At 68.5% G+C, this 55,630-nt stretch carries 57 protein-coding genes (1 of these 57 cut by a window edge); 31 read left to right on the forward strand and 26 right to left on the reverse strand.

The window, feature by feature from the left end:
* Positions 1-173: 173 nt before the first annotated feature.
* A complete protein-coding gene (locus ACFWUU_RS36105) occupies positions 174-1,559 on the reverse strand; it encodes a M28 family peptidase (protein WP_380182580.1) in 1,386 nt (461 codons plus the stop codon).
* 86 nt (positions 1,560-1,645) lie between these two features.
* Positions 1,646-2,668 carry a fatty acid desaturase family protein gene (locus tag ACFWUU_RS36110; RefSeq protein WP_380182582.1) on the reverse strand — a complete coding sequence of 341 codons (1,023 nt, stop codon included), beginning with the start codon at positions 2,666-2,668 and terminating at the stop codon, positions 1,646-1,648.
* A 131-nt stretch (positions 2,669-2,799) separates the two neighbouring features.
* On the opposite strand from ACFWUU_RS36110, the gene ACFWUU_RS36115 reads away from it, so the two are divergent.
* Positions 2,800-4,098, forward strand: coding sequence for a sensor histidine kinase (locus ACFWUU_RS36115; RefSeq protein WP_380182584.1), 1,299 nt, complete (start codon positions 2,800-2,802; stop codon positions 4,096-4,098).
* Positions 4,050-4,697 carry a response regulator transcription factor gene (locus ACFWUU_RS36120; RefSeq protein WP_137259446.1) on the forward strand — a complete coding sequence of 216 codons (648 nt, stop codon included), beginning with the start codon at positions 4,050-4,052 and terminating at the stop codon, positions 4,695-4,697. Before ACFWUU_RS36115 ends, ACFWUU_RS36120 begins: the two co-directional genes overlap by 49 nt.
* Here ACFWUU_RS36120 and ACFWUU_RS36125 read toward each other — a convergent pair.
* From ACFWUU_RS36125 to ACFWUU_RS36140, 4 genes are read right to left on the reverse strand one after another with little or no spacing between them, the layout of a single operon-like run.
* The gene (locus ACFWUU_RS36125) at positions 4,675-5,418 is read right to left on the reverse strand and encodes an amino acid ABC transporter ATP-binding protein (RefSeq protein ID WP_380182586.1); all 744 of its coding nucleotides are present in this window, start codon (positions 5,416-5,418) and stop codon (positions 4,675-4,677) included. The genes ACFWUU_RS36120 and ACFWUU_RS36125 overlap by 23 nt on opposite strands.
* A complete protein-coding gene (locus ACFWUU_RS36130; RefSeq protein ID WP_380182588.1) occupies positions 5,415-6,266 on the reverse strand; it encodes an amino acid ABC transporter permease in 852 nt (283 codons plus the stop codon). Before ACFWUU_RS36130 ends, ACFWUU_RS36125 begins: the two co-directional genes overlap by 4 nt.
* Positions 6,263-7,123 (reverse strand): ABC transporter substrate-binding protein, encoded by an 861-nt coding sequence (locus ACFWUU_RS36135; RefSeq protein WP_380182590.1) that lies wholly within the window; start codon positions 7,121-7,123, stop codon positions 6,263-6,265. Before ACFWUU_RS36135 ends, ACFWUU_RS36130 begins: the two co-directional genes overlap by 4 nt.
* 10 nt (positions 7,124-7,133) lie before the next feature.
* Positions 7,134-7,931, reverse strand: a complete 798-nt coding sequence (locus tag ACFWUU_RS36140; RefSeq protein WP_380182592.1) for a helix-turn-helix domain-containing protein — start codon at positions 7,929-7,931, stop codon at positions 7,134-7,136.
* 49 nt (positions 7,932-7,980) lie between these two features.
* On the opposite strand from ACFWUU_RS36140, the gene ACFWUU_RS36145 reads away from it, so the two are divergent.
* A complete protein-coding gene (locus tag ACFWUU_RS36145; RefSeq protein WP_380182594.1) occupies positions 7,981-8,763 on the forward strand; it encodes a phytanoyl-CoA dioxygenase family protein in 783 nt (260 codons plus the stop codon).
* A gap of 4 nt (positions 8,764-8,767) precedes the next feature.
* On the opposite strand, the gene ACFWUU_RS36150 is transcribed toward ACFWUU_RS36145, so the two are convergent.
* The 5 genes from ACFWUU_RS36150 to ACFWUU_RS36170 all read right to left on the reverse strand — a co-directional run bounded on the left by ACFWUU_RS36150 (position 8,768) and on the right by ACFWUU_RS36170 (position 13,371).
* On the reverse strand, positions 8,768-9,073 hold the full coding sequence (locus ACFWUU_RS36150; protein ID WP_380182596.1) for a hypothetical protein: 306 nt from the start codon (positions 9,071-9,073) through the stop codon (positions 8,768-8,770).
* A gap of 42 nt (positions 9,074-9,115) precedes the next feature.
* Entirely contained in the window at positions 9,116-10,183 is a 1,068-nt protein-coding gene (locus ACFWUU_RS36155) for a zeta toxin family protein (RefSeq protein ID WP_380182598.1), read from the reverse strand.
* A 20-nt stretch (positions 10,184-10,203) separates the two neighbouring features.
* On the reverse strand, positions 10,204-11,982 hold the full coding sequence (locus ACFWUU_RS36160; RefSeq protein WP_380182600.1) for a 3-hydroxyacyl-CoA dehydrogenase family protein: 1,779 nt from the start codon (positions 11,980-11,982) through the stop codon (positions 10,204-10,206).
* Between the two features lie 64 nt (positions 11,983-12,046).
* Positions 12,047-12,529 (reverse strand): NUDIX domain-containing protein, encoded by a 483-nt coding sequence (locus tag ACFWUU_RS36165; protein WP_380182602.1) that lies wholly within the window; start codon positions 12,527-12,529, stop codon positions 12,047-12,049.
* The gene (locus ACFWUU_RS36170) at positions 12,499-13,371 is read right to left on the reverse strand and encodes a class I SAM-dependent methyltransferase (RefSeq protein WP_380182902.1); all 873 of its coding nucleotides are present in this window, start codon (positions 13,369-13,371) and stop codon (positions 12,499-12,501) included. The genes ACFWUU_RS36165 and ACFWUU_RS36170 overlap by 31 nt, the downstream gene beginning before the upstream one ends.
* Positions 13,372-13,428: 57 nt before the next feature.
* Here ACFWUU_RS36170 and nucS point away from each other — a divergent pair, with 57 nt between their 5' ends.
* From nucS to glmS, 3 genes are all read left to right on the forward strand, one after another.
* Positions 13,429-14,088 (forward strand): endonuclease NucS, encoded by a 660-nt coding sequence (gene nucS, locus ACFWUU_RS36175; protein ID WP_130448766.1) that lies wholly within the window; start codon positions 13,429-13,431, stop codon positions 14,086-14,088.
* Positions 14,089-14,169: 81 nt separating this feature from the next.
* Positions 14,170-14,451, forward strand: a complete 282-nt coding sequence (locus tag ACFWUU_RS36180) for a hypothetical protein (RefSeq protein WP_137259644.1) — start codon at positions 14,170-14,172, stop codon at positions 14,449-14,451.
* A gap of 35 nt (positions 14,452-14,486) precedes the next feature.
* Positions 14,487-16,307, forward strand: a complete 1,821-nt coding sequence (gene glmS / locus ACFWUU_RS36185; protein ID WP_380182605.1) for a glutamine--fructose-6-phosphate transaminase (isomerizing) — start codon at positions 14,487-14,489, stop codon at positions 16,305-16,307.
* 69 nt (positions 16,308-16,376) lie between these two features.
* Here the strand turns inward: glmS and glsA are convergent, their stop codons facing one another.
* Positions 16,377-17,810 carry a glutaminase A gene (gene glsA / locus ACFWUU_RS36190; RefSeq protein WP_380182608.1) on the reverse strand — a complete coding sequence of 478 codons (1,434 nt, stop codon included), beginning with the start codon at positions 17,808-17,810 and terminating at the stop codon, positions 16,377-16,379.
* A 157-nt stretch (positions 17,811-17,967) separates the two neighbouring features.
* Between glsA and ACFWUU_RS36195 the strand changes: the two genes are divergently transcribed.
* From ACFWUU_RS36195 to mmuM, 9 genes are all read left to right on the forward strand, one after another.
* Positions 17,968-19,083 carry a mandelate racemase/muconate lactonizing enzyme family protein gene (locus tag ACFWUU_RS36195; protein WP_380182610.1) on the forward strand — a complete coding sequence of 372 codons (1,116 nt, stop codon included), beginning with the start codon at positions 17,968-17,970 and terminating at the stop codon, positions 19,081-19,083.
* On the forward strand, positions 19,080-19,757 hold the full coding sequence (locus ACFWUU_RS36200) for a FadR/GntR family transcriptional regulator (protein ID WP_380182612.1): 678 nt from the start codon (positions 19,080-19,082) through the stop codon (positions 19,755-19,757). Before ACFWUU_RS36195 ends, ACFWUU_RS36200 begins: the two co-directional genes overlap by 4 nt.
* A gap of 115 nt (positions 19,758-19,872) precedes the next feature.
* Positions 19,873-20,751 carry a LysR substrate-binding domain-containing protein gene (locus ACFWUU_RS36205; RefSeq protein ID WP_380182614.1) on the forward strand — a complete coding sequence of 293 codons (879 nt, stop codon included), beginning with the start codon at positions 19,873-19,875 and terminating at the stop codon, positions 20,749-20,751.
* Positions 20,752-20,803: 52 nt separating this feature from the next.
* Complete coding sequence (gene kdgD / locus ACFWUU_RS36210; protein ID WP_380182616.1) at positions 20,804-21,727, forward strand: 5-dehydro-4-deoxyglucarate dehydratase; 924 nt, start codon at positions 20,804-20,806, stop codon at positions 21,725-21,727.
* The gene (locus ACFWUU_RS36215; RefSeq protein WP_380182618.1) at positions 21,724-23,043 is read left to right on the forward strand and encodes an enolase C-terminal domain-like protein; all 1,320 of its coding nucleotides are present in this window, start codon (positions 21,724-21,726) and stop codon (positions 23,041-23,043) included. Before kdgD ends, ACFWUU_RS36215 begins: the two co-directional genes overlap by 4 nt.
* On the forward strand, positions 23,044-23,868 hold the full coding sequence (locus ACFWUU_RS36220; protein WP_380182620.1) for a M55 family metallopeptidase: 825 nt from the start codon (positions 23,044-23,046) through the stop codon (positions 23,866-23,868).
* A gap of 70 nt (positions 23,869-23,938) precedes the next feature.
* Entirely contained in the window at positions 23,939-25,039 is a 1,101-nt protein-coding gene (locus tag ACFWUU_RS36225; protein WP_380182622.1) for an esterase-like activity of phytase family protein, read from the forward strand.
* A 40-nt stretch (positions 25,040-25,079) separates the two neighbouring features.
* Positions 25,080-26,006, forward strand: a complete 927-nt coding sequence (locus tag ACFWUU_RS36230) for an FAD-dependent oxidoreductase (protein ID WP_380182624.1) — start codon at positions 25,080-25,082, stop codon at positions 26,004-26,006.
* Positions 25,990-26,874: a homocysteine S-methyltransferase gene (gene mmuM, locus ACFWUU_RS36235; RefSeq protein WP_380182626.1), complete on the forward strand. Its 885-nt coding sequence runs from the start codon at positions 25,990-25,992 to the stop codon at positions 26,872-26,874. Before ACFWUU_RS36230 ends, mmuM begins: the two co-directional genes overlap by 17 nt.
* On the opposite strand, the gene ACFWUU_RS36240 is transcribed toward mmuM, so the two are convergent.
* From ACFWUU_RS36240 to ACFWUU_RS36260, 5 genes are read right to left on the reverse strand one after another with little or no spacing between them, the layout of a single operon-like run.
* Entirely contained in the window at positions 26,842-28,215 is a 1,374-nt protein-coding gene (locus ACFWUU_RS36240) for a PLP-dependent aminotransferase family protein (protein WP_380182628.1), read from the reverse strand. The genes mmuM and ACFWUU_RS36240 overlap by 33 nt on opposite strands.
* 21 nt (positions 28,216-28,236) lie before the next feature.
* Entirely contained in the window at positions 28,237-29,097 is an 861-nt protein-coding gene (locus ACFWUU_RS36245) for an SDR family oxidoreductase (RefSeq protein ID WP_380182630.1), read from the reverse strand.
* Complete coding sequence (locus tag ACFWUU_RS36250) at positions 29,094-29,897, reverse strand: ABC transporter permease subunit (RefSeq protein ID WP_137259466.1); 804 nt, start codon at positions 29,895-29,897, stop codon at positions 29,094-29,096. Before ACFWUU_RS36250 ends, ACFWUU_RS36245 begins: the two co-directional genes overlap by 4 nt.
* Positions 29,894-30,793, reverse strand: a complete 900-nt coding sequence (locus ACFWUU_RS36255; protein ID WP_137259467.1) for an ABC transporter ATP-binding protein — start codon at positions 30,791-30,793, stop codon at positions 29,894-29,896. The genes ACFWUU_RS36250 and ACFWUU_RS36255 overlap by 4 nt, the downstream gene beginning before the upstream one ends.
* The gene (locus ACFWUU_RS36260) at positions 30,790-31,788 is read right to left on the reverse strand and encodes an NAD(P)-dependent alcohol dehydrogenase (protein ID WP_380182632.1); all 999 of its coding nucleotides are present in this window, start codon (positions 31,786-31,788) and stop codon (positions 30,790-30,792) included. Before ACFWUU_RS36260 ends, ACFWUU_RS36255 begins: the two co-directional genes overlap by 4 nt.
* Before the next feature lie 108 nt (positions 31,789-31,896).
* Between ACFWUU_RS36260 and ACFWUU_RS36265 the strand changes: the two genes are divergently transcribed.
* The 4 genes from ACFWUU_RS36265 (at position 31,897) to ACFWUU_RS36280 (ending at position 34,100) form a co-directional block, all read left to right on the forward strand.
* Positions 31,897-32,568: a TetR/AcrR family transcriptional regulator gene (locus ACFWUU_RS36265; RefSeq protein WP_202878053.1), complete on the forward strand. Its 672-nt coding sequence runs from the start codon at positions 31,897-31,899 to the stop codon at positions 32,566-32,568.
* 99 nt (positions 32,569-32,667) lie between these two features.
* Positions 32,668-32,829, forward strand: a complete 162-nt coding sequence (locus ACFWUU_RS36270; RefSeq protein ID WP_380182634.1) for a hypothetical protein — start codon at positions 32,668-32,670, stop codon at positions 32,827-32,829.
* Positions 32,830-32,920: 91 nt separating this feature from the next.
* Entirely contained in the window at positions 32,921-33,382 is a 462-nt protein-coding gene (locus ACFWUU_RS36275; protein ID WP_380182636.1) for a carboxymuconolactone decarboxylase family protein, read from the forward strand.
* Between the two features lie 10 nt (positions 33,383-33,392).
* Positions 33,393-34,100, forward strand: a complete 708-nt coding sequence (locus tag ACFWUU_RS36280; RefSeq protein ID WP_380182637.1) for an isocitrate lyase/phosphoenolpyruvate mutase family protein — start codon at positions 33,393-33,395, stop codon at positions 34,098-34,100.
* Here ACFWUU_RS36280 and ACFWUU_RS36285 read toward each other — a convergent pair.
* Entirely contained in the window at positions 34,097-35,083 is a 987-nt protein-coding gene (locus ACFWUU_RS36285) for a sigma-70 family RNA polymerase sigma factor (RefSeq protein WP_380182639.1), read from the reverse strand. The two genes, ACFWUU_RS36280 and ACFWUU_RS36285, sit on opposite strands and share 4 nt — an antisense overlap.
* A 138-nt stretch (positions 35,084-35,221) precedes the next feature.
* Between ACFWUU_RS36285 and ACFWUU_RS36290 the strand changes: the two genes are divergently transcribed.
* Positions 35,222-35,932, forward strand: coding sequence for an SDR family NAD(P)-dependent oxidoreductase (locus ACFWUU_RS36290; protein ID WP_380182641.1), 711 nt, complete (start codon positions 35,222-35,224; stop codon positions 35,930-35,932).
* Here ACFWUU_RS36290 and ACFWUU_RS36295 read toward each other — a convergent pair.
* Positions 35,905-37,776, reverse strand: a complete 1,872-nt coding sequence (locus tag ACFWUU_RS36295; RefSeq protein ID WP_380182643.1) for a hypothetical protein — start codon at positions 37,774-37,776, stop codon at positions 35,905-35,907. The genes ACFWUU_RS36290 and ACFWUU_RS36295 overlap by 28 nt on opposite strands.
* 85 nt (positions 37,777-37,861) lie before the next feature.
* Between ACFWUU_RS36295 and ACFWUU_RS36300 the strand changes: the two genes are divergently transcribed.
* The 5 genes from ACFWUU_RS36300 (at position 37,862) to ACFWUU_RS36320 (ending at position 41,902) form a co-directional block, all read left to right on the forward strand.
* On the forward strand, positions 37,862-38,350 hold the full coding sequence (locus ACFWUU_RS36300) for a pyridoxamine 5'-phosphate oxidase family protein (RefSeq protein WP_380182645.1): 489 nt from the start codon (positions 37,862-37,864) through the stop codon (positions 38,348-38,350).
* Positions 38,351-38,425: 75 nt separating this feature from the next.
* A complete protein-coding gene (locus ACFWUU_RS36305; protein WP_380182647.1) occupies positions 38,426-39,064 on the forward strand; it encodes a GntR family transcriptional regulator in 639 nt (212 codons plus the stop codon).
* A gap of 53 nt (positions 39,065-39,117) precedes the next feature.
* Positions 39,118-40,308, forward strand: a complete 1,191-nt coding sequence (locus ACFWUU_RS36310) for an amidohydrolase (RefSeq protein WP_380182649.1) — start codon at positions 39,118-39,120, stop codon at positions 40,306-40,308.
* The gene (locus ACFWUU_RS36315) at positions 40,305-41,555 is read left to right on the forward strand and encodes an MFS transporter (RefSeq protein ID WP_380182651.1); all 1,251 of its coding nucleotides are present in this window, start codon (positions 40,305-40,307) and stop codon (positions 41,553-41,555) included. Before ACFWUU_RS36310 ends, ACFWUU_RS36315 begins: the two co-directional genes overlap by 4 nt.
* Entirely contained in the window at positions 41,552-41,902 is a 351-nt protein-coding gene (locus ACFWUU_RS36320) for a DUF488 domain-containing protein (RefSeq protein WP_380182653.1), read from the forward strand. Before ACFWUU_RS36315 ends, ACFWUU_RS36320 begins: the two co-directional genes overlap by 4 nt.
* Here the strand turns inward: ACFWUU_RS36320 and ACFWUU_RS36325 are convergent.
* The 5 genes from ACFWUU_RS36325 to ACFWUU_RS36345 all read right to left on the reverse strand — a co-directional run bounded on the left by ACFWUU_RS36325 (position 41,899) and on the right by ACFWUU_RS36345 (position 46,926).
* Complete coding sequence (locus tag ACFWUU_RS36325; RefSeq protein ID WP_380182655.1) at positions 41,899-42,702, reverse strand: family 1 encapsulin nanocompartment shell protein; 804 nt, start codon at positions 42,700-42,702, stop codon at positions 41,899-41,901. The two genes, ACFWUU_RS36320 and ACFWUU_RS36325, sit on opposite strands and share 4 nt — an antisense overlap.
* Positions 42,699-43,712, reverse strand: coding sequence for a Dyp-type peroxidase (locus ACFWUU_RS36330; protein ID WP_380182657.1), 1,014 nt, complete (start codon positions 43,710-43,712; stop codon positions 42,699-42,701). Before ACFWUU_RS36330 ends, ACFWUU_RS36325 begins: the two co-directional genes overlap by 4 nt.
* Positions 43,700-44,518 (reverse strand): aldo/keto reductase, encoded by an 819-nt coding sequence (locus ACFWUU_RS36335; RefSeq protein WP_380182659.1) that lies wholly within the window; start codon positions 44,516-44,518, stop codon positions 43,700-43,702. The genes ACFWUU_RS36330 and ACFWUU_RS36335 overlap by 13 nt, the downstream gene beginning before the upstream one ends.
* Before the next feature lie 23 nt (positions 44,519-44,541).
* Complete coding sequence (locus tag ACFWUU_RS36340) at positions 44,542-46,518, reverse strand: protein meaA (protein WP_380182661.1); 1,977 nt, start codon at positions 46,516-46,518, stop codon at positions 44,542-44,544.
* Positions 46,519-46,593: 75 nt separating this feature from the next.
* Positions 46,594-46,926 carry an STAS domain-containing protein gene (locus tag ACFWUU_RS36345; RefSeq protein WP_137259480.1) on the reverse strand — a complete coding sequence of 111 codons (333 nt, stop codon included), beginning with the start codon at positions 46,924-46,926 and terminating at the stop codon, positions 46,594-46,596.
* A 125-nt stretch (positions 46,927-47,051) separates the two neighbouring features.
* On the opposite strand from ACFWUU_RS36345, the gene ACFWUU_RS36350 reads away from it, so the two are divergent.
* The 4 genes from ACFWUU_RS36350 to sppA all read left to right on the forward strand — a co-directional run bounded on the left by ACFWUU_RS36350 (position 47,052) and on the right by sppA (position 50,910).
* Positions 47,052-47,384, forward strand: coding sequence for a hypothetical protein (locus ACFWUU_RS36350; RefSeq protein WP_380182663.1), 333 nt, complete (start codon positions 47,052-47,054; stop codon positions 47,382-47,384).
* Positions 47,385-47,494: 110 nt separating this feature from the next.
* The gene (locus ACFWUU_RS36355) at positions 47,495-48,115 is read left to right on the forward strand and encodes an RNA polymerase sigma factor (protein ID WP_380182665.1); all 621 of its coding nucleotides are present in this window, start codon (positions 47,495-47,497) and stop codon (positions 48,113-48,115) included.
* Complete coding sequence (locus ACFWUU_RS36360) at positions 48,112-49,227, forward strand: CU044_5270 family protein (RefSeq protein ID WP_137259483.1); 1,116 nt, start codon at positions 48,112-48,114, stop codon at positions 49,225-49,227. The genes ACFWUU_RS36355 and ACFWUU_RS36360 overlap by 4 nt, the downstream gene beginning before the upstream one ends.
* Positions 49,228-49,257: 30 nt before the next feature.
* A complete protein-coding gene (sppA, locus tag ACFWUU_RS36365) occupies positions 49,258-50,910 on the forward strand; it encodes a signal peptide peptidase SppA (protein ID WP_380182667.1) in 1,653 nt (550 codons plus the stop codon).
* Here the strand turns inward: sppA and ACFWUU_RS36370 are convergent.
* Complete coding sequence (locus ACFWUU_RS36370) at positions 50,907-51,488, reverse strand: cob(I)yrinic acid a,c-diamide adenosyltransferase (RefSeq protein ID WP_137259485.1); 582 nt, start codon at positions 51,486-51,488, stop codon at positions 50,907-50,909. The genes sppA and ACFWUU_RS36370 overlap by 4 nt on opposite strands.
* A gap of 49 nt (positions 51,489-51,537) precedes the next feature.
* Here ACFWUU_RS36370 and murA point away from each other — a divergent pair, with 49 nt between their 5' ends.
* Both murA and fabV read left to right on the forward strand, forming a co-directional pair.
* Positions 51,538-52,824, forward strand: a complete 1,287-nt coding sequence (murA, locus tag ACFWUU_RS36375) for a UDP-N-acetylglucosamine 1-carboxyvinyltransferase (RefSeq protein WP_380182669.1) — start codon at positions 51,538-51,540, stop codon at positions 52,822-52,824.
* An 18-nt stretch (positions 52,825-52,842) separates the two neighbouring features.
* Complete coding sequence (gene fabV, locus ACFWUU_RS36380; protein ID WP_380182671.1) at positions 52,843-54,012, forward strand: enoyl-[acyl-carrier-protein] reductase FabV; 1,170 nt, start codon at positions 52,843-52,845, stop codon at positions 54,010-54,012.
* Here fabV and ACFWUU_RS36385 read toward each other — a convergent pair.
* Positions 53,999-55,630, reverse strand: the 3' portion of a protein-coding gene (locus tag ACFWUU_RS36385) for a DEAD/DEAH box helicase (protein WP_380182673.1). The gene runs 870 nt beyond the window's last position; 1,632 of the gene's 2,502 nt are visible here — the last part of the coding sequence; its start codon lies off the right edge, out of view; its stop codon occupies positions 53,999-54,001. The two genes, fabV and ACFWUU_RS36385, sit on opposite strands and share 14 nt — an antisense overlap.

Below are 55,630 nucleotides of genomic sequence, written 5' to 3' on the forward strand. Positions count from 1 at the left end.
TACTGGGCGCCCCCCCCCCCGGCCACCCGCCTTAGGTCCCAAACCCCGGCGCCTTTGGCAACCGGCCTGGGGTAACCACCGCCACGCGGCCGTTCACTGCCCGGCCGCTGCCACTTGGAAGGCCTTCTGCGCGACATAGCCCCTCAAGGCTAGTCGTATGACCTAGCTCACCCTTACGACGAGGCCCGCGCCACCGCGTACGCCGCGCACCCGATCAGCTCCATCGAGACCTGCAGCCGCTCGAGACTCACGTTCTTCGCGATCGTGTCCTCCGGCGAGTGGTACGGCGGTTCGAGGTACGACGGCGCGAGCTCGCCCCGCCAGGAGAAGTTGGCCGCCGCGATCCCGACCTCCTGGAACGACTGGTGGTCGGACGCGCCACGCTCGACTGGTCCGACCAGCTGCGCGTCGTACCCGAGCCGCTGACCGGCTGCCCGCACCGCATCGGTCGCGGTGTTCGCGAGCCCGGTGAACGACAGCAGCCAGTACGTGACGGCCGGATCCCAACTCGTCGCGACCATGTCGTTCTGGAAGACGGCCCTATACCGGTCTCGCTGATCTTGGGCGAGCTGCGCGACGTGGTACCGCGAGCCGATCAGCCCCTGCTCCTCCGAGCCCCACAAGGCGAATCGCAAAGTGGCATCGGTAGGGATCCGCGCGAAAACCCGCGCCAGCTCGATCGTGAGCACAGTGCCCGACCCGTCGTCGTTCGCGCCGGGCGCACCGATCACCGAGTCGTAATGACCGCTCACCATCACGATCGGCCCGCCGGACTTCCCGCGCCGCTCGCCGATCACGTTGTTCGATATCAGGCCACGGTGTGCAGCCGTACTGATCCGCAAAGGCAAGGCAGTGACGACCGCAAGCGCCTCGCGGATCAACCGCTTCTGCACCTGAGCGAGACCGATGACGGGGATCGGTGCACTGGTCAGACCACTCGGCGAGAACGCCGACGCCCGGCGCGGATACACCTGATCGGCGGGGAGCAGAATCACCCCCACCGCACCTCGCGCGGCCGCATCCGCGACAAACGCGGGCCGAGCCGCCGCGGTGTCATCGGCGATCACGATCGAGCCCGCGACATCAGCCGGCCAGACCGGCGCAGTAGCAGGGCCGACGTCGCGCACCGGCCCCTCGACAGTGACGTCCAGCTTGCCGCCCGGAGCAGCCCCGGCCTGCCAGCACAGGTCGTCCGGCAACATGCCGCGGACATCGGTGATCTGGGCAAGGAACTTGTCCGCGACCGGGAACGGCTCGAGCTTGGTGCGGTAGCCGAACTTGTCGAGCTGTCCCGCGATGTAGTCGGCCGCGCGCTTCTCGCTCGCAGTACCGCCGATGCGTGGACCGATGCGCCCCGACAACACCTGTAGGTGTTGCAGTGCACGCTCGGAGGACAGGCCCGACACGATCTGCCGGTCGTACTTGTCCAGCTTCGGCCGGGTCACCGCCCCCGGCCGAAGATCGTCAGCACCCCACGCGGGCGCAACAGGTACGGCGGTGGCGGCGGCAACGCCGGCGATCAGCAATCCACGGCGACTCAGACCGGATCTGTCGGTCATGAAGGTCTCCTCACAAGGTGGGCGGCCCCGAGAAGCCAGACCGTAACCCACCTGCGACTGAGTCGCCTAGAGGTTCCTAGCGATTGCTAAGCATTGGTACGAAGTTCCTCGCCGACCTCGTGCATATGGCGCAACCCCATTCGGTACGAATCGATCAAACCCGTTGAAATATAGGGCATTCCGATGCGTTCGCAGTACGCCCGCACGATCGGCTGGGCGAACCGGAGGTTGGCCCGCGGCATGCTCGGGAAGAGGTGGTGCTCGATCTGGTAGTTGAGTCCGCCCATCATCCAGTCGGTGACCAGGCTGCCGTTGACGTTGCGGGAGGTCAGCACCTGCTTCTCCAGGTGACCCCAGTTGCTGTCGTCGTCGGGCATCTCCATGCCCTTGTGGTTCGGCGCGAACACGCTGCCGAGGTGCAGCCCGAACACCATGTGGTGCACCAGCGCGAACACCAGTGCCTGCGCCGGCGACATGATCAGGAACAGCGCGGTCAGGTACAGCACCACGTGCGCGGCCATCAGCCCCAGCTCGAGCCGATGCGTACGGCGACGCGCCAGCAGGAAGCGGATGCTCGACACCTTGAGGTTGAAGCCCTCCAGCGTGAGCAGCGGGAAGAAGACGCGAGCCTGGTTGCGGGTCAGCCAACCCTCCAGCCCCTTGCGGCCCTCGGCCTGCTGGAGAGTCCAGACGAACACGCCCTCGCCGACGTCCGGGTCCTTGTCGGTGTGGTTCGGGTTGGCGTGGTGGCGGTTGTGCTTGTCGTTCCACCACGCGTAGCTCATCCCGAGTACGACGTTGCCGTGCAGCATCCCGATCCAGTCGTGCAGCTTGCGCGAGCTCGCGATCTGCTGGTGACCGGCGTCGTGCCCGAAGAACGCCGCCCGGGTGGTCAGGATCCCCAGTGGGAGCGCGAGCAGCACCACCCACCACGAGGCGCCGACCGCGGCGATCGCCGCCCAGGTCAGTGCCATCAGGGCCACGTTGATCCCGATCGCCATCGCGTACGCCGCCGTACGGCGCTCCAGCAGTCCGGCGGCCTTGATCTCCCGCAGCAGTGGCGAGAAATCGCTGCCCTTGGTCCCAGGTGGGGTCACTGTCGCTGTCATGCATCCAGCCTCATCCTCGGCACCGCGGAAAACATGAGCGCTACTACCCAGATGCCGGGGGGTGGCAGGCCTCCGGCCAGAGGGGAGTTAACTCCACCGCGCCTGAGCACACGCTGAGTCATGATGGAGGCATGAGCACCGTCGTGACCACCGAAGCACCGCCGACGCGGTATCCCAAGCTCGCCCAGCCGTGGATCGCGCTGTTCCTGGCGATCCTGGCCGAGCTGGGGATCGCCCTGTTCGTGCTCAGCGTGGTTTCCGTCCCGCTGATCGCGGTCTGGGTCGGGATCCCGTTGCTGCTGGTGGTCGTACCGGCCGCCCGGTGGTTCGCGAACTGCCACCGCACGATCCTGGCCGGCTTCCTCGGCGAGCGGATCCCGCGGCCGTACAAGAAGCCGCCGATGCCCGGCATGCTGATGCGGCTGCGGACCATCCTGACCGACCCGCAGACCTGGCGGGACATCATCTGGCTGCTCGTGAACGCCGTACTCGGCTTCACCCTGTGCCTGCTGAGCGCCGTGCTGTTCCTGGCCACGCTGTTCTACCTGGTCTACCCGCTGCTCGTCGGCGTGACGCCGGAGGGTGTGTTCACCGAGCCGTTCGGCGGGCTGCTGACCGTGAACTTCTGGACCAGCTTCCTGCTGATGCCGGTCGCGCTGATCGCGTTCCTGATCTGGCAGGCGGCCGGTGAGCGGCTGCTGAAGGCGAACGCGTTCCTGGCCCGCTCGCTGCTCGGCCCGACCGAGAGCGCGAAGCTGGCGATGCGGGTCCGCGAGCTGGCCGAGTCCCGCGCCGAGACCGTCGACACCCAGGCGGCCGAGCTGCGCCGGATCGAGCGTGACCTGCACGACGGCGCCCAGGCCCGCCTGGCCGCGCTGAGCATGAACCTCGGAATGGCCGAGGAGATGGTCGCCCGCGACCCGGCCCAGGCCGCCGCCCTGCTCACCGAGGCCCGCCAGTCGGCGAGTACGGCGCTGTCCGAGCTGCGTGACCTGGTCCGCGGGATCCACCCGCCGGTGCTGGCCGACCGCGGTCTCGACGGCGCGGTCAGGGCGCTGGCGATGTCCTGCCCGTTCAAGGTCGACGTGACGTACGACGTACCCGGTCGCCCGCCCGCGCCGGTCGAGTCCGCGGCGTACTTCGCGGTCGCCGAATGCCTCGCGAACGCGGTCAAGTACTCCGCCGCGACCACCGCGTGGATCCAGATCACCCATGAGGACGAGAAGCTGCACATGATCGTCGGCGACGACGGCATCGGCGGTGCCGTGGTCAGGCCCGGAGGGGGTCTGTACGGTATCGAGCGGCGGCTGGCCGCCTTCGACGGTACGTTGACCGTGGTGAGCCCGAGCGCCGGGCCGACCACCGTGATCATGGAGCTGCCTTGCGAGTCCTCATCGCTGAAGACCACGCCCTCCTCCGGGACGGCCTGATCCGCCTGCTGGAGGCGCACGACTTCGAGGTCGTGGAGGCGGTCGACAACGGACCCCGGCTGGTGCCCGCACTCGTGGAGCACCGGCCGGACGTTGCCGTGGTCGACGTCCGGCTGCCCCCGACGTTCACCGACGAGGGCCTGAAGGCGGCGATCGAGGCCCGCAGCCAGGTCCCCGGCCTGCCGATCCTGGTGCTCTCGCAGTACGTCGAGCAGCTGTACGCGCGCGAGCTCCTCACCGGCGGTGGCGGCGGCGTCGGGTACCTGCTGAAGGATCGCGTGTCGAACGTGGCCGAGTTCCTCGACGCCGTACGGCGGGTTGCGGCCGGCGGTACTGCGATGGACCCGGATGTGATCGGTCAGCTGCTCGCGCGCAACACCCGCGACGAACCGATCGGCCGGCTCACGCCACGCGAGTCCGAGGTCCTGGGCCTGATGGCCGAAGGACGCTCGAACGCCGCGATCGCGAGCGCGCTCTTCGTCACCGAGAAGGCGGTCAGCAAGCACACCAACAACATCTTCGCGAAGCTCGACCTGCCGCCGTCCGAGGACGACAACCGCCGCGTGATCGCCGTCCTTACCTACCTGTCGTCCCGCTGACCCGACTCAGGAACTCCCGGGTCCGCGCCTCGCGGGGTGCGTCCAGGACCTGGGCGGGCGGGCCGACCTCGAGCGGGCGGCCGTGGTGGAGGAAGCAGACGCGGTCGGCGACGTCGCGGGCGAAGGCCATTTCGTGCGTGCAGACCAGCATCGTCATGCCTTCGGACTTGAGCTCGCGGAGCAGGTCCAGGACCTCGCCGACAAGCTCGGGATCGAGCGCCGAGGTGACCTCGTCGAGCAGCATCAACTGGGGCGAGTTGACCATCGCGCGCGCGATCGCGGCCCGCTGCTGCTGACCGCCGGACAGCTCGTCCGGCTTCGCCGCGGCCTTGTCCGCGAGCCCGACCCGTTCCAGCATCTCGAGCGCGCGGGCCCGCGCGACCTCCCGCCGTACGCCGTGCACCCGGATCGGCGCGAGCGTGATGTTGTCGAGCACGCTCAGATGCGGGAACAGGTTGTACGCCTGGAACACGATCCCGATCCCCGACCGCACCTTGTCGGCGTCGACCCGCGGATCCGTGATGTCCACCCCGGCCAGCTCGACCACGCCGTCGTCGACAGTCTCGAGCAGGTTCACGCATCGCAACAACGTCGACTTCCCGGATCCCGAGGCGCCGATCAGTACGACGCACTCCCCCGCGTCCACATCCAGATCGAACCCGTCCAGTACGACGTTCTCGCCGTACACCTTTCGTACTCCGCGCAGCGACAGCAGGCTCACACCAGACCACCTCCCCCGCCGTACCAACCCTGTCGGCGGGCGACGTAATCGGTCAGCCGGGTCAGCGGGATCGTCAGCGCGACGAACAGCAGACCGGCCACGACGTACGGCGTGAAGTTGAAGTCCTCGGCCGTCTCGAGCTGCGCGGCACGGATCGCGTCGATGACACCGAGTACGGCGATCAGGCCGGAGTCCTTCTGCAGGCTGACGAAGTCGTTGAGCAACGGCGGCATGACCCGCCGTACGGCCTGTGGGAGTACGACGAAGCGCAGCGTCTGGCGATAGGTCAGCCCGAGCGACCGCGCCGCCGCTCGCTGGGACGGATGGACCGATTCGATGCCGGCGCGGAACACCTCGGCGACGTACGACGAGTAGGTCAGGACGAGCGCCGCGCCGCCCCAGATCACCGCCTGGTTCGGCAGCCCGCGCAACTGGAGAGCCGGTACGCCGAAGCCGAGCAGGAAGATCACCAGCAGTAGCGGGAGTCCGCGGAAGATGTCCGTGTAGGAGGCTGCGAACACCCGCAGCGGGAAGAAGATCGGGCCGCGCAGCGTGCGCATGATCGCCAGCGTCATGCCGAAGATCACGATCAGTACGGCGCAGATCAGCATCACCCGGATGTTCAACCAGAGGCCCTGGGCAACGACCGGCAGCGCTTCCCAGCCGCGGTGGAAGTCGAAGAACGTGTCCCGGACCCGCGGCCAGCCCGGCGTGGAACCGATGCCCACGGCAACCAGCGCGAGCAGCACCACCGAGCTGACCAGGGCGATCAGGGTCGATCGCCGGGCCCGCCTACGCCGGTACGCGATCCGTTCGAGCTGAAGCGCCGAGGGCTGCCAGTCGGTCACGACAGTTCTGGAGCGCCGGACTCGGTCAGGTACTGCTTCTGCAGGTTGGCCAGGGTGCCGTCCGACTTGAGTGCATCGACCGCCTGGCTGACGCAGCCGGTCAGCTTCGAGCCCTTCTCGAGCACGAATCCGAACTGCTCGGTGGTCCCGGTCGACGGCAGCTGGCCGACGATCTTGCCGTTGTCGAGCTGCGCCCCGGTCATGTAGAACGCGGTCGGCAGGTCGACCACGATGCCGTCGATCTGCTTGTTCTTCAGCGCCTGCACGGCCAGGTCGTTGGTGTCGAACACGGCCGGCGTCTGCTTCGGCTTCACCTGGTCGCGCAGTGCGGTGTAACTCGTCGTACCGACCTGGGCGCCGAGCTTCGCATCCACCAGGTCGGCGACCGACTTGGCGTTGGCGATCTTGCTCCCCGCTGTCGTGATCACGGTCTGCCGGACGTCGTAGTACCCGGACGAGAAGTCGACGGCCTTGCGCCGGTCCTCCGAGATCGACACCTGGTTCACGTCCAGGTCGAACGCCTTCGTGCCGGGCGCGAACGCGGTGTTGAACTGCACCGTCAGCCACTTCACATTGGCCTGCTCGAACCCGAGCTTCTTCGCCAGGGCATAGGTGACGGCCGACTCGTACCCCTTGCCGTTGCTCGGGTCGTTGTTGCTGAACCACGGTTCGTACGCCGGTTTGTCGGTCCCGACCGTCAACGTGCCGGCCGTCTTGACTGCCAGCTTGTCCTTCGCACAGGCATCCGCCCCGGACGGCGTCGAGGACCCCGACGACGAGTTGTCCTCCGGCGCACACGCCCCGAGCCCCACGGCAGCCAGAACCGCCACGCCCACCACCACTGCACGCGTTCTCATGGCGAGAAGCCTAAGACCTCTTCCGGTAGGCGGTGGGGCTTGATCCAGTGTGTAGACGGAAGCGTGTCGAGAAGTAGAGCGGGTCCGCGTAACCGACCTCGGCCGCGACCGACGCGACCGAGCGGCCAGTGAGTTCGAGGAGGCGGGCCGCGGCGTCGAGGCGGCGGCGTTCGACGAACTGTTGCGGGCTGACGCCGAGCTGGTCGCGGAACAGGTGGGCGAAACGGGATACCGACAGGTTCACCGCCCGTGCCAGCCGCGGGATGTCGAGGTTGGCGGTCAGGTCCTGGTCGATCAGCTCGATCGCGCGGAGCAGGCGATCGTCGATCTGGGCGGCCTTCGGGTTCTGGGTGTCGCACCACAGCAGCGCGGCCTCCAGCGAGTTCGCGCTCAGCTGCTCGGACTGCGGGAGCACGCTGCGTTGATGGCGTACGGCGTCGCGGAGGTGGTCGGCGATCCGGTCGAAGGTGGGGCCGGCCGGCTGCAGCTGAACGATGCCGGGAGCAACTTCTGGCCAGTCGAGCAGCGGGAGCCAGTCGGGCTTCGGGTTCATGTGCGCATACAGGAAATGCCAGCGATCACCGACCGTGGCGTAGTCGTGCAGCGTGCCGGGCCGGACCAGCGTGACGCTGCCCGGCACGGCGGCGACATGACCGAATCGTCCCTGGCCGTCGAGGGTCTGCACCAGCAGCCAATCCGTCGTACCGCGGCGCCGGTACGTCGCGTAGTCAGGGCCTTCCTCGAACTCACCGGTCGCCACCCGGCGCACTACCGGGATCGGCGAGTCAGCAGGATCTCGAAGGTTCACAGCTCGATAGCGTATCGCTGGCAAGCGCTCGCCGTCGCACTCTAGAGCTATGACAGTCGTGGACATCTACCAGCGGGACGGCATCGTCCAGGTTCCCCAGTTGTTCGACGCCGCTGAGGTCGAGCGGATCAAGACCGTGTTCATGGAGCAGGTCGCCGTCGATCATTCGCTCGCGATCGACGACGGCGTACCCGAGGACGACCCGCTGGCGAAGTACCCGCGGTTCGTGCATCCGCACCGGCGTACCGACGTGGAGGCCGGCCGGCTCTCAATGGAGCTGATGCTGGACAGCCGGATCCTCGATGTCGTCCAGGCGCTGATCGGTCCCGCGCTGGGCGCCCAGTCGATGTTCTACTTCAAGCCGCCGGGCGCGCGTGGACAGGCGCTGCACCAGGACAATACGTTCCTGCGCGCCGATCCGGAGACGTGTCTCGCCGCGTGGATCGCGGTCGACGACGTCGACGAGGAGAACGGCGGGCTCGCGGTCGTGCCGGGTTCGCACAAGACCGAGCTGGTCTGCCCGGAGCCGGCCGACCTCACCGAGTCGTTCACCACCGTCGAGGTCCCGATCCCGGACGGCCTCAGCAAGGTCCAGACCAAGATGAAGGCCGGCGACGTGCTGTTCTTCCACGGCAGCGTGGTGCACGGATCACGTCCGAACGGTACCGACGACCGCTTCCGGCGTTCGCTGATCTTCCACTACATCCCGGAGGACAGCGTCGAGATCGCCGCCTTCTACAACCCACTCGTCAAACTCGACCGCCGCGAAACCGTACTCCCCGAAGCCATCGGCGGCGGCCCCTGCGGCGACTACGCCCAGGCCGAGCCGTAAACCGTCAGCTCAGATCGGCGCGGAGGCGAGCCAGGAGGTCCGGATAGGTGCGCAGGACCTCCTGCCGCTCTGCGGCCGACATCGAGATCTGCCGGCGGGACTCCTCGGTGTACAACGCTTCTTCGGCCTGGAGTTCGGCTCGGCGGGTCTCGTCGGCCTCCTGGCTGACCAGAGCGCGGTAGCACGACAGCACCGCCTGGATCAGGTTCCGCACGCGCTCCCGCTCCACGCGCTCCTCGTCCGACGGCGCGACGTACCGACCACCGAGCGCCTCGGTGATGTGCTTCCTCGGCTCCTCGCCGTCCGGCATGGTCGGATCCTCCCGTGCAGTGTGCGTGCCAACGCTAGCCGGTCAGCGATCCGGCGTCCGGTCCGGCGACGGCCGGCTCATCGGCTCGCGGGTCGAGCCGGTCCGGTCCGCCTGATCCGTACGATCCGCCCTGGGTGAACCGATGGTCCGTGCCGAAGCTATCCCGGCCCCGGTCACCCGGTGCAGCTCGGCCAGCCCCTGATCGAGGCGTACCAAAGACCCGCGGGCGTCCGGCACAGGCGGCGGACGCAGCTCGTGCAGCTCCCACGCACGCTGGACCTCCTCCGCGACAGGTCGCAGGAGTTCGCCACGACGGTCCAGCAGCGGTACGGCGGACGCGACGAACCGCTCGTACTCGGCCGGCGTCGGCGGGCGGCCGAACTCGTCGAGGATCGCCTTCCTGGCCTGCCACGGGCCCGGCATCCGGCCGTCCTGGTCGCGGTGGTTCTCGTACAGGACGAAGCCGTTCCGGTCGACGATGTACAGATCGTCGGCGTACGCCGTGGATTCGAGGAAGTGAGCCGTCTCCGGGACCAGTCCGTCCGGACGACGTGCCACGGCCGGATCCACCCATCGACCGATCCCGGTGTCGTCGTACGCCCGCTGGAACCGCTCGGCCCGGCCGAGCATGCTGTTGGCCGGGTGCGTCACCGCGTAGGCGACGACGATCCGGTACTTCGCCGACCGGAAGTCGTCCACCCATCCCCGCACGAGAATGTCGCGGTGCAGCGGCGCGCTGGCGAGGATGTCGTACTGCGGATCACCGCGCCGGAGATGCTCGAGCAGCTGGAACCTCAGGTTCCGCGGCAGCTGTTCGGTCACCGCCTGATGACCCCGCAGCCCCAGCGTCCGCATGATCCGGTCGAACCGGGGATGGGCCGCGGAGTCGTCGTCGAAGTCGTAGACGGCGAGCGAGTCGGCGCCGAGCGACTGCTGGATCTGCCATTGCAGAGTGGTCTTGCCCGTGCCCGGCGTACCGCCGATCAGGATCACCGTCGGCCGGACCCCGGCCGGGCGGTCCGGCGGCACCGGCGGGGTGATCTGGGCCTTGCGGAACGCGATCAGCGCAGCGACCTCGCGCGGTGTCAGCTCGAGGTCGGTCGGCCGCATGGGCCCAGGCTACAAGCGGATCAGCTCGCGTAGTCGCGGAAGCCTCGGCCGGTCTTGCGGCCGAGGTAGCCGGCGGTGACCAGGTGTTCGAGGAGCGGGGCCGGGGCGAAGCCGGGCTCGCGGAACTCGAGGTACAGGGTGCGCTGGATCGCGAGGGCGACGTCCAGGCCGACCACGTCGAGCAGGGCGAACGGGCCCATCGGGAGGCGGCAGCCGAGCTTCATCGCGGCGTCGATGTCGTCGACACCGGCGTAGTGCGCCTCGAGCATCCGGACCGCGTCGTTCAGGTACGGGAACAGCAGCGCGTTGACGATGAAGCCGGCTCGGTCGCCGCAGCGCACCGGGTGCTTGCCCGCGGCAACGGCCACGGCAGCCACGGTGTCGGCGACCTCGGGAGCGGTGCTGACCGTGCTGACGACCTCGACCAGCTGCATCACCGGCGCCGGGTTGAAGAAGTGCAGACCGACCACGTCGGACGGCCGCTTGGTCGCCATCGCGAGGTCGATCACCGGCAGCGAGGACGTCGTGGTCGCCAGGATCGCGCCCGGCTTGCAGATCTCGTCGAACGTCTCGAACAACGCCTGCTTGACGGTCAGCTCCTCGACCACGGCCTCGATCACCAGGTCGACGGACGCGAGGTCGTCGAGCTTCGCCGTACCGGTGACCCGGCGCAGCGCGGCGTCGCGCTCCTCCGAGGAGAGCTTGCCGCGCTGGACGCCCTTCTCCAGCGAGCGTTCGAGCGCGGCGCGGACCCGGTCGACCTTCTCGGTACCGCGGGCGACGTACAGCACGTCGTACCCGGCCTTGGCCGCGACCTCGACGATGCCGACCGCCATCGTGCCGGAGCCGACCACGCCGACCTGCTTGACCGGGCGGATATCCGGCGCGCCTCCCGCGGTCGACGGGGTGTGCTCGTCGTCGACCACGACCGGCGAGTCCGGCCCTTCGTAGGTGTAGAAGCCGCGCCCGGTCTTCCGGCCGAGCAGTCCGGCGGTGACCATCTGCTTGAGGATCGGCGCCGGCGCGTGCAGCCGGTTGCGGCCCTGCTTGTACATCGTGTCGAGGATCTCGTACGCCGTGTCGAGCCCGATCAGGTCGAGCAGCGCCAGCGGACCCATCGGGTACCCGCAGCCGAGCCGCATCGCCGCGTCGACGTCCTCACGGGTGGCGTAGCGGGACTCGACCATCGAGACCGCGTGGTTCAGGTACCCGAACAGCAGCGCGTTGGCGATGAAGCCGGCCCGGTCGGCCGCGACCACCGGGACCTTGTCGAGCCGGCGAGCGAGCGCCTGTACGTCGTCGACCACGTCCGGCTCGGTGACGACGGTCTTGATCACCTCGACGAACTCCTGCACCGGCGCCGGGTTGAAGAAGTGCATGCCGACGACGCGGCGCGGACGCTGGGTGGCGACGGAGATCTCGGTGACCGACAACGACGAGGTGTTGGTCGCCAGGATCGCGTCCTCGCCGACGATCTTGTCCAGTGCGGCGAAGATCTCGCGCTTCAGCTCGAGCCGCTCGACGACGGCCTCGATCACCAGATCGCAGTCGGCCAGCGCCTCCATCGTGGTGGCGAACGTGACCCGGTCGAACAGCGCCTGCTGGTCCTCGACGGACAGCTTGCCGCGCTTCACGGCCCGGTCGGTCGAGTGCTGGATGTGGCCTCGGCCGCGCTCGGCGGCCTCCTCGTCACGCTCGACGCCGACCACCGTCAGCCCGTTCCGCGCGAACACCTCGGCGATCCCGGCGCCCATCGTGCCGAGACCCACCACACCCACAGTCGTCAATTCCCGAGCCATGCTCTGCACTATGCCAGTCCGGCCAGTGGTCCGCCCATGAGTTGCATCACCGGCGAGGCCAAGCTCACACGTTCTCGTCGTACACGACCGGCGTGTCCATCCAGCCGTCCAGCAACCACTGCGGATCCGGGGCCGCCACGAGTGCCGCCGCGATCGGCCGCGGCCGCAGATCCCGCCCGGACAGCTCGGGCAGCGGCAGCCAGACGGCTCGGTAGCTCCCGCGCTCCGACTCGGCCGGGCTCGCCAGCTCCGGGCCTTCGCCGGTGCCGAACTCGCCGCCGATGACGTCCGCGCAGAAGTAGTGCTGCGTGCTGTCGCCGAAGTGCACGACCGCGACGACGCTGCGGATCTTGACCAGCAGCCCGAGCTCTTCGTAGATCTCCCGCCGCGCAGTCTCGGCCGGGCTCTCGCCTTCTTCGACCTGGCCGCCGGGCAGAACGTAGTACGTCATCCCGTCCCGGACGCGCTCGATCGCGGCGATCCCGTCGTCGGTGAGCAGTACGACGCCGGCCCGGATCATGCGCGCGTCGCCAGCACGTGGAACCACATCCCGAGGTTGCCCTCGCCGCGTTCCAACCGCTGTACCTGCCAGCCGGTGCTCGTCAGTAGCTCACGCAGCGCATCCTCCTGCCAGTGGACGAAATGTCGCGGCAGATCCAGGTTGCGATCGGACCACTCCTCGCCTTTGCCTTCACGCGTCGAGAACGCCAGTACCGGAGCCGATCGCGCCGCTTTCTTCAGGACCTGGGCCAGGTCGGGGCGGTCGAAGTGCAGGAACACCGCGTCCGCGAACACCGCCTCGTACGGTCCGCCGAAGTCGTCGGTCAGCGCGTTCAACCGGTCGACGGCGTACCCGTCGGCGCGCATCATGTCGATGAACGCCTGCGTCGCGTCGGTTCGGCGTACGACGAAACCGCGGCGTTCCAGCTCGAGCGCATCCCGTCCGGTTCCGCTGCCGATCTCCAGCACCCGCCCACCAGGCTGGATCAACTCGGCGAGCAGATCGATCAGCGTGTTGTTGGGCTCCGTCGGGATCGAGGCGCGGAACTTCTCCGCCGCCTGCTCGTACGCCGACAACGTCACCTCGTTGTCGGTCGCGACCCGCATCCACCCGTCGCCGTTGTGCTCGACCGTCGCCGGAAGCTTGAGGCCGAGATCCACACCGAGTACGACGACCGTCTCGCCGCGATGCAGGTCCGCGATCGACTGCAGCTCCTCGTCCGGCCGCTGCGTCAACTCCGGTACGACGGTCAGCCGAACCCCGAGCCGCTCCGCCAGCCGCGACCCCGCAGCCGCCTCGAACGTCCCGGCGTACACCTGAACAACCCGCTCCCCCACCGCCGCCTCCTGCACATCACCAGGCAGCAGCAGAATCCGGGCGGGACACATGAGGTTCACGCATCCACCCTCCCACTCCGGACGGTCGGTGCACTACGGTGCTTTCTCGTGCGCTTGGTGATTGCTACGTGTTCTGTCGACTACTCGGGGCGGCTGACGGCTCATCTGCCGATGGCGCCGCGGCTGCTGATGGTGAAGGCGGACGGATCTGTGCTGATCCACGCCGACGGCGGGTCGTACAAACCGCTGAACTGGATGTCGCCGCCGTGCAAGCTGACCGAGGAGGAGGGGGTCTGGAGCGTCACCAACAAGGCTGGTGAAGAGCTCCGGATCACGCTCGAGGAGGTGCACAGCGACACGTCGTACGAGCTGGGCACCGATCCCGGCCTGATCAAGGACGGCGTCGAGGCGCACCTGCAGGAGCTGCTCGCCGAGCACGTCCAGACCTTCGGCGAGGGCTGGACGCTGGTACGCCGCGAGTACCCGACTGCGATCGGCCCGGTCGACCTGCTCTGCCGCGACGCCGACGGCAAGCACGTCGCGGTCGAGATCAAACGCCGCGGCGAGATCGACGGCGTCGAGCAGCTGACCCGGTACGTCGAACTCCTGAACCGCGACCCGCTCCTCGCCCCGGTCCGCGGCATCTTCGCCGCCCAGCTGATCAAACCCCAGGCCCAGTTCCTCGCCACCGACCGCGGCCTCGAATGCGTCACCGTCGACTACGACGCCCTCCGCGGCATGGAATCCGACGTACTCCGGCTGTTCTAGATCCTGACAAATCAGAGAATTTGCCCGATTTCGGGCAGAAGCTTTGCGCTGACCCTGGAAAGACTGCATGGTTGACGGGTGATCAGTGAGGCGGCGGCTGTGGAGCCGGTCGACGAGTTGGCCGATCAGGTCAGCCGGACGACCGGACTGTCGGCGGATGTCGCGCGGCGCGTGGTCGCCGACGTACTGGCCTATTTCACCGAGACGACCGAGGAGTACGTCCGGCGCCGGCACCGTGAGTTGCAGACCTACGGCGCCCGCAACGACGAGATCTTCGCCCGCCTCGGCAGCGAGCTCCGGCACTGGCCGGTCCGCTCGCCCGAACTCTCTGCCCGCCAGCTGCGACGGATCGTCTACGGCTGACGCGGGACCGAACCCATACGAAAGGCACCCACTACATGTGCGGAATCGTCGGGTACGTCGGCACCAAGCCGGCCGCGCCCATCCTGGTGGACGGACTGGCCCGGCTCGAGTACCGGGGCTACGACTCGGCGGGTGTCGCCGTACTGGGCTCCAGCGAGCTGAAGGTGCACAAGGACGCCGGCCGGGTCCGTGAGCTGGAGGCGTCGCTGCCCAAGCGGTTCGGCGGCAAGCTCGGCATCGGCCACACCCGGTGGGCCACGCACGGCGGCCCGAGCAAGGACAACGCGCACCCGCACGCCAGCGGCAACGAGCGGATCGCCGTCGTACACAACGGCATCTTCGACAACGCCGGCGCGCTGCGCACCCAACTCGAGGACGCCGGCGTCAAGCTGCGTTCCGAGACCGACACCGAGGTGCTCGCGCACCTGATCGAGCAGTCCGACGGAGCCACCCTCGAGGAGAAGGTGATGGCCGCGCTGCGCCGGATCGAGGGCACGTACGGTATCGCCGTCATCGACCTGGACTTCCCGGACCGGATCGTGGTGGCGCGCAACGGCAGCCCGCTGATCCTCGGCATCGGCGACGGTGAGATGCACGTCGCCTCCGACGCGGCCGCGCTGATCCGCTACACCCGCCAGGTCGTGTACCTGGACGACGGCGAGCTGGCCACCGTGCGCGCCGACGGGTACCGCACCTTCACCCAGGACGCGTCGCCGACCACCAAGACCGCGAAGACGGTCGAGTGGGAGGCCGAGGAGTTCGAGCGCGGCCTGCACGAGCACTTCATGATGAAGGAGATCCACGAGCAGCCGGACGCGGTCGGCCGGGTCATCCGCGGCCGCCTGGACGAGCGCTTCCACACCGTGCACCTCGGCGGCCTGAACATGGACGCCCGCGAGGCGCGCGAGATCAAGCGGGTGAAGATCCTCGGCTGCGGTTCGGCGTACTACGCGGGTCAGATGGGCGCGCAGTTCATCGAGGAGGTCGCGCGGATCCCCGCCGACGCCGAGCCCGCGTCGGAGTTCCGGTACCGCAACCCGGTCGTCGAGCGGGACACGCTGTACGTCGCGGTGTCGCAGTCCGGTGAAACCCTGGACACCCTGGTCGCGGTGCAGGAGCTGAAGCGCAAGGGCGGTCGCGTGATCGGCCTGGTGAACGCGGTCGGCTCGAGCATCGCCCGCGAGGTCGACGGCGGTGTGTACCTGCACGCCGGCCCTGAGGTCTCGGTCGCGTCGACGAAGGCGCTGACGAACATGGCAGTCGGGTTCGCGATGCTCGGCATCCACCTCGGCCGGATCCGGGACGTCTCCCCCGCCGACGGTCGCCGGCTGATCGACGGCCTGAAGAAGCTGCCGGAGGACATCGCCGCGATCGTCGCGCAGGAGGAGGAACTGGCGAAGATCGCCGGCCGGCTCGCGCAGCACGAGTCGCTCTTCTTCGTTGGCCGGACCCGCGGTTATCCGGTCGCCCGCGAGGGTGCGCAGAAGTTGAAGGAGATCTCGTACCGGCACGCCGAGGCGTACCAGACGTCCGAGCTGAAGCACGGTCCGCTCGCGCTGATCTCGCCGGATGTTCCGAGCGTCGCGATCGTGCCGGACGACGAACTGCTGGATCGCAACATCGGCGCGCTGCATGAGATCGGCGCGCGGTCGGGTCCGCTGTACGTCGTCACGCACCCCGGCGTCGAGGTGCCGGACGGGGTCGCGGCGAAGATCGTCGTACCGAAGAACGAGGCCGAACTCGACCCGATCCTGCTGACGATCCCGCTACAGATCATCGCGTACTACGCGGCCGTCGCCCTCGGCCACGACGTGGACAAGCCCCGCAACCTGGCCAAGTCCGTCACCGTCGAGTAGCAGCTGTACGTGTTCGGCCCCCGCCACGCTGAGCGTGGCGGGGGCCGCTGCTGTTCTGCAGAACCTGTGTCAGAGGTGCTGGGTTGATTGTGCTGCGCGGCGGGTCGACGCCGTGCCGGCTCGCTCGGTGTCGGCGCTCTGGACCTTGCTTCCGGTTCCAGGCCTGGCCAGGCCACCCAGCGCGCGGTCGGCGGCGCTTGCTGCTTCGGCTCGGCGGTCTGCTTCGTTGAAGGTGCTGGCGACGCGCGTGCGCTCGGTGTCCAGGCCGCGGTACGGGTGCAGGCCGAACTCGTTCACGAACCGCTTGCACACCTCGACGCCGCGGACCGAGTTGCCGGCCGCATCCAACCTCGGCGAGAACGTCACCACCGCCAACCGCTTCGACGGCACCACCATCATCACGTTGCCGGACACACCGCTCTTCGCCGGCAGCCCGACCTGGTCGGAGAACTTCCCGGAGTCGTTGTACATCCCGCTGTGCCCCATCACCGACAGCACCCGACCCGCGGTCTCCCGCGAGAACACCTGCTCACCGGAGTACGGCGAGACTCCCCCGTTCGCGAGCGTCGCACCCGCCGCGGCCAACCCCTGCGCATCCACCTCGAGCGAACAGATCTGGAAGTAGAAGTCGGCCGTCCGAGCCGCGCCGTCTTCACCCGGCTCGGCCTTCAACATGTCGGCCGCCTTCATCAGACTCGCCAACCCACGGTTCCCGTCACCGGTCGCCTTCTCGGCCAGGTACGTCTCCTGGTCGAATCCCGGCGGCCGCCCCATCATCGCCGTCCACGTCTCGCGCACGGTCCGGAACCGGTCGCTGGTCTGCTTGCCATGATCAACCAACGCGAGCGTCGCCATCGCGCCCGCGTTGATCATCGGGTTGTGCGGCCGCCGTCCCTCGCCGAGCGACAGCCGGTAGTCGTTGAACGTCCCGCCGCTCTGCTCCTGACCGACCCACTGATGTACTTCGGTCGGCCCCACCTGCGAGAGCGCCATCGCGTAGTTGAACGGCTTCGACGTGGACTGCACGCTGAACCCCTGCTCGGCATCACCGATCGAGAACAGCTGCCCGTCCGCCGTACAGATCGCAATCCCGAACCGCTCCGGATCCGCGTCCCGCAACGTGGGGATGTAGTCCGCGACGTTCCCGTCCCGGTTCGGCAGCAGGTCGGCGTACATCGCCTCGATGCTCCGCGCGTACTCCTGGAACTCGTCCGGCGAGACCGCAAGCTCGCCGGCCAACGCTCGATGCACGATCCCGTCGCCGTGCTGCGCGATCCCGGCGTACTGCCGGAAGTCGATCTCGACCGGCTGGATGTCGACCCGGATGCCCGACCGCCCGTCAGCGTCGCGGACATCGGCCAACGCCGCGCGGACGCGCGCATCGTCCGGCTGGATCCCCGCCTGTCCAAGCTTCGCGAGCAGCTCCCAGGCCCAGATGCGGCCGTTGTCGTCCTTGTCGATCGACGTGAACGTCCGCAGGAGCTCCGACTCCGACACATCCATCGTGACTTCCTTCCCCAGGCAGATGTGGTCACGCGACGACGCTGTCGGCGAGAGAGCAGCCTCGCCGACTCGTGTTTCCGCGCGAGTCACCTGGTGTTACGGCGGCGTCAATCCGTGCTCTTGTTGGACAAGTTGATGACTTGTACGATCACTGGCCATGGATCGCATCCGCCAGGTGAAGCTCTCGTCCGTGGTCCTTCCGCTGGATCAGCCGATCAGCGACGCGAAGGTGCTGACCGGGCGGCAGCGGCCGATGACCGAGATCGTGTTCCTGTTCGCGGAGATCGCGACCGAGCAGGAGCAGCACGGAATCGGGTTCAGCTACTCCAAGCGCGCCGGCGGTCCGGCGCAGTACGCGCATGCCAAGGAGATCGCGGCGGGGTTGATCGGCGAGGATCCGTCCGACATCGCGAAGGTGTACGACAAGCTGCTCTGGGCCGGCGCATCGGTCGGCCGATCCGGCGTCGCGACGCAGGCGATCGCGGCGATCGACATCGCACTCTGGGACCTGAAGGCGAAGCGGGCCGACCTCCCGCTGGCGAAGCTGCTCGGCGCGCATCGCGACTCGGTCCGTGCGTACAACACGTCCGGCGGCTTCCTGCACGCGCCGATCGAAGAGGTCAAGGAGCGCGCCTCGAAATCACTTGCCGACGGCATCGGCGGGATCAAGATCAAGGTCGGCCAGCCCGACACCCGGATCGACCTCGAACGGGTCCGTGCCGTCCGCGAGCACCTCGGCGACGACGTACCGCTGATGGTCGACGCGAACCAGCAGTGGGACCGCCCGACCGCGCTGCGTTTCGGCCGCGTGCTCGAGCAGTTCGACCTGGTCTGGATCGAGGAGCCGCTCGACGCGTACGACGCCATCGGTCACGCGGAGCTGGCGGCGGCGCTGGACACTCCGATCGCGACCGGCGAGATGTTGTCGAGCGTCGGCGAACACGTCCGGCTGATCGAGGCGCGGGCCGCCGACATCATCCAGCCGGACGCACCGCGGATCGGCGGCATCACGCCGTTCCTCAAGCTCGCGACGCTTGCCGACCACAACGGCCTTCAGCTGGCTCCGCACTTCGCGATGGAGATCCACCTGCACCTCGCGGCTGCTTATCCGCGCGAACCCTGGGTCGAGCACTTCGAGTGGCTGAATCCCTTGTTCAACGAGCGTCTGGAGACGATCGACGGCCGGATGCTCGTACCGGACCGGCCAGGGCTCGGCTTCACGACCAGCGAGCAGTGCGCGCGGTGGACGGTCGACAGTTGCGAGTTCCGATGAGCGGTTTGGCATACCAAATCGTTGAGGAGCTGAAGCAACGAATTCTGAGCGGGGAGATCAGGCCCGGCGAGAAGTTGCCGGGTGAGAACGGTCTGGTGGAGGAGTTCGGCGTGAGCCGGACGGTGGTGCGCGAAGCGGTCTCCAGGCTGCAGGCGGCCGGGCTGGTGGAGACGTTCCAGGGGCGCGGTTCGTTCGTGCTGGAGGTTCCGGAGCGTACGTCGGGGTTGCGCGAGGTGCGATCGCATCGGGATGTGCTGGAGCTGATGGACTTCCGGATCGGCGTGGAGAGCGAGGCGGCCGGGCTGGCGGCGGGTCGACGGACGGAATACCAACTGAAGGGGATCGAGCGGGCGCTGGACGACTACCGGCGGATCGGGGACGACCCAGCCCGGTCGGTGGAGGCGGACTTCGCGTTCCACCTGAAGGTTGCGGTTGCCTCAGGCAACCGGTTCTACTCCGACCTGATCGCTGACCTCGGCCCGATGATGATCATGCTGCCGCGCACCCGGCTCGACCCGGCGTACGAGATGTCCGACGCGACCCATCTCACCCGCGTCATCCTCGAACACGAGAACATCTACGCCGCCATCACCCGCTCCGACCCCGAAGCAGCCCGCGCAGCGACCCGCCTCCACCTCTCAAACACCCGCCACCGCCTCACCAACGGGACGTAATCACGCCGGGCAGTCCCGAGCCAGCCAGGCGGGACAGCCACCGCGGCGAGGCTTCGGTCGCGGTGTTCATGCACTCCGAGGCGGGTCGGGCGTGGAGTGATACCTTTTGGGAATCATGTTTTCGCTCGACCAGTTGGGCGCCTTTGTCGCTGTCGCCGAGGAGTTGCACTTTGGGCGGGCAGCGGAGCGGCTGAGTATGACCCAGCCGCCGCTGAGTCGGCAGGTGCAGAAGCTTGAGCGGGCCGTCGGGGTGCGGTTGCTTGAACGGGACAACCGTAAGGTCGAGCTGACCGAGGCGGGGCGGGCGTTTCTGGTTGAGGCTCGACGGCTGCTGGCGCTGGTTGAGACCGCGGGTGATCTGGCGCGTCGGGTCGACCGGGGCGCGGCCGGGACACTGCGGCTCGGCTTCACCGCGACCTCGGCGATTCGTACGCTCGGTCCGCTGCTGCGTCGGCTGTCGGAGGAGTTGCCCGACGTCGACGTGATCCTGCACGAGCGAGTCACGCCCGCGCAGCTCGACGGCCTGCTGCGCGGCGAGCTCGATCTCGGCCTCGGGCGGCCGCCGTTCGACACCGACGTACTGGACTCGCGGGTGGTATACCGCGAGCCTCTCTGTGCTGTTGTCCCCGGCAACCATCGGCTAGCGGCTTTCAGCCGGCCGTTGACCGCGGCCGACTTCGCGGGTGAACAGGTGATCAGCTACTCGCCGACCCAGGCGCGCTACTTCCACGAACTGACCGTGCGGTTCCTCGCCGAGTGTCACCCGAGGATCGAGCAGCGGGTGCAGCAGATCCTGACTGTGATCCTGCTCGTCGCAGCCGGACGCGGCGTCGCACTGGTCCCGGCGTCAGCCCGCAGCCTCGGCGTGGAGGGCGTTACGTACTGCGACCTCGAGGACGCCGGCGACCCGGTCGAGCTGCACGCGATCTGGCGGCGGGACACGACCACTCCGGTGCTGCGACGGGTGCTCACGATGCTCCCAGAGCATCGCTAGATCCAAAATCGATCTTGGACAGGTATCCACCAGCCTTCCTACGCTGACCAGCGTGACCCACTACTCCCCCACCGAGCTGGCAGCGCAGCTGAGGACCGGCTTGCTCTCGTTCCCCGTCACGCATTTCCACCCGGATCTGAGCTTCAACGAGGCCGCCTACCGCGAGCACCTGTCGTGGCTCAGCCAGTACGACGTCGCGGGCCTCTTCGCCGCGGGCGGTACCGGCGAGGGCTTCTCGCTGACCACGGCCGAGATCGACACCGTCGTACGGACAGCTGTGTCGGAGGTGAACGGACGGGTCCCGGTGATCGCACCGGCCACCGGCGGTACGGCGACCGCGATCGCGGGAGCGCAAACGGCCGAGGCTGCTGGAGCGGACGGGATCCTGCTGCTGCCGCCGTACCTGACCGAGGCGGGGCAGCGCGGTCTGATCGAGCACGTGACGGCGGTATGCCAAAGCACGAACCTCGGCGTGACCGTGTACAGCCGGGCGAACGCGATCCTCAACGACGTCTCGGTCGCCGAGCTCGTGGAGCGGAATCCGAACCTGGTCTGTCTCAAGGACGGGGTCGGCAACATCGAGATGATGACGCGGACGTACGCGCGGGTGGGTGAGCGGCTCACGTACATCGGCGGGCTGCCGACGGCCGAGACGTTCGCGCTGCCGCTGCTGCAACTCGGGTACAGCACGTACTCGTCGGCGATCTTCAACTTCGTGCCGGAGTTCGCGCTCGGCTTCTATGCGGACGTGGTCGCGCAGGACCGTACTTCGGTATACCAAAAGCTGAACGAATTCGTGCTGCCGTACCTGGACATCCGGGATCGGGTGAAGGGGTATGCCGTTTCGATCGTGAAGGCCGGCGTGAACGCGATCGGACGGTCCGCAGGGCCGGTGCGTCCGCCGTTACAGGACCTGACCGCTGACGAACTGGCGCAGCTGACCAAGTTGATCGGCTTGATCGGGAAGGTCAAATGACACCGACCGTTGCATCCGTCGAGGTCGTGCCGGTCGCCGGGTACGACAGCATGCTGCTCAATCTGAGCGGTGCGCATGGCCCGTTCTTCACCCGGAACGTCGTGATCGTGACCGACAGCTCAGGTAATACCGGGCTCGGCGAGGTGCCAGGCGGCGAGAAGATCGCCGACACCATCCGCGAGGCCGCGCCGCTTCTCGTCGGACAACAGCTCAGCCGGCATCGGAGTCTGCTCCGCGAGGTCTCCACGACGTTCGCGGAACGGGACAGCGGTGGGCGCGGGCTGCAAACCTTCGACCTCCGCACGACCGTGCACGCGGTGACAGGGCTCGAGTCCGCGTTGCTGGATCTGCTTGGCCAGCACCTTGGTATACCAGTCGCCGAACTGCTCGGGGACGGGCAACAACGCACCGCAGTCCCAGTGCTTGGTTATCTGTTCTACGTCGGGGATATAGCGCAGACAGACCTGCCCTACCGAACCGATGACGGTGGCAGCAAGTGGGAGGAACTGCGGCGGCGGCCGGCGTTGACGGCGGAGGCGGTTGTTGCTTTGGCGGAGGCTGCTCAGGAGCGGTACGGGTTTGCGGACTTCAAGCTGAAGGGCGGCGTGTTCGACTCGCAGGTGGAGATCGACGCGGTCCGCGCGCTGCATGAACGCTTCCCGTCGGCGCGCATCACGGTTGATCCGAACGGGGCCTGGTCGGTCCGCGAGGCTATCGCGGTCTGCTCGGGACTGGACGACGTACTCGCGTATGTCGAGGACCCGTGCGGCGCCGAGCCCGGGTTCTCCGGCCGGGAGACGATGGCCGAATTCAAGCGGTATACCGGACTCCGCACGGCGACCAACATGATCGCGACCGACTGGCGCGAACTCGCGCACGCGATCCGGATGGACGCCGTCGACATCCCGCTGGCCGACCCGCACTTCTGGACGATGGCTGGATCGGTGCGGGTCGCGCAGCTCTGCAACGACTTCGGGCTGACCTGGGGTTCGCACTCGAACAACCACTTCGACATCTCGCTCGCAATGTTCACGCAGGTCGGCGCGGCCGCGCCCGGCGACATCACCGCGCTCGACACGCACTGGATCTGGCAGGACGGCCAGGCCCTCACGAAGGAGCCGTTGCAGATCAGCGGCGGCGAGATCGCCGTACCCACCCGCGCCGGCCTCGGCGTCGAGCTCGACCGCGACGCGGTGGACGCAGCACACGAGCTCTACCTGGAGCACGGTCTCGGCGCCCGCAACGACGCGATCGCCATGCAGTACCTCATCAAGGACTGGACCTTCGACCCGAAACGGCCCTGTATGGTGCGCTAGATGAGGGTCTTCTTGTCAACGGACATGGAAGGTACGGCGGGCGTCGTCGACTGGAGTCAGTGTCGCGGACCCGGTCCGGAGTACGAGTACTACCGAGGTCAACTGCAGGCCGAGGTCAACGCCGCGATCGACGGCGCGGTGGCTGCCGGCGGCACCGAGTTCCTCGTCAACGACTCGCACTCGACCATGCAGAACCTGCGTCCCGGCGCGCTGCACGGTCGCGCGAGCTACCTGTCCGGCAAGCACAAGCCGCTGTACATGATGGAGGGTCTCGACGACTCCTACGACGCGGCGTTCTTCGTCTCGTACCACGGGTCGGCCGGCTCGACGGGGTCCGTACTGCACCACACGTACAACCCGCGCGCGATCGCCGAAGTACGCCTGAACGGCACGATCACCGGTGAGGCCGGGATCAACGCGCTGGTGGCGCTCGCGTACGGCGTTCCCGTCGTACTGATCTCGGGCGACCGGGTGACGATCGACGAGGCGCAGCCGTTCTGCCCGGACATCGAGTCGGTCGTCGTCAAGGACTCGGTCTCGCACAACGCCGCGCTCTCCGTACATCCGGAACGGGCCCGCGAGCTGATCCACGACGGCGCCCGGCGCGCGCTCGCGCGGCTGAGCGACATCAGGCCGCCGAGCATCACACTGCCGGCCGAGCTGACCGTCCGGTTCCACAGCCGGGCGTTCGCCGAGCTGGCGTGTGCGCTGCGGAACGTCGAACGCCGCGAGGACAAGGTCATTGCTCTGCGCAACGATGATCCGCTGGAGCTGTACCGGACCTTCATCGCGACCGTGCTGCTGAGCCGCGGTGTGAGCGAGTAACCGGGCGTTCAACTGCTGTTGCGCAGGATAGGTTTTGATCGGAGCCGTCGTCTCTCGCTAGGAGCCTGGAATGCGTTGGCAGAAGCCGTTCGCCGCAGCAGTTGTGCTGACCGCTCTCACCACGACGCTGACCGCGTCCGCGACACCTGACAACCACCACGGCAAACCTGGCAGCGGCGGGGCCTGCTCGCCGGACGCCAGCTTCCTCGGCTTCAGCGACGCGCTGGACAAGACCACGTTCGACGGCCAGCCGGTCGCCGGCCTGTCGGCACTCAACGTCACCGGCCCGCACAGCGCGCTCGCGCTGGTCGACAACGTCGGGACCACGCCGGCCCGCGTGTTCGACCTCAAGGTCAACAGCAAGCCGACCTCGGTACGCGTCGACGGGATGACGATCCTCACCCGCCCGGACGGTACTCCGTACAACGGCGGCGACTTCGACGGCGAAGGCCTGGTCGTCGAGCGGGGCGATCGCACCATCCTCGCGACCTCGGAGCGTGAGCCGTCGATCCGCCGCTTCCGGCTGTCGGACGGCAAGGAGATCGCGTCACTGCCGGTCCCGAGCCGGTTCCAGGTCGCGCCGGCCGGCGAGGCGACCAGCAACGCGACGTTCGAGTCGCTGGCGGTCAGCCGCGACGGGCTGTCGTTGTTCGCCGGCATGGAGGGCCCGCTCGCGTCGGACGGCACGGACGCGAACAACCGCACTCGCAACCGCATCATTCGGTACTTCGGTCTGCCGGGGCATCAGTACCGGCCGATCGCGCAGTACGCCTACAAGCCGGATCCGGGCCTTGCGCTGGTCGAGCTTGCGTGGGTGAGCCCGACCGAGCTGGTGTCCATGGAGCGGACGTTCACCGCGGGTGTCGGGAACACGATCCGCGTGTTCACCGTGTCGCTGCGGCGGGCGTCGGATGTGACCAAGGTGGCGTCGCTGGCCGATGCGCCGGAGAAGGTCTTCCTGCAGAAGAAGCTGCTGTTCGACCTGGTGAACTGCCCGCCGTCGGGCGCGGTCGCCAAGCAGCCGCAGCCGAACCCGCTGCTGGACAACGTCGAGGCGCTTGCTCTGGGTGGAAACCTGCCCGGCGGGCGGCGGCAGCTGTACCTGATGTCCGACGACAACAACGGCGCCACCCAGATCACCCGCTTCTACTCGCTGGCGGTCAAGCTGTAGCACGCTGGCGTGATCACGGTGCTTGGGTAACACTGTGTGAATGCGCGTGATCGTGGTCGGTGCGGGCGTGATCGGGCTGAGCTGTGCCGTCCGGCTCGCCGAGGGCGGGTACGACGTGGCCGTGTTCGCCCGGGACCTGCCGTTGGAGACGACATCGTCCGTCGCGGCCGCGATCTGGTACCCGTACCTGTCGGCGCCGGAGGATCGGGTGGCCGGCTGGTCGCGGGCGTCGTACGAGGAGTTCGCGAAGCTGGCGGAGATCGAGCCGTCGGTGCAACTGCGGCACGGGCGGGAGTTCCTGACCGAACGTACGCCGGATCCGCGGTGGGCCGACGTACTGCCTGATCTCACGCGGCTCGGGTCGCCGCCGGAGGGGTTCGTGGACGGGTGGTCGTTCACGGCGCCGGTGATCGACATGCCGGCGTACCTGCCTGCGTTGGTGAAGCGGCTCGAGCAGGCCGGCGGGACATTGACTCGGGCGGCTTTGTCCGCGTTGCCGACCGGGGCCGACCTGGTCGTGAACTGCACGGGACTCGGCGCGCGACTGACCGCGAGTGATCCGACGGTGACGCCGGTGCGTGGTCAGGTGATGACGGTCGAGCCTTGTGGGCTGACCGAGTGGTTGCTTGCGGATCGGTCGCCGACCGAGCTGACCTATGTGGTCCCGCGGGAGAAAGACGTGGTCGTCGGCGGCACGAGCCAGCCGGGCGACTGGAACCTGGCCGTCGATCCTTCGACCAGTTCGGCGATCCTCGAGCGCGCGGCGGAGCTCGTTCCCCAGCTCCGCAAGGCGAAGATCATCCGGCAGCGGGTCGGTCTGCGGCCGGCGCGGCCGACGATCCGGTGCGAGCTCGTGCGTACGCGGACGGGCGAGCCGGTGATCCACTGCTACGGGCACGGCGGGTCGGGCGTCACACTGTCGTGGGGCTGCGCGGACGAGGTCTTCGAACTTGTCCAAGGCCTCTGACGGTTTGGTCATCCTCGACGGTGGTCTCTCGAACGCTCTCGAGGACCGCGGTCACGACCTGTCCGACGCGCTGTGGTCGGCGCGGTTGTTGCGGGACGATCCGGCGGAGATCGCGGCGGTTCATCGTGCGTACTACGAAGCAGGCGCGATGGTCGCGACGACGGCGAGCTACCAGGCGAGCGTGGTCGGGTTCGAGCGGGCCGGCGTTGGGCGGGCCGAGGCGGAGCAGCTGATCGCGAGCAGCGTGCGGATCGCGCGGGAGGTGCGCGACGAGTTCCCCGGGAGACTGGTCGCCGCGTCCGTCGGCCCGTACGGCGCGATGCTGGCGGACGGCTCGGAGTACCGCGGTCGCTATGGGGTGACCTCGGCCGTCCTGCGCGACTTTCACGGGCCGCGCCTCGAACTGCTGATGAACGCCGGCCCTGACCTGATTGCCATCGAAACCATCCCCGACGCTCAGGAAGCCGAGGTGCTGGTGGAGCTGTTAGCCGAGCTGGACTACCCGGCGTGGTTCTCGTACTCGATCGACGGCTCGCGCACCCGCGCCGGCCAACCACTGCGGGACGCCTTCGCGATCGCGGCCATCGACCAGGTGGTTGCCGTAGGCATCAACTGCTGCCGGCCGGACGACGTACTGCACGCCGTGGAGACAGCTATCTCGGTCACGGGGAAGCCGGCGATCGCCTACCCGAACAGCGGCGAGTCGTGGGATGCCATCGGGCGACGGTGGACAGGCGACGGTACGAAGCTGGCCGTACTGGCGTCGGAGTGGGTGGGAGCCGGGGCCACGTACGTCGGCGGTTGCTGCCGGGTCGGTCCGGACGACATCCGGGAGCTACACGCCAAGCACCTGGCACAGGAGGTCTAGGGCTCCGGGGTAGGCGTGGTCGGGTGGGGTGCCGTAGCCGACGATGACGGCTTGGCGGGTGGCTGGAGTTGGGTTGAAGTGGTACGTGGAGAGGTTGGCCAGGCCCAGGCCTTGGCGGGCGGCTCGAGTGACGATGTCCTCGGCGTCGCCCGGTACGTCGAGGAGGACGTGCAGGCCGGCGGAGATGCCGGCTACCTGGACGTTGGGGGCGCGGACGGCCAGGAGTTCGACCAGGCGGTCGCGGCGGCGGCGGTAGTGCAGGCGGGAACGGCGTACGTGGCGGTCGTAGTGGCCGGAGGCAATGAATTCGGCGAGGATCAACTGGTCGAGCGTCGCGGTCTGGTAATCCGCTGTGCGCTTCGCGGCGACCACCGGTTCGATCAGGCGTTGCGGCAGCACCATCCACGCCAGTCGCAGGCCGGGCGCGAGACTCTTGCTCGCCGTACCCGTGTAGACGACCCGCTCCGGATCGAGCGCCTGCAGCGCCCCCACCGACTGCCGGTCGTACCGGAACTCGCCGTCGTAGTCGTCCTCGATCAGCACCGCGCCGCTCTCCCGCGCCCACTCGACAGCAGCGGTACGACGCTCCGGCGCGAGCGGCACGCCCGTCGGCATCTGGTGCGCCGGCGTCAGCAACACGCCCTGCCCGGTCAGCCGCGCCGTCTGCGCACCCAACTCGTCGACCGGCACCGCCACAGCCGACAGACCACGCGCCCGGATCACATCCCGATGCAGCCCGTACCCGAACTCCTCGACCGCGATCGTCGTCCCGCCGAGGTTCTTGATCGCCTCGCCCAGCAGACTCAAGGCCTGCACGTACCCCGAGCAGATCAGGATCCGCTCCGGATCCGCCCGCACCCCGCGAGCCCGGGCGAGATAGTCCGCAAGCTCCCGCCGCAGCTCGATCCGGCCGCGCGGATCGCCCAGCCCGAACGCCTCGTTCGGCGCCAGCGTCAACGCCTTGCGTGCCGCCGCCAACCACTCCGTCCGCGGGAACGTCGCCACATCCGGAGACCCCGGCGTCAGGTCGTACCGATACGACCGCTCCTCCGGGAGCACCACAGCCGTCATCGACGGTACGGCGGCCCGGTTGGCAACCACCGTCCCGGACCCCTGCCGCGCAGTCAGCCACCCCTCGGCCACCAGCTGCCCGTACGCATCCGCGACCGTGTTCCGCGCAATCCCGAGATCCTTCGCCAACGACCGCGACGACGGCAACCGAGTCCCGGCGGGCAACCGCCCCGTCCGGATCGACTCGTGCAAGGCATGCACCAGCTCGTTCCGCCCCCGCGCGGCGGCCAGATCCAGATGCAGATCCGCCCCCGCCTCGGAATCCTCCATGAAACCGGACTTTATCGCGCCTCAGCCCGCGACCAGTTCCTCACTGATCCCCCAGAGCCGCCCCGCGGCGACCTCGTCATAGCTACGTACCGAGGACCTGCCCGGCCGGCCGTTGGTGAAGAACCCACCCGTCACCCGGCTGAGCGCAGGTGCCGAGGACAAGTGGATCGAAGTCATCGCGCCCTTGGCCGCGGACCTCATGAACGGCCGCAGGAACGGGACCACCATCCGCTGCACGCCGCTGGGATCCTCGGCCCCGAACGACGTACTCACCACCCCCGGATGCAGCGCGTTCGCCGTGATGCGGCCGGATCGCACCCGCCTGGCCAGCTCGTAGCTGAACAGCAGGTTGGCGAGCTTGGACTGGCTGTAGGCAGCTGCACCGGAGTACAACTGCTCTCCTTGAAGATCGCCGAAGTCGATACGCCCGGCGGCCTGGGCACTCGACGACACCGTGACCACCCGCGCCGGCGCGCTCGCCTCGAGCCGGTCGAGGAGGAGGTGCGTGAGGAGGAACGGCGCGAGGTGGTTCAGCGCGAAGGTCCGCTCGAGGCCGTCGGCGGTGAGGTGCCTCGTGTCCCAATACCCGCCGACGTTGTTGACCAGTACGTCGATCCGCGGCAGCTCGGCCAGTACGGCGGCGGCCAAGCGGCGTACCTCCGACTGGGACGACAGGTCGGCCACGAACACGTCCACCTGCGCACCGGACCTCGTACGGATCTCGGCCGCGGCCGCCTCGGCGCGCGCCCGGTCGCGACCGGTGATCGCGACGCGGGCGCCGAGGATGGCCAGGCCTATGGCGGTTGCCTTGCCGATGCCACCGGTGCCGCCGGTGACCAGGACTGTTCGCCCGGTCATCCGGCCCTCTCGATTCGTTGTCACTTGACCTCTGCTCGCATGACCATTCGGAGTCCGATGAGTAGCGGGATGACGAGCCAGACGATTCCCGTGACACCGATGTTGGCCCATTGCTCGCCGGTGAGGGATTTGTCGAAGACGAACAGGCCGCTCTGAGCGAACTGGATGTCGACCCACGGCTGCAGGTTGTGGAACCAGTGCGAGCCCGCAGCCAGCAGGCTGAAGACCGTCGGCAGCAGGAAGGTGAGGACGAAGTACGCCACCACCGCCCCGATCGAGGCCCTGATCAGGACGCCCAGCATGAAGCCCACCAGCAGACTCAGCACCATGCCGAGGACGTAGTACAGGCATTGGGTGATCGTCACGTCCCAGACCAGATCGGCACCGGTCACGGCTGCACCGATCAAGTTGCCGAGGGCACCTACTGCGAAGGTCAGCGCCATCGCCGCGATCGCGATGACGACCGACGAGATCGCCTTGGCGGTGATGATCCGACCCCGGTGCGGGACGAGCGTGAACGTGGTCAGACCGGTGCGCTGGCTCCATTCACTGGTGACGGCCAGGATCGCGACCAACGGCAGGATGATCACCACCGGGAACCGGATCGCGGTCGCGAAGGTCGAGTATGTGAGCTGGGCAGGCTCGGCGAACAGGATCACCCCGGTGGCCGCGAGTACGGCGGTGATCGCGATGCTGGCGATCAGCCAGAAACCGGATCGGGTGTCGAACATCTTGCGGAGCTCGACCGCGATGATCCGGGTCAGCGGGACCGATGGGACGACGGCCCGGCGCGGCCGGACTGCTTCTACTGCGACGGCGGTCATGCCGGTGCTCCTTCGCGCTGGGTCGTGGATGTGAGCTCGAGGAACATCTCCTCCAGGCCGGCGCCCTCCGCGGCGCGCAGTTCGGTCAGCGCGATACCCGACTCGAGCGCCACCGTCCCGACCAGTGCGGCGTCCGCGTCGGTCCGCAGCGCGCCGTCGCCGGTCGCGCTCGCGGTCAGTCCCCAGTCCGTCAGAGCCTGCTCGAGGCGGGCCAGATCGACGGCGCGAACGATGGTGCCGGCGGCGTGCAGTAGTTCGGTCTTGGTGCCGTGCGAGACGATCCGGCCGTGGCCGATCATCACGATGTCGTCGGCGATGACCTCGATCTCGTGCAGCAGATGCGAGGACAACAGGACGGTCCCGCCGCGGTCGGCGTACCCGCGGAGCAGGTCCCGCATCCAACGGATACCGGCCGGGTCCAGCCCGTTCGCAGGCTCGTCGAGGATCAGTACGTCGGGGTCGCCGATCAGCGCGGTCGCGATGCCGAGCCGTTGACGCATGCCGAGCGAGTACTCCCCCACCCGGCGGGAGGCCTCGTCCGGGGTCAGGCTGACCGTGGTCAGCATCTCCTCGACCCGTGTGCGCGGCAGGCCCATCAGGCGCTGCGCCAGGGTCAGGATCTCGCGTCCGGTGCGACCGGCGTGTTGTGCGGACGCGTCGAGCAGGACTCCCACCTCGCGTCCCGGGTTCGGCAGGTCCGAGAACTTCCGTCCGGCGATCGTTGCCGTTCCGGAGGTGGCTCGGGTCAGGCCGACCATGATCCGCATCGTGGTCGATTTGCCGGCGCCGTTCGGACCGAGGAATCCGGTCACCCGGCCCGCGGCGGCGGTGAAGCTGACGTCGTCGACCGCAAGCGTGCCGCCGTACTTCTTCGAGAGTCCTTCGACGGTGATCATGCGGACATCCCGGTGATCGCGATCTTGCCGCGGGCCTTGCCGGTGGTCAGGTGGCGCATGGCGTCCCCGACCTGGTCGAGCGGGTAGGTGCGGTCGAGGCTCGGGGTGACCTTGCCGGTCTCGATCAGGGCGGTGAGTCGTTCGAGGTCGCTGCCGCGCACACTGTTGACGAAGAAGGTCAGCCGTTGGCGCACGAACAGCGACAGGGCCAGTGCCCGGAACTGCCGGTTCATCCCGCCGCTCGGGCCGCCGCCGTCCTCACCACCGGTGATGACAACCGTGCCGGTCGGCGTCAGTGCGCGTCGGAGCCTGGAGAGCGTGGGGTTGCCGGCGATATCGATGATCAGGTCGTAGCGATCGCCACTCGCGGCGAAGTCGTCGCGCGTGTAGTCGATGACGTGATCGGCGCCCAGCGCCCGGACGAGATCGAGCTTGGAGGTGCTGGCCACGCCGGTGACTTCCGCCCCGAAGGCCTTGGCCAGCTGTACGGCGAAGCTGCCGACGCCGCCTGATGCACCGATGACGAGGACATGCTGCCCGGCCTCGACCCGGCCGGTGGTCAACGCGTCCAGCGCGGTCAGCGCCGAGATCGGGACGACGGCGGCCTCCTCGAACGCGAGGTTGGCCGGCTTGTGGGCGAGCTTGTCCTCACGGGCGACGGCGTACTCCGCGAACGAGCCGGGCGCCTCGCCGTACACCTCGTCCCCGACGGCGAACTTGGTGACACCGGAGCCGACGGCCTCGACCGTGCCGGCGACGTCGCGTCCGGGGACGGGGTTGCGCGGGCCGCGGAATCCGAAGGCGAGCCGGAGCAGGTACGGCGTACCCGTCATCACGTGCCAGGTGCCGCGGTCGAGGCCGGCGGCGTGCACGCGGACGAGCACGTCGGTCGCGGCCGGTTCGGGACGGGCGATCTGCCTGACCTGCAGGACATCGGCGTCGCCGTACCTGTCCTGCACGATCGCTCTCATGGTGGTCGTGGTCGTGCTGGCCATGGTGTTTCCCCCTGGTGTCCTGGATGTCGGAGCCCCCAGCGCCGATGGCCTTTCGTACTAAGTACGGCGACCGTATCGTACTTTGTACGAAACTGCTATGGTCCAGGGGTGGAGAAGTCAGCTGGTGACACAGCACAGGGCCGCCAGCGGCTGAGCCGGGAGCGGGTGCTGGCTGCCGCCGTCGGGGTCGCCGACGCGGGCGGGATCGGGGCTCTCACGATCCGTTCGCTGGCCCAGGAGCTCGGGGCGAAACCGATGTCGGTCTACTACCACGTCGCCAACAAGGACGCGATCCTCGACGGCATCGTCGATGTGGTCTTCAGCGAGATCGACCTGCCGTCACCCGGCGGCGACTGGCGCTCCGAGCTGCGCCGGCGCGCGGCGTCGGCCCGGCAGGTACTGCGGCGGCATCGCTGGGCGATCGGGCTGATGGAGTCACGGACGACCCCAGGGCCGGCGACGCTCCGCCATCACGACGCGGTCATCGCGACTCTTCGGGCAGCGGGCTTCTCATTGGAGATGACGGCGCACGCGTACGCGCTGATCGACAGCTATACCTACGGATTCGCGCTTCAGGAAGCCGGACTCCCCTTCGAAGGCCCCGACACGGTGGCGCCGGTCGCGGACTCGATCATGGAGCAGTTCCCCGCGGGTGACTACCCGCATCTCGTCGAGATGGCCACCGGCTACTACTTCAAGACCAGCTACGACTTCGCCGACGAGTTCGACTTCGGCCTCAACCTGATCCTCGACGGTCTGAGCAGCTCACTGCACGGCTAGCGCTTTCCGGTCCATACAGGCGTACTGTGGCGGTAGCTCCGGAACGACGACATCCCACCCTGTGGTGAAGCCAAACCGGCCCTCCCGTTAGGGAACGTCATGTCCGATTCTCAGAGCACGCCCGAGACCCCTGCCCCCGTCACACCGCAGCCGTCGCCTGTCGACGAGCTGATGAAACCGCTGACGAAACGGGCACCGCGTACGCCGTTCCGCACCGCGTGGACCCAGCTGCGCAACCTCGTCCGCCGCGACAAGGCCTGACAACTTGTCGTAGCCGCGGACCGCATTGGCCCAGGGATCTGCCGTGGGAATGGACCACGTACCTGGGCCGATCCGGTCATAGCGTGAGGGTATGAGTTCAACGACGCGGCGGGTCAAGCTCGCCAACCTTGCCCCCGACTTCTACAAGGCCATGATCGAGCTGGACAAGGTGTCCGACGCCGGGCTGGACCCGAAGTTGGCGCACCTGGTCCGGATCCGGGCCTCGCAGATCAACGGCTGCTCGTACTGCACCGACATGCACTCGCTCGACCTGCTCGAGTTCGGCGCGGACCAGCAGCAGCGGATCGCGCTGCTCCCGGTGTGGCGCGAGGCGGACAAGTTCTACACCGAGCAGGAGAAGGCAGCCCTGCACCTGACCGAGGCGATCACGCTGATCAGCGTCGACCACGTCCCGGACGACGTGTACGAGGTCGCGGCCGCGGCCTTCAACGAGAAGGAACTGGCCCAGCTGATCGCGCTGATCATCACGATCAACATGTGGACCCGGGTCGGCGTGACCGGGAAGATGGAGCCCGGCCATTACAAGCCGTGAGGTGCTCACGATGACTGCCGAGCTGTTCAGAGCCATGCATCACGGTGGTACTCCCCTGGTCCTTCCGAACGCGTGGGACCCGGTGAGCGCCCGTCTGATCGCAGAGGCCGGCTTCCCCGCTGTTGCGACCAGCAGCGGGGCGGTCGCCCGCGTCCTCGGGTACGACGACGGGCAGCTGACGCCACCGTCGGCGATGTTCGCGGCGGTCGCGCAGATCGTCCGGGCGGTCGACGTACCGGTCACCGCTGACATGGAGGCCGGGTACGGCTTGCCGGCGAAGGAGTTCGCCGAGCGGTTGCTGGAGACCGGCGCGGTCGGTTGCAACCTGGAGGACTCGCTCGACGGCGGGCTGGTCGAAGTGGCACAGCAGGCCGACTACTTGGCCGAAGTACGCGCGGCCGCGGGAGCCGAGCTGGTGATCAACGCTCGGGTGGACACGTTCATCCGGCCGGTCGACGATCCGGTTGGGGAAGCGGTACGCCGGGGGCATGAGTACCGTCGCGCCGGAGTTGACTGCGTGTATCCGATCCTCGCGCCGGTTGACCAGCTCGCTCAGGTGGTCGAGGGCGTTGGCGGACCGATCAACGCGCATGCTTCACCGGGTGGACCGACGCCGGCAGAGCTCGCGGCTGTCGGCGCGACGCGGATCTCTTACGGGACGAGCGTGCACACGTATTTGATGACCAAGCTGCAGGAGTTGCTGCCGACGTTGGGCTAGCCGTCGAGGGTGCGCGGCAGACCGAAGTACGACGCGACCGTGGTGTCGAAGTGGACGATCTCGTTGATGCGGTCGCCGGTGATGCTGATCACGACCACGCCGATCAGGTGGAGGCCGCCGGTGACCGGATCACGGATGTACTCGCCCCAGGCCGGCTGACCGTTCGCGCCGACCGGGACCATCGCTGCGATCAACCGCCGGTGCGCAGCGAGCGCGGTGAAGAATCGGTGCGCGGCCTCGGTGCCGTGGTACTCGAACGGCAGCGGCGGCATCCGCACCCACGCATCGCTGGTCATCAAGGCGACCAGCGCATCGACGTCCTGCGCGGTGAACGCCTCGACGAAGCGGTCGGTCAACTCGCGCTCCTCCGCGCCGCCGACGCCCGTGGATCGATCGGCAGCGTCCATCGTCGATCGAGCACGAGCAAGTGCGCTGTTGACGGCCGCCTCGGTCAGACCGAGCAGCTCCGCGGTCTCACTGGCTCGATAGCCCAGTACGTCGCGCAGCAACAACACCGCGCGCTGATTCGGCGGGAGCAGTTGTACTGCGGTGACGAACGCGAGCGAGATCGCCTCGCGCGACTCGTACCGTGCTTCCGGTCCCGGCAGCTGATCTGGTATGCCATCCAGGAGGACATCGGGATAGGGCTGCAGCCACAGGACCTCGCCCGAACGGTAGGGCTCCGGTGCCGGGACCGGGAGTGGTGCCGTCGGCAACGGTCGGCGTGACGACGAGCGCAGTACATTCAGGCACCGATTGGTCGCGATGCGGTAGAGCCAGGTGCGGACCGACGACCGGCCCTCGAACCCGCTCAGTCCGATCCATGCCGAGAGCAACGTTTCCTGCAGCGCGTCCTCGGCGTCCTGCAACGACCCGAGCATCCGGTAGCAGTGCAGCTGCAGCTCTCGGCGATGCGGCTCGACCAGCGCCGCGAACGCCTCCCGGTCACCTTCCCGCGCACGCTGGAGCAGGTCGTCCGGCATGAGTCACCTCCGTCGTCATTCATCCTCGCACTGGTTGTGACACCGGCGCGGGCCTGAACTGATCGGTCCCCGGGCGAGCAGTTCCGGTCGTCGGTGCGGTCTGTCCTCTCTGCAAGGACAACCGAAACGGAGAACGCCATGTCCATCGAGAACCGCACCGTCCTGATCACCGGCGCCAACCGAGGCATCGGACGCGCCTTGGTCGAGGAAGCCCTGCGCCGGGGCGCCAAACGTGTGTACGCCGGAACCCGCGTCGTGCGCACGCACCCGGATGAACGGGTGACGTATCTGAGCCTGGATGTGACCGACCAGGCCCAGATCGAGGCCGCGGCGAAGGCCGTCGAGTCACTCGACGTACTGGTCAACAACGCCGGCCTGGCGGCGTACGACAACCTCTCGGACCGCGGGCAGCTGGAACAGCACCTGGCGGTCAATCTCTTCGGGCCGCATGCGATGGCCTCGGCGTTCCTGCCGCAGCTCGTCGAGTCGCGCGGCGCGATCGTCAACGTGCTGTCCGTGGCAGCGCTCGCGTCGCTGCCGATGATCCCGGCGTACTCGATCTCGAAGGCGGCCGCGTTCTCGTTGACTCAGTCGCAGCGTGCGCTGCTGGCGCCGCAAGGTGTGCGGGTGCATGCCGTCCTGACCGGGCCGACGGACACCGAGATGTCGCGAGATCTCGACGTGCCGAAGGCGTCACCGGAGTCGGTCGCGGCGGCGATCTTCGACGGGGTCGCGGCGGGCGATGAGGAGATCTTCCCGGATCCGTTGTCGGCTCTGCTGGCTCCGAGTTGGGTCGGCGGATCCGTGAAGGAGCTCGAGCGTCAGAACGCCGCGCTCCTGAGCGCATAGACGAGGGCCCAGTCCTGGTCGTTGGCGAGAGGGTCGGCGAGGTGCGCGGGCTGGCCGTTGACGCAGCTCGGGTAGACGAATGCGCACGTCGCCGATCCGTCCGCGTTGAAGCTGACCAGGTTCGCGCGGAGGATCGCGTCTTCGGCGGCGTCGAGCCAGGCGGCTTGTTCGGGCGTGACGAGTTCGCGCGGCCAGGCGGCGTACACGACTGCGCTCAGCGCTGACCAGTAGTGCGGGAAGACGTCGCCCCACAACCGCAGCCGGCCGAACCAGTAGCCGTCCCAGTGCCGGATCGGGACGTGCCGCAGCCGTACGTCGGGTTGGTCGGCGGCGAACGCGGTCAGCCAGGGCAGACGGCGGGTCAGCTCGGCGCCGTCAATCTCGTCCGGCGCGATTTGGTATGCCGAAACGAGCAGCTCGAGGAGCGGGGCAACCATCGACTGCTCGTAGTTGACCTCGTGGGGCGGCAGTTCGTCGCCGTACCCGATGAAGGTTTTGGTATGCCGGATCAGGTGCTCGTGCAGGCCGAGCTCGCTGAGGAGCGGGCCGAGGTCGAACGCGAGGAAGTGGTCGCCGCCGAGTTCGTAGTACCGGTTGAGGATGCGGGTCGCGCCGGACCGGTCACCCTGGCCGATCAGGAAGCGTGCGAACCAGGGGAAGTTGTACAGGCGTACGTCGTTCTGATGGACGCTGTCGTCCTGGATCGTGCCGGCATCGTCGAGCAGGTACTCGCGGACGAACTGCTCGTAGCCGTCGAGCGCCGCGTCCAACTCGACGCGGTCGCCCCAACCGCGGTCGCGGACCTCCTGCAGGAGAAGGGCCATCCCTACTCGCTCGCGCGCGTCCGACCAGTCGCGCCAGGCGCTCGACAGGACGGTCAGGCCGCTGTCGTTGTCGTACGGCACGAAGGCGTACCTGCGGCTGCCCGCCAGCTCGGGGCGGCGTTGGCGGTCGAGGACGAAGCGGACCCGGCGCTCGGCGATCTGCCGGAGCGGTTCGTGGAAGAGGAGCGCGATCCGGGACCGGCCGTCAGCTGATTCGACGTACTTGATGCCGGGCTCGGTCGCGGTGATCTCGCGGCCGTCGTGGAGCTGGATCGTCTCGTTGAGCTCGGCTGCCAGACGGTCGGCACCGATGAGTGGTGCGCGATCCGCGTGGAAGGCGGGCAGATCGGTATACCAATCGAGCTGCCAGGTCCACCGGTAGGAAGCACCTGGCTCGAGCGTGATCACCGGTTGGCCTCCCATCGCGTGCGGCGCGCGGGCGTGGTCGGTGACGTGGAGGTAGATGTGCCCGCGGATGTTGCTGCTCGTGCCGGGCTCGCGGGACTCGACGGAGTACGCCCAGAGCTCGCCCTCCTTCAGCTGTAGTCCTAGGCCTGGTCCGCTCCCGTCCATCGGCACCGCCCAGACCCAGGCGTCCGCGCCACCGGTCCAGACGTGCGCATGTACGGCGCCGGTGAGGCTCTCGCGGCTGGACGTGTAGACGTCGCGGTACGGCGTACTGATCGCGAGCGAGCCGATCTCGATGGACTCGGCGCTCGTGTTGCGGAGCTCGTACGTCTCGGTCCAGTGCTCGCCGAAGCGGCGGCCGACGCGCAGCTCCAGCTCGCCGAACTGGTACATCAGGTCGATGCCGCTGCTCCGCCACCGCGTGAACGCCGGGTTGTCGAAACGGTATGCCGCCCGGTCCGTGATCACGAATCCCTTGCCCCAGGCATGCAGACTGTCGTGCACGACCCCGTCGTCCAGCAGGACCCGTCGGCCGTCGGGGTGCAACACCTGCACCACCGCGCCGTCATCGCCGACCTCAACGAAACCTGGACCGAATCTGAAACTCTCCACGATTCGCCAACCTATCGATGTCGAGAACCGCTCAACGGCTCCGTCCCCTTGATGAGAACACGCTCACGACGAAAGGTTGACTCCGATGAACCAGCAGCAGATCGCCGAGATCCTCGCCAAGCCGTACGCGCAGGAACTGCTCAACGGTCCCGAGCCGGCCCGTCTCGCGTACGACGGGCTGGACGGCGACCCGCGCGTCATCCCGATCGGCTTCTGGGTCGAGGGCGAGCAGATCCTGGTCGCCACGGTGCCGAAGGCCGCCAAGGTCGCCGCGATCCGCAAGAACCCGAAGGTCGCGCTCACGATCGACACCGGCGCGTTCCCGCCCAAGGCCCTGCTGATCCGCGGCACCGCCGAGGTGGAACTGGTCCCGGGCGTCACGGAGGGCTACCTGACCGCCGGCCACAAGGTGATGACCGACGAGCAGTACCCGGACTGGGCCGCCGGCGTCCAGAGCCTGTACGACGCGATGGCCGTCATCACGATCACGCCGACCTGGGCCAAGCTGCTCGACTTCGAGACCACGATCCCGAAGGCGGTCGAGGACCTGATCAAGGAGAAGAGCGCGGGCTGATCACAGCCGGTGGCGCAGAGTGTTGCGCGCGTGCGGCATCCTTGGGTGGTGGTATACCAAATCCGGGAGAAGTCGATGAGCGACAGTCGAGAGTCCGAGACCGAGCGGGTCACGCGGCAGCTGCGGGACGAGATCCTCGACGGCGTCCGGCCACCCGGTGACCGGCTGGTCGAGCGGGACCTCGCGACCGCACTCGAGGTTAGCCGAGTGCCCGTCCGGGAGGCGCTGAAGGTGCTGGTGAGCGAAGGGCTGGTGACGCCACGGCCCCGCTCCTGGTCGGTCGTCCGCACGTTCACCGATTCCGACATCGCCGATCTGACCGAGGTCCGGACCGCCTTCGAGCCGCTGACGTTCCGGCTGGCGGCCGAGCGCCGTACCCGCGAAGGGCTCGATCGGCTGCGAAAGACTTTGGACGAACAGCTTGTAGCAGCACGAGCGAAGGACGCCGTGGTCGCCCGGCGGAAGGCAGCCGACTTCCATGAGCTCGTCACCGAGCTCGCCTCGAACGAACTGCTGATCGAGATCGAGCGGCCGCTGCGAAGCCGGATGCGCTGGCTGCTGACCCAGCACGACGACCTGATCGCGGTCGCGGGTCAGCACCTGGAGTTGTACCGGGCCATCGCGAACCGCGACGTCGACGAGGCCGAGCGGCTGGCGAGCGAACATCTGGCCCAGTCGCAGATCCTGTTCCGGTTCAGCCGCGGCATGGACTGACGGGGGCTCCGAGCCAGTCGGAGCGGTCGGCAATTTGGTATACCATTCTGTTCATGACCTCCTTTCTGCTTGCTGACGTGCGCCCGTGGGGCGGTGCCCCGGTCGACCTCGCGATCGCCGATGGTGTGATCACAGACATCACCCCGGCCGGCCGTCAGACAGCAGCAGATCAGCAGGTCGTCGACGGACGCGGTCTGCTCGCACTGCCGGGCTTCGTCAACGCGCACGCACACGTCGACAAGAGCTGGTGGGGCCAGCCGTGGGTCTCGTACGGCGGCGAGCCGACGACCCAGGGCCGGATCGCGCACGAGCGGGCCGAGCGCGACAAGTACGGAATCCCGAGCGTCGCGGGCGCGACCGCAGTACTGCGTGAGTTCTTGCGGCACGGTACGACGGCCACCCGCACGCACGTCGATGTCGACCTCGGCGTCGGGCTGCAGGGGATCGCGAACGTGCACGAGGCGGTCGACGCGCTCGGCGGCGCGGTCGAGGTGGAGATCGTCGCGTTCCCGCAGGACGGCGTACTGCGGCGTCCCGGCGTACTCGAGCTGCTGGACAAGGCCGCGGCCGAAGGCGCCACCAGCATCGGCGGACTCGACCCGGCGTCGATCGACCGCGACCCGGTCGGCCAGCTGGACGCGCTGTTCGAGATCGCGGCCCGGCGTGAGGTCGGGATCGACATCCACCTGCACGACCGCGGCGACCTCGGCGCGTTCCAGTACGAGCTGATCGTCGAGCGCACCAAGCAGGCGGGCCTCGGCGGCAGGGTCAACGTCTCGCACGGATTCGCCCTCGGCGAACTGCCCGAGCAGCGACGGGCGGAAATGGTAGACCAGCTCGGCGAGGCCGGGATCTCCTGGACGACGGTCGCGCCGATCAACTCGGCGCCGCTCCCCTGGCGCGAGATGCGTACGGCGGGCGTCGCGGTCGGCCTCGGCACCGACGGCATCCGTGACCTCTGGTCGCCGTACGGCGATGGCGATCTGCTGCAGGTCGCCCGCCAGTTCGCCCGGCTGCACGGGCTGCGCGCCGACGAGGACCTGACCTACGCGATCGAGCTCGCGACGACGTACGGCGCCCCGTTCGTCCATCGCGAGAACTACGGACTGACGCCAGGAGCGCGTGCGGACGTCGTCCTGCTCGACGCCGAGAACGTCCCGGATGTGCTCGTCCGGGCGCCGCGTCGTGAGCTGGTCATCGCGGGCGGCCAGGTCGTCGTACGCGACGGCGAACTCCAGGTGTGAGTACCAACTCTGTCGTCGAGCGGACGCTTGGCTCGCTCCGGGACAGCCGCCCGTTTCGCCTGTTCTGGTTCTCGAATCTGTTCTTCTTCGGCGGGGTGTGGACGCAGACGCTCGTGCTCGGCTGGCTCGCGTACGAGACCACGCATTCCGATTTCCTCGTCGCGGTGTTCGGTGCCGTGCGGCTGGCGCCCTTGCTGCTCGGGCCGTTCGCGGGTGCGTTCGCGGATCGGCACAACCGGGTCCGGCTGCTGATCATCGCGGCCTCGTGGGCGCTGGTCGCGGTCAGCGCGGTGGCCACGCTGGCGTCGCTCGGGCGTGCGACGTACTCGGTGCTCGTGCTCGGCGGGTTCGCGATCGGGCTGGCGCAGTCGCCGTCGCAGCCGGCCCGTGCCTCGCTCGTGCTCGACCTGGTCGGGCGTCAGAACCTCAGCAACGCCAACGCGCTCAACGCGATGGCGCTGAACATGACCCAGGTGATCGGTCCGGCGATCGGCGGCCTGATGATCACCGGCCTCGGTGCGCCGACCGCACTGTGGGTCTCGACATTTTGGTATGCCATTTCTCTGGTGACCCTGCTGCCGTTGCGCGAGTACGGCCAGGTGGTCGGCGGGCACACCGCATCGGCGGTGCGGATGGTCACGAGTGGCTTGCGCGAGATCGCCCGGAACCGGCTCGCCTCCACCGTCCTCCTGATCACCCTGGCCGCGAACACTCTGCTGTGGCCGATCGCCCAGTCGTTCATGCCGGTCTTCGCGCAGGAGTCACTCGGCCTCAACGCCGCCGGCCTCGGCTGGCTGCTGACCTGTGGCGGCGTCGGCGGTCTGGCCGGCTCGCTGGTGATCGCCTGGCTCGGCGACTTCCGCTTCAAGGGCGGCATGTTCGTCGTCGGCACGGCCGCGTGGGGGATGTTGTGGGCGCTGTTCGGCCTCTCCCACAGCGTCATCGCGTCGTTCGTCCTGATGACCGCGATCGGCGTGCTGAGCGCGGCGTTCGGCGTACTACAAACCACGCTGCTGCTGATGACCACGCCCGAGTCACTCCACGGGCGGGCGCTCGGCGTACAGGAGCTTGCCATCGGCATCATGCCGGCGGCGTCCCTGGTGCTGGGCGCTTTCGCCGAGCGCTACGGCGTCGACATCACCACGTTCGTCAGCGCGGTTCTGCTTGTCGTCATGGTCGGCGCCCTCGCGATCTGGACACCGCCGCTTCTCCGTTACGGCGGCGAAGGAACTACCGTGGACCGATGACGGTAAGGGTTCGGCGGGTGTACGACCCGGTGGAGGACGACGGCGGGCAGCGGGTCCTGGTCGACCGGCTGTGGCCGCGCGGCCTCAGCCGGTCGAAGGCGCGCATCGACGAGTGGTGCAAGGACGTTGCCCCGTCCACCGAACTGCGCGAGTGGTACGGGCACGACCCCGCGCGGTACGACGAGTTCGCGAACCGGTACCGCAGCGAGCTCGACGACCCGGTCCGCGCGGCCGCCCTCAGCGAGCTGCGTGAGCTCGCCGGGAACGGCACACTGACGTTGCTGACCGCAACGAAGGACTTCGCGATCAGCCAGGCCGCCGTGCTCGCCGAGCTCCTCGAGGACTAGCCCCGCAGTACGACGCTGGACTCCGACGTGAGAGCGAGGAACGTCAGCGACTCCTGCAGGTACAGCTCGACGGTGTCGGCGTCGTGGGACAGGTAGCCGATCGACAGGTCCTGACCGAGGTGCAGCTCGTAGTCACCACCGCGCGTCGACACCAGCAGAGCGCCCTCGAGCGCAGGCGCCCAGATGATCTCGCCGTCGCCGACGAGCCGGGCCAGGTGATCGCGGATCGGGTAACCGTGGTCGGTCGTCTCCGCGACCGCGGTGTACAGGTCGGCCGACAGCAGCAAGCTGTACGGTCCGTCGACCCCGGCCAGCCGGAGCGCCCGCAGCGCCTGGGCGACGGAGTCAGGCAGCTCGCGAGCCTCGGACGGCAACGTGAGTACGTCGTTCGAGCTGCTCGGCGCGAGACCCTCGATCCCGGCGGCGCCGGAACCGTGGAAGACCAGGTGGTCCTCGGCGTACGCGATCTGCTTCGCGGCGTCCTTGACCGGCTGCCAGTCCGAGTCCTTCGCGCCGCGCTCCACGTCGTCGACGGCCTGCCGGGTGACGGTGAACGGGACGCGCAGCTCGATGATCGGCTGGGACAGCCGCCGGCGCGCGATCACGCCGTCGCCCGGCGCCTCGACCGTCTCCAGGTGGCCGGTGCCGACCGAGGACAGCTCCGGGCCGGACGGGCCGACCAGGTCGACCACGCGGCGCCCGGCGATGTCGCGGGTGAAGGTACGGCGAGCCTCCTCCTCGATCTCGCCCCAGGCGGCGTCCGAGACCGGGGCCAGCTCGCGGTGCAGGTTGTTCGTCATGTGCGACTCCTTCTGAGGCTGCCGATTCCCAGCGATCCGTCCGCCGGGTTCGTAGTGGTCCGGGCGGACGTGGTCGCAGCGGGCGCCGGCGACGGGTCTTCGAGGAACTCCGCGGTCGGCACGAAGAACAGACTGCCGGTGACCGCGGTCGAGAAGTCAAGGATCCGGTCGTAGTTCCCGGGCGGCTCACCGACGAACATCCGGTGCAGCATCCGCTCGATCACGTCCGGCGTGGCGGCGTACCCGATGAAATAGGTGCCGAACTCGGCGGCGCCGGGTGAGCCGAAAGCCATGTTCTCGCGGACGATCTGCCGCTCGGTGCCGTCCGGGTCGACGATCGTGTTCACCGCGACGTGCGAGTTGGCCGGCTTGTCCTCGTCGGACAGCTCGAAGTCACTGAGCTTCTCCCGGCCGATCACGCGCTCCTGCTCGGCGACCGGCAGCGCCTGCCAGGCGTCGAGGTCATGCAGATACTTCTGTACGACGACGTAGCTACCGCCGGCGTACGCCGGGTCCTCGTCGCCGACGGTGATCGCGGCGACGGCCTTCGATCCGGTCGGGTTCTCGGTGCCGTCGACGAAGCCGAGCAGATCGCGCTCGTCGAAGTACTTGAAGCCCTGAACTTCGTCGAGCACCTTCACGTGGCCGGCCAGCCGCGCCATCACCTGGCGGGCGAGCTCGAAACACAGGTCGAGCCGGCGGGCGCGGATGTGGAACAGCAGGTCGCCGTGCGTCGCCGGCGCGGTGTGCTTCGCGCCGGACAACGCCCGGAACGGATGCAGGTCGCGCGGGGCCGGCGCCCGGTAGAGCCGGCTCCACGCGGACGCGCCGATGCCGACGACGCAGCTGAGCTGGTCGTCCGGCGCGCGGAACCCGACGGCACGCGTGAGCCCGGCGACGTCCTCCAGCAGGGCCCGCGCGGTGTCCTCGGATCCCGGACGTACGGCGAGCACCAGGAAGACGGCCGCCTTCGCGGGCTCACGCAGTACCTCCTGAATCAGGACCACCACTTCCCGCTGCTGGACAGGGCGTCCGCCGTCCGGTGCGTGGTGTCGAGGGCGTCGAGGTCCGCGATCGCGGCGTCGTCGAGCTCGAAGTCGAAGACGTTGAAGTTCTCGATGATCCGGTCCTGGTGGGTGGACTTGGGGATGACCGAGAGACCCTTCTGGATCGCCCAGCGGATCAGCACCTGCGCCGGGGTGTGGCCGGTGGCTTCCGCGAGGCGGGCCACGACCGGACCGTCGAGGTGGCGGCCGGTGCCGAGCGGGCTGTACGCCTGGGACACGATGTTCGCGTCGTCACCAGCGGCGACCAGGCCGGCGCGGTACTCGAACGGGCTGAACTGGATCTGGTTGACGGCCGGCTGGATGGTGGCGACCTTCGACAGCTCCTGGATCTCGTCGGCACCGAAGTTCGAGATGCCGATGCCCTTGGTCAGGCCGGCCTCGACGGCGGCCTCCATCCCCGGCCAGGCCCAGGTCGGCCCGCCCTGCGGCCAGTGGATCAGGTACAGGTCGAGGTACTCCGTGCCGAGCCGCTCGAGACTCTTCTCCGCCTCGACCCGCGCATCCTTGCCGCCCGGGTAGAACTTCGTGGTCAGGAAGATCTCCTCGCGCGGGATCCCGCTCTCGCGGATCGCCTTCCCGACGCTGGTCTCGTTCCGGTACGCCTGGGCCGTGTCGATCAGCCGATACCCGGCCTCGAGCGCCCAGCTGACGGCCCGCTCGGTCTGCGCGCCGTCCTCAACCTGCCAAACCCCCAGCCCCAGCACCGGGATCTCAGTTCCGTTCGAGAGCTCACGAGTGTTCGCAGTCATGTACTTCTTCTACCACGCGCGAGCTACAGCTTGTTGGCATGGCGGATTACTTGGACCACATCCGCCATCATGCCGGTGAGGTCGTAGTCCTTCGGCGTGTAGATGGCGGCTACGCCGGCCGCGCGGAGGGACTTCGCGTCGGTGTCGGGGACGATGCCGCCGACTACTACCGGGACGTCCTCCAGGCCTGCCTCGCGAAGGCCCGCCACGACCTGCGGGACCAGTTCCATGTGGGAGCCGGACAGGATGGACAGGCCCACGCAGTGGACGTCCTCCGCGACGGCGGCGGCGACGATCTGTTCGGGGGTGAGGCGGATGCCTTGGTAGATGACCTCGAAGCCGACGTCGCGGGCGCGGACGGCGACCTGTTCGGCACCGTTCGAGTGGCCGTCGAGGCCCGGTTTGCCGACGAGCAGACGGAGCCGGCCACCGAGCTCGTCGGAGGTGGCCGCGACGTCAGCGCGTACGGCGGCGATCTCGGCGCCGCCGGCGGATACGCCAACCGAGCCGGACACGCCGGTCGGCGCGCGGTATTCGCCGTACATCTCCCGGAGGACCCCGGCCCACTCCCCCGTGGTCACACCGGCGCGAGCGCACTCGAGCGTGACGGGCATGAGGTTGTCGGTCCCCTTGGCGGCAGAGCGCAGCTTGCCCAGCGCGGCCTCGACCGCGGACGCGTCGCGCGACGCACGCCAACTCTCCAGTGACGAAAGCGCAGCAGACTCGGCGGCGGGGTCGACGGTCTGGATCGCCGTGTCGAGGTCGGCGGTCAGCGGCGACGGCTCGGTGTTCTCGAACCGGTTCACCCCGACGACGACCTGTTCGCCGGACTCGATCCGCTGGCGGCGTTCGGCGTGCGACGCCACGAGCGCCTGCTTCAAGTACCCGCTCTCGACCGCCGCGACGGCCCCGCCCATCGCCTGCACCCGGTCGATCTCCTCGCGCGCCCCCTCGACCAGCGACGCCACCTTCGCCTCGATCACATGCGAGCCGTCGAAGATGTCGTCGTACTCGAGCAGGTCGCTCTCATAAGCCAGCACCTGCTGCATCCGCAACGACCACTGCTGGTCCCACGGCCGCGGCAGACCGAGCGCCTCGTTCCAGGCCGGCAACTGCACCGCCCTTGCCCGCGCATTCTTCGACAGCGTGACGCCGAGCATCTCGAGCACGATCCGCTGCACGTTGTTCTCCGGCTGCGCCTCGGTCAGCCCGAGCGAGTTCACCTGTACGCCGTACCGCAACCGCCGCGCCTTCGGATCGGTCACGCCGTACCGCTCCAGCGTCAGCTCATCCCACAGCTGCACGAACGCGCGCATCTTGCACGTCTCCTCGATGAACCGCACGCCGGCGTTCACGAAGAACGAGATCCGCTGTACGACGTCCCCGAACCGCTCCGGCGGCACCTGGCCGCCGTCGCGGACCCGATCGAGTACGGCGATCGCCGTCGACAGCGCGAACGCCAGCTCCTGCACCGGCGTCGCGCCCGCCTCCTGCAGGTGGTAGCTGCAGATGTTGATCGGATTCCACTTCGGCATCTGCGCGACCGTGTACGCGATCACGTCGGTCGTCAGCCGCAGCGACGCATCCGGCGGGAATGCGTACGTCCCGCGCGACAGGTACTCCTTCACGATGTCGTTCTGCGTCGTACCCGTGAGCTCGGACGGCAGGGCGCCCTGCTCCTGCGCCGCGACCTGGTAGAGCGCGAGCAGCCACATCGCGGTCGCGTTGATCGTCATCGACGTGTTCATCTGCGCGAGCGGAATCTGCTCGAACAGCGCCCGCACGTCGCCGAGATGCGCGACCGGTACGCCGACCTTCCCGACCTCACCCTTCGCCAGCGGATGATCCGCGTCGTACCCGGTCTGCGTCGGCAGATCGAACGCGACCGACAGCCCGGTCTGCCCCTTCGCCAGGTTCCGCCGGAACAACGCGTTGGACTCCGCCGCGGACGAGTGGCCCGCGTACGTACGCATCACCCAGGGTCGATCCGAGGTCGCCATGTACCCGAGAGTAGGACTGTGTGCCCTTGTGAGTCTGCCCCTCGTGACTGGTGTCACCAGGGGCGTGGATCACACTCAGGCACTGAGCGGTAGAGGTGTTCGCTCGACCTTGAGGACGCGGTGCAGGCGGGTGACGGCGAGGATGCGGACGACCGAGGGCAGAGGGTGCCAGAGCACCAACTGCCGGCCGAGGGACTGGGTTCTGCGGTGGGTGGCGACCAGGAGGCCGAGGCCGGTGGCGTCGACCGCGTCGACCTCCTCCAGGTCGACGATCACGTCGCCGTCGGAGGTGTCGATCAGGTGGTTGAGAGTTTGGCGGACGTCGCCGACGGACCGGACATCGAGGATGCCGGTCAGGTGTATGACGTTGTCAGGCTCAGCTGATGTTCTGTGGGTCGGTGCCAGCATGTCCGTGCCCTCCGCTCTTCCGGCGGCCCCCGAGTGATCGGCCGCGTGGCAGCGTCTTGATGGTAAAGACTCCCCGGAGACACGGAAGGTTGCCAAGACCTCGCGATCTTTTGTTTCGCGAGACAATGGTGTCCGTGTTCGCCGAGCATTACTTCCTGTTCCCGGTGGTGGCCATCGCCCTGGCCGGTGTGATGGTGCTGCTGTGCCGCTGGGCCTTCTCGAAGGCCAAGGGCGGATCGCTGGTGCGGCGCGTCGATCACCGCCCCGCCGAGCGCGATGCGTTCGGCCTGCTCACCGACATCCGGACGGTGGCGAACTACAACGAGGCCCGGGTTCTCGTGTCCCGGCTGAAGGATTTCGGCATCAAGGCGACCGCGGCCCACACCAAGGACGGCTGGACCATCTACGTCTGGCCGCGTGACGAGGCCGCCGCCCGCGGGCTGCTCGACCACTCTTAGACCTGCTGTCATCCAGAGAGCGCTCTCGCGCGTCCTTTAGCGACGACGGGGGTCGCGAGAAGGGGTCTGGGGACATCGGACAAGAGCAGAGTGAGCCCACGAGGAGGACCATGACGCCCGAGGTGGCCCTCGCCGCCGTCACGCTGCCCAGCCGGGTACGCCGTGACGCCGTACCCGCGGACGACGACGGGTCGGAGCTCGAGGCGTCGGTGCGCGAGCCGGAGCGGTTCGCGGCCATCTTCGACCGGTACTTCGGCCAGGTGCACTCGTACGTCGCCCGCCGGCTCGGGAGCGACGTCGCGGACGATCTGGCCGCGGAGACGTTCCTGATCGCGTTCCGGCAGCGCGCCCGGTTCGACCGGCGCAACGGGGTCGTGCGGGCGTGGCTGTACGGCATCGCGACCAATCTGATCCGCCGGCACCGTCGGGACGAGGTACGGGCGTGGCGTGCCGCCGCGAAGCTCCCGCTGCCGGTCCCGGCCGCGACACATGAGGACAGGGTCGCCGCTCAGGTGACAGCGGAGGGCGCCTCACCTGAACTGGCAGCCGCGTTGGCGAAGCTGAACGCGAAGGACCGGGAGGTCCTCCTGCTGGTGGCGCTCGGACAGCTCACGTACGACGAGGTGGCGGCGGCGCTCGGGATCGCGTACGGGACGGTGTGCTCGCGGCTGTCGCGTGCGCGCCGGGTAGTACGGGCGGCCGTGACGAACCCCGCGGAGGATCCGGCATGAACGAGTTCGACGTACTGCGGAAGGCGTTCCCGGAAACGGACGGTCCGACGCCGGAGGCAACCGACGCCGCCCGGCGCCAGGTGGAGGAGCTGATCCACCAGGCCAAGCCGGCCAGGTCCTTCACGACCTTTGTCCGGGCCGGCTGGCTCGGGACTGCTGTTACTGCGGCGACCGCGCTGGTGGCCGTGGTCGGCCTGGGTGGCGCGCTGGTGGTGGGACAGAACGGCGGGACAGAGCCGGGTGCACCGACCACCACCACTGCGCCGCGGCTGACCGCAGCAGCCGAGGTGCTGATCGCGGCGGCGGTGCACCAGGAGAAGGACGAGAAGGTGTCCGGGAAGTACTACCGGGTGCGCAGCCTGCAACTGAACCCGACGACCCGGGTCGGCAACCCGAAGTACACGCTCGAGCGGCGATCGATCACCGAGAGCTGGATGCCGATGAAGCCGGGCGTGGAGTCCTGGTTCGGCTGGGTGAACCTCGGCTATCAGCTCGTCAGCCCGGCCGACGAGGCGAAGTGGCGGGCGCAGGGTTCGCCGACGTCCTGGCAGCTGCCGTACGAGCGGACTCCGATCACCATGTCCGACGGCGTACCTGTGGTGAACAAGATGTCGTTCCGCGACGTCCCGCCCGGGTACTACCTGACCGGCGACAAGCCGCTCAGCGCCGAGCAGATCGCGCACCTGCCAACCAGCCCGATCCAGCTCCGCCAGTACCTCGACAACACCGCCGCCAGGGACGTGCCGGCAGCAGACCGCGAGTACGCCGTCTTCGCCGCCGCCGGGCGGCTCCTGTTCGAGATGCCTGCTCCCCCGAAGCTGCGGGGCGCAGCGCTCCGCGTGCTCGCCACCCTACCGGGGACCCACATTCGCACCGGTGTGAAGGATCCGCTGGGCCGCGTCGGCACGGAGGTCAGCCTGACTGCCGCGCTGAGCAAGCCGAGCGGCGACCGGACCAGCCTGTTCTGGAGCGGAGCGACGTACATCATCGACCCGACCACTGGCCGGCTGCTGAGCTCCACGATCGGCGGGCCGAAGCCTGGCTCGACCGTCGTGCTGCAGTCCGGCTGGACCGACGACAGGCCGACTCCGCCGTCGGCCGCCATCCGTTGACCGGTTGGGTCCAGCGTCTAGGTTGGGTGCATGGGGACTCTCCTGGAGCTGGATCTGACCCGTGGTGTTCTCGAGACGCCGCCTGCCTCTCCGGTGGCGGCCTTTCGGGCCCGTCATCTGCCGACGCTGCGCGAGCTGGTGTCTGCCTTGCGGAAGGGCGCGCGGGACGACTCCGTCGTCGGCGTTGTCGCCCATCTGGGTGGCAGCCGGCTGTCGCTCGCGCAGGTGCAGGAGCTACGCGAGGCGGTAGCCGACTTCCGTACGTCGGGGAAGCCCGCAGTCGCCTGGACCGAGTCGTTCGGCGAGTCCGGTCAGGGCACGGTTCCCTATTACCTGGCCACCGCGTTCGACGAGATCTGGCTGCAGCCGTCCGGCGACCTGGCCATCACCGGCGTGACCGTGCAGGCCGTCTTCATCCGCGGCGCGCTGGACAAGGCGGGCGTGATCCCGCAGTTCGGCAAGCGGCGTGAGTACAAGACGGCGGCCGACACGTTCACCGAGAAGGAGATGACCGCGCCGGGACGCGAGATGGCATCGCGGCTCGCGGAGTCGGCGTACGAGCAGATCGTCGAGGGCATCGCCGTACGGCGGCGTCTGGACACCACGCGGGTCCGGGAGCTCGTCGACAGCGCCCCACTGCCCGCACAGGACGGTCTGGACGCCGGACTGGTCGATCGACTCGGCTACCGGTCCGACGTGTACGACGAGCTCGAGAAGCAGCTCCAGTCCGACGACCGGCTGCTGGCCGAGCGCTACATCCGGCGTGGCCCGCGCAGCCTCGAGGACCTGCGTAAAACGCTCCCCTGGCCGCAGAAGCCACTCGTAGCCGTCGTCCGCGTGACCGGTGGTATCTCGGTCGGCCGCAACTCCAACAGCCCGATGGGCGGCCCAGGGTCCGGCTCCGACACCGTCGGCGCCGCACTGCGTGCTGTAGCGGCCAACGAGCACGTGAAGGCCGTCGTACTGCGAGTGGACAGCCCAGGCGGCTCGTACGTCGCATCCGACGCGATCCGCAACGAGGTACTGCGGCTCCGCTCGACCGGACGCCCTGTGATCGCGTCCATGGGCAGCGTGGCCGCGTCAGGCGGGTACTTCGTGGCGATGCCGGCGGACGTGATCGTGGCGCAGCCCGGCACGATCACCGGGTCTATCGGCGTACTGACCGGGAAGGGCGTCGTACGCGACGCGCTGGGTCGGATCGGGATCTCACGGGACGCCGTGTCCGAGGGCGCGAACGCGCAGATGTACTCGGCGCAGGAGGAGTTCACCGACGAGCAGTGGGCGCGGCTGGAGGAGACACTCGACCGCATCTACAAGGACTTCGTCGCCAAGGCCGCTCAGGACCGCGGGCTGCCCGAGGAGCGGCTGGAGGCGCTTGCGCGCGGACGGGTCTGGACCGGCTCCGACGCGCACGGCCACAAGCTCGTGGACGAGCTGGGCGGCTTCCAGCACGCGCTGACACTCGCCTGCAACCGCGCCGGCCTGGACCGCGACGAGATCGGCGTGATCGCTGCGCCGCACCGCAACCTGCTCAGCCAGCTGCGCGCGCCTGTGACGACCGATGATCTGGCCGTCAGTGCGGCGCCGCTGACGCTCGACGGCCTGACCACCGGTCTCTACAGCGCACTAGGCCTCCCGCCAGCCGGAGTTCTCCGGATGCCGTTCAACTGGGAGATCAGCTAGTCGCGCTCGCCGCCCGGCACCCAGAGGACGTCGCCGCCGGAGGACAGGTTGGCGACGCGGCCGAGGATGAAGAGCAGGTCGGACAGGCGGTTGAGGTACGTGAGCGCGAGCAGGTTGACCGACGGGCCGTGCGCCTCGACGGCAGCCCAGCCGGCCCGTTCGGCACGGCGTACGACCGTGCGGGCGACGTTCAGGTACGCCGCGCCCTCGGTGCCGCCCGGCAGGATGAACGAGCGGAGCTTGGTCAAACGACCGTTGTAGTCGTCGCACCACGCCTCGAGCCGGTCGATGTAGTCCTGGGTGATCCGCAGCGGCGGGTACTCCGGGTCAGGCGCGATCGGATTGCACAGGTCGGCCCCGACGTCGAACAGATCGTTCTGGATCCGGGTGAGCAGCACCACGAGTGTGCTGTTCAGGTGACCGGCCGCGATGGCCACACCGATGGCGGAGTTCGCCTCGTCCACCTCGCCGTACGCCGCCAGGCGCGGATCCGTCTTCGAGGTCGTGGAATTGTCGCCCAGGCGGGTCTCGCCGGCGTCACCGGTGCGCGTGTAGATCCGCGTCAAGTTCACAGCCATGCCAGGACTCTACGCAAAGCCCGACTCGGTCAAACGCTACAGTCGACCGGTGGAACGGTTTCGGATCGCAGGTGAGGCACGGCTCGACGGCACGGTCGAGGTAGCCGGGGCGAAGAACAGTGTGCTCAAGCTGATGGCGGCTGCGCTGCTGGCAGAGGGTACGACGACGCTGCGGCAGGTGCCGGGGATCCTGGACGTCACGTTCATGGCCCAGCTGCTCGACACCCTCGGGTGCTCGGTGAAGGTGGATCCGGACGGGCGGCTGGCGACGATCGCCGTACCGGCCACGGTCAAGCACCAGTGCGACTACGACCTGGTGCGCAAGCTGCGCGCGTCGATCTCGGTGCTCGGCCCGCTGCTGGCCCGCTGCGGTCAGGCGGAGGTCGCGCTGCCGGGCGGCGACAACATCGGCTCCCGCGGGCTGAACATGCACGTCGCCGGCCTGGAGTCGATGGGCGCGAAGGTGCATATCGAGCACGGTTTCGTGATCGCCGAGGCACCGCAGGGCCTGCACGGCGCCGAGGTGTGGCTGGACTTCCCGAGCGTCGGCGCGACCGAGACGATCATGATGGCGTCGGTGCTCGCGAAGGGTACGACGATCATCGAGAACGCCGCCCGCGAGCCGGAGATCCAGGACATCGCCAAGATGCTCGTGGAAATGGGCGCCCAGATCGACGGCGCCGGCTCCCCGCGGATCGAGATCACCGGCGTGGACGGGCTGCTGAACCCGGTGGATCACGTAGTGGTGCCGGACCGGATCGTGTCCGGGAGCTGGGCGTTCGCGGCTGCTATCACCAAGGGTGACATCACGATCGCGAACGGCCACGCGGAGCACCTGGAGCTTCCGCTCGACAAGCTGCACAAGGCCGGCGCGGAGATCACCGTGCTGAACCCGGGCTTCCGGGTCCGGATGCACGACCGGCCGAAGCCGGTGGACGTGGTGACGCTGCCGTACCCGGGGTTCGCGACCGACCTGCAGGCCTTCGTGATCGCGCTGAACGCGCTCAGCGACGGCGCGGCGATGGTGACCGAGAACCTGTTCGAGGGCCGGTTCACCTTTGCGCAGGAGCTGACCCGGTTGGGTGCACAGATCCAGACCGACGGGCATCACGCGGTGGTTCGCGGCGTACCGCGGCTGTCCGGTGCGCCGGTCGTCGCCTCCGACATCCGCGCGGGCGCGGCACTCGTGCTCGCCGGTCTTGCGGCCGAGGGCGAGACGCTCGTGTCGGCCGCGCATCACGTGCACCGCGGCTACACCGACTTCGCCGGCAACCTCCGCCGCCTCGGCGCCGACGTCATCGTCGAGCCGGACGACGCCGAGATGTATTGGAACTGATGGCTTAAGGTCGTGCGCATGACTGAGCGCGTGATCAAGCCCCTCGGCCGCGGTTTCCTGTTCCTCGACTCCCATCCGGCCGGCTGCGCCCGGATCGTGCGGGACATGGCCGGGCAGGTCGAGGCCCGTACGCCGGGACGCCGTACGGCGCTCGTCATCGGGTCGAGCTCGGGCTACGGGCTGGCGACGACGATCGCGGGTCTGGCCCGGTACGGCGTCGACGGGATCGGGGTGTCGTTCGAGAAGGCGCCGACAGCTCGTCGTACGGCGACCGCCGGGTGGTACCGGACCGCGGAGACGGCAGCGCTGGCGGCCGAGCTCGGGCGCTCGTGGAGCTTCGTGAATGCGGATGCGTTCGCGGACGACACGAAGAACGACGTACTCGATCGGGTCGCGGAGCTCGGCGGGATCGATCACCTGATCTACAGCGTGGCCGCGCCGCGACGGGTCGATCCGCGCAACGGCGAGACGTACCAGTCCGCGCTGAAGACGATCGGTGCGCCGTACACCACCAAGAGCCTCGCGTACGAGGACGGTGAGCCGGTGTTGCAGGAGGTCTCGATCGACGTCGCCACCGACGACGAACTCGCACAGACCGTGAAGGTGATGGGCGGCGAGGACTGGGCCCGGTGGATCACCGCACTGCAGGAGCGCGGCCTACTGAAGCCTGGGTTCAACACCGTCGCCCTGACCTACATCGGCTCCGAGCTGACCGGGCCGATCTACCGGCAGGGTTCGATCGGCGCGGCGAAGGCCGACCTCGAGCAGACCGCACTGAACCTCGCGAAGGACGGCGTCACCGCGATGACGTCGGTCAACGGTGCGGCCGTCACCCAAGCATCATCCGCGATCCCCGGCATCGGCCTGTACGTCAGCATCCTGCACAAGGTCCACGGCCTGCAGACCCCTGTCCAGCAGTCGATCTCGCTCTGGGACCAGCTCACCGGCGAGGCCCCGCTGGATCTCGACGACGAGGGCCGCATCCGCCTCGACCGCTGGGAACTCACCGACGACGTCCAGTCCGCGATCCGCACCCAGTGGGAATCCGCGACCGCAACCAACATCGGCGAGGTAGCCGACACCGAGTGGTTCCTGGCCGAGGTGCGGCGCCTCTACGGCTTCGACGTACCGGATGTGGACTACGAAGCCGAGACCGAGGTCGACGTGGAGTGGCCTACAAAGGCTTGAACGAGGCCAGTTCCAGGACGAGGTCTCCGGCTTCGTCCGACGCGGCCAGGTCGACCGACGCGCTGATGCGCCAGTCGTGGTTGCCTTCGGGGTCGTCGATGATCTGCTGAACTTCCCAGTAGCCGGGATGTTCCTCGACCATGAACAGGGCGGGGCCGCGGGCGGCCGGGCCGGTGTTCACCACGTCGTGCTCGGCGTAGTACGCCGTACCCGCCTCGGCCCAGCGTGCGGCGTCCCAGCCGGCGTCGGCGTCCAGTTGGCCTAGCTCGGCCCAGCGGTGCAGGGCGAGGAGCTCGACGCGGCGGAACATCGCGTTGCGGACGAGGACGCGGAAAGCCCTTGTATTCAAGGTGATCCGGCGCGGACCGGTCGGCGTGACCTCGGCCTCCGGCTCGTCGGTGGGGTTGGTGAGCTCCTCCCACTCGTCGAGCAGGCTGGAGTCGGTCTGCCGGACGACCTCGCCGAGCCACTCGATCAGGTCGGTCAGATCCTCGTTCACCTTGTCCGGCGGCACGGTCTGCTTGAGCGCCTTGTACGCGTCGCTCAGATACCGCAGTACGACGCCCTCCGACCGCGCCAGCCCGTAGAACCCGATGAACTCGCCGAATGTCATCGCCCGCTCGAACATGTCCCGGACGACGGCCTTCGGCGACAGCCCGGCGTCGGCGATCCACGGATGCGTCTGCCGGTACATCTCGAACGTTGCCTCAAGCAACTCATTGAGCGGCTTCGGCCAGGTGACGTCCTCGAGCAGCTCCATCCGCTCGTCGTACTCGATGCCCTCGGCCTTCATCGCGTTCACCGCCTCGCCGCGGGCGTGATGCTCCTGCGCCCACAGCACCGCGCGCGGATCCTCGAGCGTCGCCTCGACGACCGACACCACGTCGAGCGCGTACGACGGATCCTCCGGGTCGAGCAGATCCAGCGCGGCCAGCGCGAAAGTCGACAGCGGCTGGTTGAGGCTGAAGTCCTTCTGCAGATCGACGGTCAACCGCAACGACCGCCCGTTCTCGTCCGGCTCGTCCAGCCGTTCGACCACGCCGGCGGTGAGCAGCGTGCGGTAGATCTGGATCGCCCGCCGGATCAGCCGCACCTGCGCACGCGAGTCCTCGTGGTTGTCGCGGAGCAGATGCCGCATGCTCGCGAACGCGTCGCCGTCGCGGGCGATGACGTTCAGCAGCATCGCGTGACTGACCCGCATCCGCGACTGCAGCGCCTCGGGCTCGGCCGCGACCAGCCGGTCGAACGTGTCCTCGCCCCAGGTGACGAACCCCTCCGGCGGCTTCTTCCGCTGCACCTTCCGCTGCTTCTTCGGATCGTCGCCCGCCTTCGCCAGCGCCTTCACGTTCTCGACGACGTGGTCCGGCGCCTGTACGACGACCGTCCCCGACGTGTCGTACCCGGCCCGGCCGGCCCGCCCGGCGATCTGGTGGAACTCGCGCGCCTTCAGGATCCGCTGCCGGCGTCCGTCGTACTTGCTCAACGCCGTCAGTACGACGGTCCGGATCGGCACGTTGATGCCGACGCCGAGCGTGTCCGTGCCGCAGATCACCTTGAGCAGCCCGGCCTGTGCCAACTGCTCGACCAGCCGACGGTACTTCGGCAGCATGCCGGCGTG

This window comes from Kribbella sp. NPDC058693 (assembly GCF_042715335.1).
GTDB lineage: Bacteria > Actinomycetota > Actinomycetes > Propionibacteriales > Kribbellaceae > Kribbella > Kribbella jiaozuonensis.

Coding starts and splice junctions, on each gene's coding strand:
- ACFWUU_RS36105 (WP_380182580.1), bottom strand. CDS start 1,559: ATGACCGACAGATCCGGTCTGAGTCGCCGTGGATTGCTGATCGCCGGC.
- ACFWUU_RS36110 (WP_380182582.1), bottom strand. CDS start 2,668: ATGACAGCGACAGTGACCCCACCTGGGACCAAGGGCAGCGATTTCTCG.
- ACFWUU_RS36115 (WP_380182584.1), top strand. CDS start 2,800: ATGAGCACCGTCGTGACCACCGAAGCACCGCCGACGCGGTATCCCAAG.
- ACFWUU_RS36135 (WP_380182590.1), bottom strand. CDS start 7,123: ATGAGAACGCGTGCAGTGGTGGTGGGCGTGGCGGTTCTGGCTGCCGTG.
- ACFWUU_RS36145 (WP_380182594.1), top strand. CDS start 7,981: ATGACAGTCGTGGACATCTACCAGCGGGACGGCATCGTCCAGGTTCCC.
- ACFWUU_RS36150 (WP_380182596.1), bottom strand. CDS start 9,073: ATGCCGGACGGCGAGGAGCCGAGGAAGCACATCACCGAGGCGCTCGGT.
- ACFWUU_RS36155 (WP_380182598.1), bottom strand. CDS start 10,183: ATGCGGCCGACCGACCTCGAGCTGACACCGCGCGAGGTCGCTGCGCTG.
- ACFWUU_RS36160 (WP_380182600.1), bottom strand. CDS start 11,982: ATGGCTCGGGAATTGACGACTGTGGGTGTGGTGGGTCTCGGCACGATG.
- ACFWUU_RS36170 (WP_380182902.1), bottom strand. CDS start 13,371: ATGTGTCCCGCCCGGATTCTGCTGCTGCCTGGTGATGTGCAGGAGGCG.
- glmS (WP_380182605.1), top strand. CDS start 14,487: ATGTGCGGAATCGTCGGGTACGTCGGCACCAAGCCGGCCGCGCCCATC.
- glsA (WP_380182608.1), bottom strand. CDS start 17,810: ATGGATGTGTCGGAGTCGGAGCTCCTGCGGACGTTCACGTCGATCGAC.
- ACFWUU_RS36195 (WP_380182610.1), top strand. CDS start 17,968: ATGGATCGCATCCGCCAGGTGAAGCTCTCGTCCGTGGTCCTTCCGCTG.
- ACFWUU_RS36200 (WP_380182612.1), top strand. CDS start 19,080: ATGAGCGGTTTGGCATACCAAATCGTTGAGGAGCTGAAGCAACGAATT.
- ACFWUU_RS36205 (WP_380182614.1), top strand. CDS start 19,873: ATGTTTTCGCTCGACCAGTTGGGCGCCTTTGTCGCTGTCGCCGAGGAG.
- ACFWUU_RS36215 (WP_380182618.1), top strand. CDS start 21,724: ATGACACCGACCGTTGCATCCGTCGAGGTCGTGCCGGTCGCCGGGTAC.
- ACFWUU_RS36220 (WP_380182620.1), top strand. CDS start 23,044: ATGAGGGTCTTCTTGTCAACGGACATGGAAGGTACGGCGGGCGTCGTC.
- ACFWUU_RS36225 (WP_380182622.1), top strand. CDS start 23,939: ATGCGTTGGCAGAAGCCGTTCGCCGCAGCAGTTGTGCTGACCGCTCTC.
- ACFWUU_RS36230 (WP_380182624.1), top strand. CDS start 25,080: ATGCGCGTGATCGTGGTCGGTGCGGGCGTGATCGGGCTGAGCTGTGCC.
- ACFWUU_RS36240 (WP_380182628.1), bottom strand. CDS start 28,215: ATGGAGGATTCCGAGGCGGGGGCGGATCTGCATCTGGATCTGGCCGCC.
- ACFWUU_RS36250 (WP_137259466.1), bottom strand. CDS start 29,897: ATGACCGCCGTCGCAGTAGAAGCAGTCCGGCCGCGCCGGGCCGTCGTC.
- ACFWUU_RS36255 (WP_137259467.1), bottom strand. CDS start 30,793: ATGATCACCGTCGAAGGACTCTCGAAGAAGTACGGCGGCACGCTTGCG.
- ACFWUU_RS36260 (WP_380182632.1), bottom strand. CDS start 31,788: ATGGCCAGCACGACCACGACCACCATGAGAGCGATCGTGCAGGACAGG.
- ACFWUU_RS36270 (WP_380182634.1), top strand. CDS start 32,668: ATGTCCGATTCTCAGAGCACGCCCGAGACCCCTGCCCCCGTCACACCG.
- ACFWUU_RS36275 (WP_380182636.1), top strand. CDS start 32,921: ATGAGTTCAACGACGCGGCGGGTCAAGCTCGCCAACCTTGCCCCCGAC.
- ACFWUU_RS36280 (WP_380182637.1), top strand. CDS start 33,393: ATGACTGCCGAGCTGTTCAGAGCCATGCATCACGGTGGTACTCCCCTG.
- ACFWUU_RS36285 (WP_380182639.1), bottom strand. CDS start 35,083: ATGCCGGACGACCTGCTCCAGCGTGCGCGGGAAGGTGACCGGGAGGCG.
- ACFWUU_RS36290 (WP_380182641.1), top strand. CDS start 35,222: ATGTCCATCGAGAACCGCACCGTCCTGATCACCGGCGCCAACCGAGGC.
- ACFWUU_RS36300 (WP_380182645.1), top strand. CDS start 37,862: ATGAACCAGCAGCAGATCGCCGAGATCCTCGCCAAGCCGTACGCGCAG.
- ACFWUU_RS36305 (WP_380182647.1), top strand. CDS start 38,426: ATGAGCGACAGTCGAGAGTCCGAGACCGAGCGGGTCACGCGGCAGCTG.
- ACFWUU_RS36310 (WP_380182649.1), top strand. CDS start 39,118: ATGACCTCCTTTCTGCTTGCTGACGTGCGCCCGTGGGGCGGTGCCCCG.
- ACFWUU_RS36320 (WP_380182653.1), top strand. CDS start 41,552: ATGACGGTAAGGGTTCGGCGGGTGTACGACCCGGTGGAGGACGACGGC.
- ACFWUU_RS36325 (WP_380182655.1), bottom strand. CDS start 42,702: ATGACGAACAACCTGCACCGCGAGCTGGCCCCGGTCTCGGACGCCGCC.
- ACFWUU_RS36335 (WP_380182659.1), bottom strand. CDS start 44,518: ATGACTGCGAACACTCGTGAGCTCTCGAACGGAACTGAGATCCCGGTG.
- ACFWUU_RS36340 (WP_380182661.1), bottom strand. CDS start 46,518: ATGGCGACCTCGGATCGACCCTGGGTGATGCGTACGTACGCGGGCCAC.
- ACFWUU_RS36345 (WP_137259480.1), bottom strand. CDS start 46,926: ATGCTGGCACCGACCCACAGAACATCAGCTGAGCCTGACAACGTCATA.
- ACFWUU_RS36350 (WP_380182663.1), top strand. CDS start 47,052: ATGGTGTCCGTGTTCGCCGAGCATTACTTCCTGTTCCCGGTGGTGGCC.
- ACFWUU_RS36355 (WP_380182665.1), top strand. CDS start 47,495: ATGACGCCCGAGGTGGCCCTCGCCGCCGTCACGCTGCCCAGCCGGGTA.
- ACFWUU_RS36360 (WP_137259483.1), top strand. CDS start 48,112: ATGAACGAGTTCGACGTACTGCGGAAGGCGTTCCCGGAAACGGACGGT.
- sppA (WP_380182667.1), top strand. CDS start 49,258: ATGGGGACTCTCCTGGAGCTGGATCTGACCCGTGGTGTTCTCGAGACG.
- ACFWUU_RS36370 (WP_137259485.1), bottom strand. CDS start 51,488: ATGGCTGTGAACTTGACGCGGATCTACACGCGCACCGGTGACGCCGGC.
- fabV (WP_380182671.1), top strand. CDS start 52,843: ATGACTGAGCGCGTGATCAAGCCCCTCGGCCGCGGTTTCCTGTTCCTC.